Genomic DNA, 57,671 nt, shown 5'->3' on the forward strand with positions numbered 1-57,671 from the left:
TCAGGACGACGAGTTCGGCAAGGACTATCTGAAGGGCTTGAAGGACGGGCTCGGCGGCAAGCTGCCGATCGTCGGAGAAGCGGCCTACGCGGTCACCGATACCGACATCAATCAGCAGATCACGAAGCTGAAGGCCGCCGGTGCCAACGTCCTGGTCGACGTCAGCACTCCGAAATTCACCGTGCTCGCGATCCGCCGCCTCGCCGAGCTCGGCTGGAAACCCGAGCACATCATCCCCACGGTTTCGGATTCGGTCGCCACCGTGCTGCAGCCTGCAGGCCTGCAGAACGCGGAAGGACTGCTGTCCGCCACCATCCTGTACGAGGGCGGTGCACAGGGCGGCGATCCCGGCTTCGCCGAGTGGTCCGCGTTCATGGATCGTTACGCGCCTGCCATCAGCAAGAACAACAGCTTGGGAATCGTGGGCTACGCGCTCGCCAACCTGATGGTTGCGGTCCTGCGCAATTGCGGCGACGACTTCTCCCGCGACAACATCATGAGGCAGGCTCGTTCCTTGAAGGGGACGCCGATTCCCATGCTGATTCCCGGGATCGTCGCCAATACCAGCGCCAGCGACCACGCGCCGATCGAGCAGATGCAGATGAAGCGCTTCGTCGACGGCCATTGGGAGCGGTTCGGACCGGTACGCAGTGGAATCGACCCGGGTGCCGTCAGCGATTCCTTCAAGGCGATCTTCCGCTATGCGTCGTCCAAGCGGGACCTCGCAGGTCAGCTCAATGCCAATACGGTGAGCCTGATGACCGGCTCTTATGGCAGCACCTATTCCCAGATGGGCGCCGATGCCGCCTCGGTGCTCAATGACGGCATCAACCTGCGGATCATGCCGATCCTCGGCAGCGGTTCGGTTCAGGCGGTGGCCGACATCCTGATGCTCAAGGGCGTCGACGTGGGAATCGTGCGCAAGGACACGCTGTCCTATCTCGAACGCAAGGACTTCGCGAGCAACATCCGCAATCAGCTCGTCTACGTCACCAAGATGTTCAACGAGGAAATGCATGTCCTGGCGCCGCGATCGATCCGCACCATGCGGGAGCTCGACGGCAAGACCGTCGCGGTCGACCTGCCGGATGGCAGCACCTTCGTGACCGCGATCAACGTGTTCGAGCGGCTCGAGATCAAGCCGCACCTGCTCTATATCGAGCCGCGCATCGCGCTCGAAATGTTGCGCAAGGGGGAGATCGACGCGATCATTGCGGTCGAGGGCAAGCCGGTGCCCTGGCTCAGCCAGATCACGGATCCCAACCTCCATTTCGTTCCGGTCGGCTACGACAAGACCTTGCGCGAGGACTACCTTCCATCCAAGCTCACCGCGGACGACTACCCCAACCTGATCTCAAAATCCGAGCCGGTTGACACGATTGCGGCTGAGGCGATCCTGGCGTCGTATAATTGGCAGCCGGGGAATGAGCGTTACCGCCGGCTGTCGCTGCTTGTCGAATCGCTGTTCTCACGGGTGTCGGAGCTGCAGCGGCCTCCCTTCCATCCGAAATGGCAGGAGATGGCGCCGCGTGCGCCGGTTGCCGGATGGACCAGGTTGCGGGTCGCGCAGGAATGGCTCGATGGGACTATAAAGATTCCAGCGCCCGCGGCGGTCAGTCCGGTCACCGGTAGCCGGCCGAAGCCGGTCACGGCTGCCGTACCGTCCCCGCGCGTTCCTGCCACCGCGAAGCCGCAGGCCGCAACGTCGCCTGAGCAGGCGCGCCAGACGGAGTTGTACCGCCGCTTTCTCGAGTGGAATGCGGCGCGTCACTAATTCGGCTCCGCCCGGCATCGACGTCCTCATCGCACCGAAGGCCCGGGACGCTGCAGGACTTCGATCGACCGGTCAAATCCCGGGCCGAGATATTAGCGCCGCGTCCAGTTCGGATTGATCTCGGCTTCGCTCTTGGCCGCCTCGGTGAGCTCGGCCGAAATGGCCGCCGTCTGCTGCGGCGTGCCCCAGCTCGGCGCATCGCTGCCGTCGCCCCACCGCTTCGGGCGATAGAAGGTGTGGACGCCGAACTTGTACATCCGTTTCATTTCGGCGACCCAGGACGGCCGCACCCAATAGGCGTGATAGTGGGTCGACTTGCCCACCTCGGGCAGCCAGATCAGGCCGTCCAGCATGGCCTTCGCGATCTTCCTGGCGCGGTCCCACATCTCCGGCTCGCGAACCACGTCCGCAGTGTTGTCGCAGGCGAAGGTGAACTGGCAGGCGAAGTGGCGGTATTTGTTCTGATAGACGACGCCGCACACCGTGGTCGGATAATAGCCGGAGAATGCGCGGTTCAGCACGACCTGCGCCACCGCCATCTGGCCGCGTACGGCCTCGCCGCGCGATTCGAAGTAGATCGCTTCCGCAAGGCACTTCTCCGACTTGAAGCGCGCCTTCTCGTCCGCGAGGCCCAGCCGTTCGGCCGGCGTCCTGTCACGCTGATTGTCGGTGTTGACCTCGCCCTTGGGGGCGATGCTCTCGCCGCCGTCACCGGACTTCGCCACATCGTCCGCCGGCTGCGGCAACGCCGCCATCGGCTTGAGATCCGGATCAGGCATGACGATCAGCGGCGCTTCGCCCGGCTGCCAGGTTTCCATCGTGCCGGTGACGCCACCCAGCGACGCTGCGCCGAAATACAGATTCGACGTCTTGATGTTGAGGCCGTCATAGCTGACCGGGACGTCCGCGGCCGCCAAATCGGGCGCGGGCTTGAGCTCGCCTGACGGCTGGACCTCCGGCTTCGACGCCCCATACTGGACGAGCGGCGGCGCACTCAACGCTTCCTGCAATTCGGGATCGAGTGCAGCGCGCTGCGCCGGCGTCTGCACTTCCGAGCTCTTGGCGCCGAACACGGACGAATTCGAATCAGGCTGAGTCGGCGTTGCCGGGGCGGACTCCGTCGGCGCAGGCTCGACGGGCGCGGCCGACTCGGTCGGCTGTGCCGGCGCCGTGGCCGGACGCACGACGAGGCGATCGCCTTTCAGGGTGCGATCCACCTTGGGAAAATCGGAGGCCTGGTAGCGCGGCGGAACCTGCAGCGCCGGATTGCGCGGCGTCGTGCTGCCGGTGACGTCGATGTCGCGCGCGTCGAGACTGGCGAGACGGACGTTCACCCCTTGCGGCGCAGAGGTTCCGATCGGACGGCCGAAGCTGTAGGTGGCGAGCTGAACGGTCGCAGCGGCCGCGGACACACGCTTCTGCCAGCGCTCGGCGACGCCCGGCTGGCGGGCGAGCAGTGAAGCGATGTCTTGATACCCGGTCTCTGTCGGCATCAGGGCGAAGACGCAGAGACCGAGTCCGAAGGACGCAAATCGCGCGCCCTTCGGACCGGGACGCAGAACTAACATCGATACGCTCAACGCAACGCTTACTGAGGAAGACCGAACGACAGTGCATCCGTGCAATTCGATCGTTACTCTTCGTATCGGGTTTAGGTTGCTGAGGAGTTAATCCGCGTTGCAAGATCGAAACATGCAAGCGGAGAAGTTGCAGAGCGCCGTGCGATCGAGATGCTTGGTAAACAGCGGCGTGACGAGAACGGTGAAGATTCGGTCAACGAAGACCGTGAATGAATGTTTGAAGCGCGGATCGATTCGAAGCGTCGATGCGAGATGTTCGTAGGTGGAACATCGCTGGTGGGAACAGCGGGCGGCGGCATCGGGCCGTGGTGCGATGACGCGAATACCTAAATGCTTGTGTCACAGGTCGTGCGGCGTGCGCGGTGTACCTCGCCCCGCTTGCGGGGAGAGGTCGGATTGCATCGTCAGATGCAATCCGGGTGAAGGGATACAGGTCTCTCCACGAACACTTCCCGCGCGTCGGCCCCTCACCCCAACCCTCTCCCCGTGAAGAACGGGGAGAGGGAGCGCACTGTTCGTACGGCACGCGCTCGTCTCACAAGCTCACACACTCGCATCACGAACGCTCATCACCAACGAAAAAGGCCGGCAACATCTGCCGGCCTTCATCAGTTCAAATCATTCGCAGCAGCATCAAGCTTGGCTGGCGATCTCCTTGCCGAGCGCGGCTTGCGCTGCCGCGAGGCGGGCGATCGGCACGCGGTAGGGCGAGCACGAGACGTAGTTCATGCCGACCTGATGGCAGAACGCGACCGAGGCGGGATCGCCGCCATGCTCGCCGCAGATGCCGACCTTGAGGTTGGGCCGCGTGGCGCGGCCGCGCTCGACGCCGATCTTCACGAGCTCGCCGACGCCCTCGCGGTCGATCGAGATGAACGGATCGATCGCAAGGATGCCCTTGGCGACATAGGCGCCGAGGAAGCTGCCGGCGTCGTCGCGGCTGATGCCGTAGGTGGTCTGCGTGAGATCGTTGGTGCCGAACGAGAAGAACTCGGCGGCTTCCGCGATCTGGCCGGCCATCAGCACCGCGCGCGGCAGCTCGATCATGGTCCCGACCTGGTACTCCAGCTTGGCGCCGGTCTCGCGGATGACAGCCTGTGCCATCGCATCGATGCGCGCCTTGACCAGATCGAACTCGGCCTTGGTCGCGATCAGCGGCACCATGACCTCGAGGCCGACGGCCTCGCCAGTGCGCTTCTCGGCCTCGACCGCGGCCTCGAAGATCGCGCGCGCCTGCATCTCGGCGATCTCCGGATAGGCAATCGCCAGACGGCAGCCGCGGAAGCCGAGCATCGGGTTGAACTCCGACAGCTCGCGGGCGCGGTCGGCAAGCCGGCGCGGATCGGTGTTCATCGCCCGCGCGACTTCTTCCACCTCAGCCTGGGTGTGCGGCAGGAACTCGTGCAGCGGCGGATCGAGCAGACGGATCGTGACCGGAAGCCCCTTCATGATCTCGAACAGCTCGACGAAGTCGGCGCGCTGCATCGGCAGCAGCTTTGCCAGCGCCGCGCGGCGCTCCTGCTCTTCTTCGGACAGGATCATCTCGCGCACCGTGCGGATGCGCGTCTCCTCGAAGAACATGTGCTCGGTGCGGCACAGGCCGATGCCCTCGGCGCCGAACTTGATCGCGGTGCGCGCATCCTCGGGCGTGTCAGCATTGACGCGCACGCCGGTCTCGCGCACCGCGTCCGCCCAGCCCATCAGGGTGCCGAACTCGCCGGACAGCTCCGGCTCGATCATCGGCATGCGGCCTGCCAGCACCTGGCCGACCGAGCCGTCGATGGTGATGACGTCGCCGGTCTTGAAGGTGCGGCCGCCGATGCTCATCGTGCCGCGTCCGTAGTCGACGCGGATGGTGCCGCAGCCGGAGACGCAGGGCTTGCCCATGCCGCGCGCGACCACCGCCGCATGCGAGGTCATGCCGCCGCGCGTGGTCAGAATGCCCTCGGCGGCGTGCATGCCGTGGATGTCCTCGGGCGAGGTCTCGATGCGGACCAGGATGACCTTGCGGCCATCGGCCTGCAGCTTGGTGGCCTCATCCGAGGAGAACACGATCTCACCGGATGCAGCGCCCGGCGAGGCCGGCAGGCCAGTCGCGACCACGTCGCGCTGCGCGGCGGGATCGATGGTCGGATGCAGCAGCTGATCGAGCGAGGCCGGATCGACGCGCAGCACGGCGTCGTTCTCCGAGATCAGGCCTTCATTGGCGAGCTCGACCGCGATGCGCAGCGCCGCCTTGGCGGTGCGCTTGCCGCTGCGGGTCTGCAGCATCCACAGCTTGCCGCGCTCGACCGTGAACTCCATGTCCTGCATGTCGCGGTAGTGCTTCTCGAGCAGCGTGTAGATCCGCGTCAGCTCGTGGAAGGCGTCGGGCATCGCGACTTCCATCGAAGCCTTGTCCGAACCGGACTCCTGGCGCGCGTCCTCGGTGATGTCCTGCGGGGTGCGGATGCCGGCGACGACGTCCTCGCCCTGCGCATTGATCAGGAACTCGCCGTACAGCTTGCTCTCGCCGGTCGAGGGATTGCGGGTGAAGGCAACGCCGGTGGCCGAGGTCTCGCCCATGTTGCCGAACACCATGGCCTGGACGTTGACCGCCGTGCCCCAGGATTCCGGAATGTCGTGCAGCTTGCGATAGGTCATCGCGCGCGCGTTCATCCAGGATGAGAAAACAGCGCCGATCGCGCCCCACAGCTGGTCATGCGGGTCCTGCGGAAAATCCTTGCCGGTCTCGTGCGCGACCGCGTCCTTGTACTTGCCGACCAGCATCTCCCAATCCTCGGACGAGAGATCGGTGTCGAGCTGATAGCCCTGGGTATCCTTGAAGCTGTCGAGGATGTCCTCGAAATGATGGTGCTCGAAGCCGAGCACGACATCCGAATACATCGTGATGAAGCGGCGATAGCTGTCGAACGCGAAGCGGCGGTCGCCGGACAGCGAAGCCAGCGCCTCGACCGTTTCGTCGTTCAGGCCGAGGTTGAGCACGGTGTCCATCATCCCCGGCATCGAGGCGCGGGCGCCGGAGCGGACCGAGACCAGCAGCGGGTTTTCGGCATCGCCGAACTTCTTGCCGGTGAGCTTGCCGATGTAGTCGAGCGCCTTGTCGACCTGGGTCTGCAGCTCCTTCGGATAGGTCTTGTCGTTGGCGTAGAAGTAGGTGCAGACCGACGTCGGGATGGTGAAGCCCGGAGGCACCGGCAGGCCGAGATTGGCCATCTCGGCCAGATTGGCGCCCTTGCCGCCGAGCAGGTCGCGCAAGCCCGCTTTACCTTCGGCCTTGCCGTCACCGAAGGTGTAGACCCACTTGTTCGGCTTGATCGCGGATGCTGCGCTCTTCGCGGCCGGAGCTTTCGCAGCCTTCGCGGCCGATTTGGCGACGGCCTTGACGCTTGCCTTGACGTTTGCCTTGGCCTGCTTCTTCGGAGCGGTTTTCACCGGCGATTTCGGCGCCGATTTGGGTGCGGATTTGGCCGGGGCCTTTGCAACAGGCTTCGCCGCAGCCGTCTTCAGCGCCTTGCGCGGCGGAGCGAGCGCTGCGGCCTTGGCCTTGCCCTGCTTGGAAGGCTTTGATTTCGCTGTAACTTTCTTAGACTTCGCTACCGCTTTGGCCATGAGGTGCTTCGATCCGCAAATAGGGAGGAGAAATCGCGCGCCTTACACCACTTTGGGCGCTGCGGCGCAAGCTCGGGGGTTCCCGACCTTGGGATTAGACTTGGGATTTAGACTTGGGATCAGAAATGGAGCCACTTCAGCAGGCCCATGCCGATCAGGCCGTTCAGGATGAGGAAAATCGCGACGATCAGGTTCAGCAGGCGCGGCATGATCAGAATGAGGACTCCAGCGATCACGGACATGATCGGCGAGATATGGGCAACGGTCAGGGTCATCGGCGAACTCTGAATGATTGAAGGACCGGGACTGGGCGATTCGATTGGACCGGACCTTATCCCGGCTCATCGTGGCGGAATAGGAGACGCGCGGCACGGGTTCCGGTTCCGCACCGGCCTCTCGCCACGGAAATGACGCCAATTCGCCTCGGGGATTCGCGGAACGATGCGCAGCCGCTGGCATTGGGAGGCAGGTGCCGGCGCGCGCCGGTTTCTGTCAGCGCATCAACAGCTCAGGAGTCCTGTCCATGCGAACCCATCTCACCCTTGCAGCCCTTGCGGCCGCACTCGTGATCCCCGTGGCGGCGCAGGCGCAGTCCTACACGACCGGCGTCGGCCGCAGCGTCGTGGTCGAGGAGGATGCTCCGGCGATCACCGTCGAGCGGCGCCCCGAGTTTCGCGAATACGTCGTGCGCGAGCGTGTTCCCAACTATGTGATCCCCGATCGCGTGGTTGTTGGGACCGTGCTCCCGGAATCGGGTGTTACATACTACGACGTTCCGGAGCGCTTCGGTGCGACGCCCTATCGCTACACCGTCGTGAACGGCGAAACAGTTCTCGTCGAGCCGCGATCGCGACGGATCATTCAGGTCGTTGAGTAGTTATCGAGCTGCATTTGGTCGCCAACGCCCCCGCAAGCGGCCAGATGTAAAGGCCCTGCCCGGTCCCCCCCGCCGGGCGGGGCTTACTTTTTTGGAGTGGCTGGAGCTGGTTTCTTCAGACTGTTCCGCCAACCAAAGCATCGCGATTCTTTTAGTGTTAAAGCGAGCGCGGTGCCCGTGAATGCGCCCTCGCCCCTTGTGGGAGAGGGCATGTAGGAATGTACCGCGAGTTCGGTTGGGTGAGGGTTATCTCTCCACAAGGGTCGCTCGCGGAGAGAAACCCCTCACCCAACCGCGCTCGTGGATAGGCCGTACATGCCCTCTCCCACAAGGGGCGAGGGCGCTGCATCTGACAGCGGCGCGGCTGCCTCAGCCCTCGATCTTGGAGAAGTCGGCCACGGCGCGCGTGGCGCTGCGGATCTCGTTCAGCAGCTTCAGCCTGTTCTCGCGGATCTTTGCATCGTCGTCATTGACCTTCACCTTGTCGAAGAAGGCATCGACCGCCGGACGCAGCTTCGCCATCGCGCGCATCGCGGCGGCAAAGTCCTCCTTGGCGACGGCTGCACCCGCCTCCGCAGCGACCTCGCCGATCGCTTTCGCCAGCGCCTTCTCCTCGTCGAGCTTGTAGAGCGCGGCATCCGGCGCGCCCTCGAACTTGCGCTTGTCCTTCTTCTCCTCGATCGAAAGGATGTTGGACGCGCGCTTGGTGCCGGCGAGCAGGTTCTTGCCGTCGTCGGTTTCGAGGAATTTGCCGAGCGCCTCCACGCGGCGGACGACCATCAGGAGATCGTCCTGGCCGCCGAGCGCGAACACGGCATCGACGAGATCGTGCCGCGCGCCCTGCTCGCGCAATTGAACCTTGAGGCGGTCGGCGAAGAAGGAGAGGAGATCCTTTAGCGCAACATTCACACCTTCTACTACCCGAGAGACTTCAGATGGAGCAGTCCTTTCTTTTCCGATCACATCGATGATTTCTCGTAGGAGATTCGGACTTTGAGAGATTTCCGCTATCTCCGATACCGGAGCAGCGAACGCCGCGACTTCCTTAGTCGCTAGAGCTTGCAACACACCAAGTGAGGCTTGCCGAAGGATCGGCGAAAGCCGAAGCTGCAAATGGTTCTCCAAGATCAACCTGATCACACCCAGCGCCGCGCGGCGCAGCGCGTACGGGTCCTTCGAGCCCGTCGGCTTCTCGTCGATCGCCCAGAAGCCAACCAGGGTATCGAGCTTGTCGGCCAGCGCCACCGCGACGGCGACCTTATCCGTCGGCACGCGATCACCCGGCCCCTGCGGCTTGTAGTGCTCCTCGCAAGCGGCGGCGACGGAGGCGTCCTCACCCTGGGCCAACGCGTAGTACTTGCCCATCAGACCCTGCACTTCCGGAAACTCGCCGACCACTTCCGTCAGGAGGTCGGCCTTGGCGAGCTTGGCCGCGCGCCCGGTTTTCGTCGCATCGGCGCCGACCAGCGGCGCGATCTCAGCGGCGAGCTTCTCGATCCGAGCGATGCGTGCGGCCTGCGTCCCCAGCTTCTCGTGGAACACGATCTGCTCGAACTTCGGTAGCCGGTCTTCCAGCCTCGTCTTCAGATCGGTCTCGTAGAAGAACTTCGCGTCCGACAGGCGGGCGCGGATGACGCGCTCGTTGCCGGCGATGATGGTCTTGCCGCCGTCGGTGGCCTCGATGTTGGCGGTCAGGATGAATTTTGGCGCGAGACCTCCCGTCTTGGGATCGCGGACCACGAAGCATTTCTGGTTGTTGCGGATGGTGGCGCGGATCACCTCGCCGGGCACCTTCAGGTACTCCGGATCGAACGAGCCCATCAGCACCACCGGCCATTCGACCAGCCCCGAGACCTCGTCGAGCAGCACCTGGTCCTCGACCAGCTCGAACCCTTGCGCGAAGGCGAGCTGCTTGGCATCGGTGACGATGGTGTCTTTCCGTCTGTCAGGATCGAGCACGACCTTGGCGTCGAGCAGCTTCGCCTCATAGTCCTCGAAGCGGCGCACCGAAATCGCAGCCGGTGCCATGAAGCGATGGCCATACGTCGTCTGGCCGGCCTCGATGCCCTCGACGGCGAAGCTGACCACATCCGGCTCCTCGGTCTCCAGGCCGAAGGTCGCGATGATCGTATGCAGCGGCCGCACCCAGTTCAGCGCGCCGGGCTTCTCCGAGCGCTTGCCCCAGCGCATCGATTTCGGCCACGGGAAGGTTCGGACGACGACCGGCAGCATCTCGGCGAGCACGTCGAGCGTGGCGCGGCCGGGCTTCTCGATCAGCGCGACGTAGAAATCGCCCTTCTTCGGGTCGCGCTGGATCGTCGCCTCCTCGATCGAGGACAGGCCGGTGGCTTTCAGGAAGCCCTGGATCGCGGCATCGGCGCCGCCGACGCGCGGACCCTTGCGCTCCTCCTTCAAGTCGGCCTGGCGCGCCGGGATGCCGTGCACGGTGAGCGCCAGCCGCCGCGGCGTCGCGAACGCCTTGGCGCCTTCATAGACCAAGCCCTCGGCGACCAGCTTGTCGGTGACCATGCGGCGCAGATCGTCGGCCGCCTTGGCCTGCATGCGCGCGGGGATTTCTTCGGAGAACAGTTCGAGGAGAAGGTCGGGCATGTCTCAAGTCTCTCTGCACGAAAAACCACCCTCCCCTGGAGGGACAGGCCATCGCAAATTGCTAAACTCGTGGAAGGCAGCGCGCCTTCCACCGTCCTTCGAGACGCCCGCCTTCGGCGGGCTCCTCAGGACGAGGTCTGATTTTTGCGGCGAGATTCGAAAGACCCTCGTGGTGAGGAGCGCCGCACGCGGCGCGTCTCAAACCATAAGGCCCGGAAGCAGCCGCGTTCGTTCTAACCAGCCCCCGCCCCGCCCGCTTCCGTATGCAGCCAGGCCTCGCCGCAGGCCTTGGCGAGCTCGCGGACGCGCAGGATGTAGCTTTGGCGCTCGGTGACGGAGATGACGCCGCGGGCGTCGAGCAGGTTGAAGACGTGGCTGGCCTTGATGCACTGGTCATAGGCCGGCAGCGCCATCAGATGTTCCTTGCGATCGCCCAGCTTTGAATTTTCTTGCCAGCCGGCGGCGAGATATTTGCGGCAGGCGCCCTCGGCCATCTTGAACTGCTCGAACAGCATGTCGGTGTCGGCATGCTCGAAATTGTGCCGGGAATATTCCTGCTCGGCCTGCAGGAAGACGTCGCCATAGGTGACCTTGGCATCGCCGTCGCGACCGTTGAAGTTGAGGTCGTAGACGCGGTCGACGCCCTGGACATACATCGCCAGGCGCTCGAGGCCGTAGGTGAGTTCGCCCGCGACCGGCGCGCATTCGAAGCCCGCGACCTGCTGGAAGTAGGTGAACTGCGACACCTCCATGCCGTCGCACCAGCACTCCCAGCCGAGGCCCCAGGCGCCGAGCGTCGGGCTCTCCCAATCGTCCTCGACAAAGCGGATGTCGTGCACGGCGGCGTCGATGCCGATCGCGGCCAGCGACTTCAGGTACAGCTCCTGAAGGTTCGGCGGCGACGGCTTCATGATCACCTGGAACTGGTAGTAGTGCTGCATCCGGTTCGGGTTCTCGCCGTAGCGGCCGTCCTTCGGGCGGCGCGACGGCTGCACATAGGCGGCATTCCAGGGCTTCGGCCCGAGCGCGCGCAAGGTCGTCGCCGGATGGAAGGTGCCGGCGCCCATCTCCATGTCGTAAGGTTGCAGGATCACGCAGCCCTGCTCGGCCCAGAACCGTTGCAGGGCCAGGATGAAGCCCTGGAACGAACGTTCGGGGCGCATGTGCTGAGGCAGCGAGTCCATCGTCGATATCGGTCTTTCGCGCGAGCGTCTGAAAAGCGCGCGGACCGTATCGGCGGGACCACCAGGAATCAAGGCAATAGGGACCTCGCGGAAACGGCGGCGAAGGCCGCCGTTTCGCGACAACGAGCGACGACGTCAGCCCGGCCGGTAAGCGCCCGTGACTGGATCGCGACGCAAGGTCTTGATCTCCGCGGTCTGCGCGACCTCGGCAGCGCGCGACAACCGCGCTTCTTCAAGCTCGCGGTTGATCTTCTGCGCGGTCTTGTAGACCCAGCGAACCGCAGCAAGCCCGCCCAGCATACCCGCAAAAGCAACGAACGGCGGCATTGGTCGATCCTTGTTCATGAGGTGCCACCCCCGATTCGCATTGTCGCCGATCCCGGTTCCCCCTGCAATCCAGATTGCAGCGGGCAAATTGGCGCGGATCGGCGCGTCAGAACCCGAATCGGGCCCAGATCGACCGGGTTTCGACCGCGGAGATCAGCTCCTCGGCCATTCCCGCCCAGCCCAGGCCAGTGGCCCCCAGACTGCCCGCCCCGGCGGCGCGACGCCCAAGCAGGCCGGACAGCAGGCCGGCGGCCGGCGCCACCACGGGCGTCGCGACCTTGTCGCCGAACCGGGCGCGCAGCACGCCGCGGAGGTCGCCGATGGCGTCCGCCAGCCCCAGCGTGACGGCGCTGTCGCCGGCCCAATACTCACCGGTGAACAGCAGATCGTCGGCGCCCTTCAGCCGGGTGGTGCGGCTCTCCTTGACCAGCGAGATGAACAGCGCGTGGATCTCGCGCTGGATCTTCTTCAGCCGCGCCACGTCGTCGGGATTCTCCGGCAGGAACGGATCGAGCATCGCCTTGTGCTCGCCGGCCGTATAGAGCCGGCGCTCGATGCCGATCTTCTTGATCAGCTCCTGCAACCCGAACGAGCCGCCGACGACGCCGATCGAGCCGATGATCGAGGACGGATCGCAGAAGATCTCGTCGCCGGCGCAGGCGATCATGTAGCCGCCGGATGCGGCGACATCCTCGACGAACACCAGCACCGGCAGCTTCTTCTCGGCCGCGAGCTGGCGGATGCGCAGATAGATCTGGCGCGACTGCACCGGCGAGCCGCCCGGCGAATTGATCACCAGCGCCACCGCCTTGGCGTTGCGCATCGAAAACGCCCGCTCCAGCATCTTGGCGACGCCGGCCAGCGTCAGCCCCGGCCGCAGCGGCGTCACCGCGCCGATCACGCCGGACAGGCGGACGACGGGCACCACCGGTGCGCCACGGAGCCGCGCCGGAAGCAGCGCCTTCAACCGATCGAAAGGCCCTGCTGCATCGCTGGGTTGTGTCAAATTGTCCACCATCCTGTTACCTCGGATTAACCACTTTTTATCGCGCCGCTGCCATTCAAAGGGCTGGAACGAGCCTTGCAATCGCCTGGGCAAGTGCACGGCGAGTCAAGTTGCAGAGAGCGGCGGAGGAATGCATGAAGGTCTACCTGTTGATGCTGCTGATCGGTACTCTACTGACTGCGATCCGTTTCACGACGGTAACTGAACGCCAATCGGAAGCGCAGACGCAATAACGTTCAAACCCGATCACCGTTCAGGGGGCCGGCCAAGGCCAGCGCCCCCTGCCCTTCCAGCACGCGCCGAATATCTTCGCTGGGCGCACCTGCCGCCTCGTTGAGCATCACGCCCGGCCAGATCTGCGTCGGTGCCCGGCCGCCCTTGACGGCCCTGACCAGGATACGGATCGCCGGCTTCCCGGCCTGTCCGTGAACCGGTTGAATGGCAACGCTGCCGAACCCCCGCGCCAGCGCCGCCAGCACCTCTCCCACAGCATCGGCCCGCCAGATCAGCGTCAGCACGCCAGCCGATTTCAGCATCCGGCGCGCAGCGTGGGTCCAGATCTCCAACGTCGTCGCGGTCGCCATATGCGCGGTCGCGCGCGCGGCGTCCGGAGAGGCGCGGTGACGGGCGTCATCGTGGAACGGTGGATTCATCAAGACGACGTCAACGCTGTCGGGCCCGAGCCCCGCCGCGGCAAAGGCGGCCGCTTCCGCGGCGACGTCGAGAACGGCGACCGCAGCCGGCAATTCATTGGCGTCTGCATTGTCGCGCGCGAGGCTCGCCAGATACGGCTCGCGTTCGACCAGCGTCAGCGCGAGGCCACCGACGCGTCTCGCCAAGGCCAGCCCGGCCGTCCCCACCCCGGCACCGAGATCGACGACGCGATCACCCGGGCGCGCAGCCGTCGCTGCCGCCAGCAGGATCGCATCGTGGCCGGCGCGATGGCCTGAGGTCGGTTGTCGCAGCCGCAGGCGCCCACCTAGAACGGCATCTTCGGAGATCGCGATCGCGTCACTCATCGGCGCGCAATTCATGCGCCAGTCCAGCCTCGGTCAGCAGCCGGCGCGCCTGCAGATTGTCGTCCTCATGCACGAGGATCCGTCGCGGCAGGATGCCGAGCGAGCCCTCGATGATGCTCATGTTCTGGTCGAGCACGAGGTGATGGATATCGGCGCCGTCGAGCAGCGCTCCAATTGCCGAAACCAGCACGATGTCGTTGGTCCGAACCAATTCCTTCAAGCGTTATGTCTCCGTGCAGGCTTTGGTCGAGAAAGGTCCGGGTCAAGCAAGTTTGGTCAAGAGAGGCTTGGGTCAAGAGAAGCCCGGGTCAAGGTTCCGTGTCCGCCCTTGCCGCCCGCGGCCGCAGTTTCTATTGTCGAACCCAGGATAGCAAAATTGGAGACCAGCGTGGCGGTTATCGTACCTTTCGAAAGCCCATCGGGTGCGTCGATCGACGGGCTTGTCGGGCTGGTCGCAGCCGACATGGAACGGGTCAACACCACGATTCTGTCGCGGACCGGTTCGGACGTGACGATGATCCCGGAGGTCGCCAATCACCTGATTTCCTCGGGCGGCAAGCGGCTGCGGCCGATGCTGACGCTGGCGATGGCCCATCTCACCGGCTACACCGGCGATGGTCACGTCAAGCTCGCGGCTGCCGTCGAGTTCATGCACACCGCGACGCTGCTCCATGACGACGTCGTCGACGAAAGCGAAATGCGCCGCGGCAAATTGTCCGCGCGCATGCTGTGGGGCAACGAGGCCAGCGTGCTGGTCGGCGACTTCCTGCTCGGCCAGGCCTTCCGCATGATGGTCGAGGTCGGCTCGCTGCGCGCGCTCGACATTCTCTCCGCTGCCGCGGCCACGATCGCCGAAGGCGAGGTGATGCAGCTTGCGGCTGCCAAGAACACGGCAACCACCGAGGACGAATACCTCGCCGTGATCCGCGGCAAGACGGCCGAGCTGTTCGCTGCCGCCTGCGAGGTCGGCCCGGTGCTCGCCGACCGCCCCAAGGCCGAGCAGGCCGCATCGCGCTCCTTCGGCATGAATCTCGGCATCGCCTTCCAGCTCGTCGACGACGTGCTCGACTATGGCGGCAAGGCTGCCAAGCTCGGCAAGAACATCGGAGACGATTTCCGCGAGGGCAAGATCACGCTTCCGGTGGTGCTCGCCTTCCGCCGCGGCAGCGACAGCGAGCGCGCGTTCTGGATCAAGGCGCTGGAGCGCGGCGAGATCAGCGATTCAGATCTCGACCATGCGATCGGACTGATGAACAAGCACCGCGCGCTGGAGGACACGATCAGCCGCGCGCATCATTACGGCGCCATGGCCGTCGACGCGCTGGCGCTGTTCCCGGCCTCGCCGATGAAGACCGCGCTGGAGCAGGTCGTCGCGTTCTGTCTGGCGCGATCGCATTAGTTCGTTGGCGCCCGCGCCTCAGCTGCAGCGGGGGCCCTGCTCAATACAGCGCCCTCGCCCCTTGTGGGAGAGGGCATCTCCGGCCCCTCCACGTACTCACTCGGGTGAGGGTATCTCTCCGCAGACTACGCTCGCGGAGGCATACCCCTCACCCGACCGCGTTCGCGGCGCTGTTGAACATGCCCTCTCCCGCAAGGGACGAGGGCACTGTATTGCGCGGTCGTTTCGCGGATAGCGATTAGTTAGCTCAGCGTCCCCGCATGCACCCACCATTCGGGATGCGCAGCGGCGATCGCGGCGCCGGCGGCTTTCGCATCCGCGTCGCTGCCGCAGATCGCGAAACATGTCGCGCCGGAGCCGGACATGCGCGCCAGCAGCACGCCGGCGCTCGCACGGAGGGCCTCGAGCACGGTGCCGATGATCGGCTGGACCTTCAGCGCGGGCGGCTCGAGATCGTTCTTCACCCGGTTGAGCGTCGCGACCCAGTCGCCGATAGAGGCGCCGGCCTTGGGCCAGGACGGCGCCGTCAGCACGTCGGTCACGCCGACCAGCAGATCGCCCGGCTTTAGACCAAGCGCCTGGAACACATCCTTGGTCGCGACCGGCACCCGCGGATTGATCATCACGCAAGGCAGGACGGGCAGTGCGAGCGGCTGCAGATTCTCGCCGACGCCGGTCATGGTGCAGGCGCGCGAGGGCACGCAGACCGGGACGTCGGCGCCCGTCTTCAGGGCCACGGCAGCGAGGCGCGGGTCGTCCAACGACAGCGCGTTCAGCTTCGCCAGCAGCCGCAGCGCCGCTGCGGCATCGGCCGAGCCGCCACCGATACCGGCGGCGACCGGCAGCAGCTTCTCCAGCGTGAAGGCGCCGAGCTTCAGGCCAGGGACGGCCTCCGCCAACAGCCGGGCGGCCTTCAGGACCAGATTGTCCGTGGTCTCGCCGCACGCCTCCGCCAAAGGTCCGGTCGTGGTCAGCGTCAGCTCCGGGCCCGGCACAAGCGTGAGCTGGTCCGCGCAGTCGGCAAACGCGACCACGCTTTCGAGATCATGATAGCCGTCGGCCCTGCGGCCGACGACGCGCAGGGTCAGATTGACCTTGGCGCGCCCCTGCTCCTGCAGCGCGCCGGTGACCGTGGACGCCAACATCGGCGCAATGCCCCCAAGCTCTTCGGCCGTAGCGGTTCAGCGCCACTCTCGCTGTCAGCCAGAGGCCAAAAACGAACGTGGCCGGCACCCGCCACAGCCTTCATCAAAATCATCCGGGCTCCCCGGCAAACCGAGGAGCCCGCATCAGCTCTCACATCGTGATCAGGACGAACTAGCCGCCCTTGCCGTCGTCCTTCTTGGCGTCAGACGGCGTGTCCTTGGTGTCGGCGCTGGCCGCCGCCGGCGCGGGCTCGTCGGTCAGGCCGTTCTGGATCTTGGCCTCGATCTTCGGCAGCTCTTCGGCCTCCGGCTTCAGGTCACGCGCATGGGCCCACTGGAACTTGGCCTCCAGCTTGCGGCCGATGCGCCAATAGGCGTCGCCGAGATGGTCGTTGATGGTCGGATCCTCGGGCTTGAGGTCGATCGCGCGCTCGAGGTTCTTCACCGCCTCCTCGTAATTGCCGATGCGGTAATAGGCCCAACCGAGCGAGTCGACGATGTAGCCATCGTCCGGCCGCTGCTCGACGGCGCGCTTGATCATCTTCATGCCTTCGTCGAGATTGACGCCCTGGTCGATCCAGGAATAGCCGAGATAGTTCAGCACATGCGGCTGGTCGGCCTGCAGCTCGAGCGCCTTGCGCATGTCGGCCTCGGCCTTCGGCCACTGCTTGGAGCGTTCCAGGCAGATGCCGCGATAGTAATAATAGACGCTGTTGGCCTTGTCGTTGTTCGCCGGCAGCGCGTCGATGCCGAGCGAATAGGTCTTGCCGCAATCGGCGAACTTCTTGCGGCCGCGCTCGATGTTGCCGAGCGCCATGATCGCCTCGAGATCCTTCGGATCCTGGCTGATCACGTCCTTCAGGATCTTGATCGCCTCGTCGCTGCGATCGGCGCTGTCGAGATCGGTCGCGAGCTGGATCTGCGCGTTGCGCTTCAGCGGCGAGCTCGCCGGCACCCGCTCATAGACCTTGATCGCCATCTGCGGCTTCTTCACGGTCTCGTAGAGATCGGCGAGCGACAGCAGCGCCAGCGGATGATTCGGCTGCAGGTGCAGCGCGAGCTGCAGATAGACCAGGGCGAGATCCTCGCCGCCGCGGCGGCTCAAGGTGGCGCCGATGCCGTACAGCGCCTCGGCGGCGCCGGCCTGGGCCGAGTCGACCAGCGACGGCAGCTTCTTGCCGGCCTTGGTCTCGCGCAGCCCCTCCTGCACCAGCGGATGGCGCGCGAGCTTCTTGTCGAACGCTTCATAGATCGCGGTCGCCGCCGCCGCATCCTTGTTCCGCGACAGCCAATGCGCATAGGCCTCGGTGATGCGCAGCATCGAATCGTCGAGCTTGTAGGCGCGCTCGAAGCGCGTGCCGGCGTCCTTCTCCTTGCCGGCCAGCTCCAGGATCATGCCGGCGTGGAGATCCTTGAACAGCGGATACCATTCGGGACCGGTCAGCTTGTCGATGTTGGCCACCGCCGTCTTGGCATCGCCCGCGCCGGCCGCGGCCCAGGCCGAAAGCAGCGTCGCGACGAGATCGGTGATCGGGCCGCGCACCGACTGATTGATGTTGGTCTGAGCGGCCGCGTATTTCTTCTGCTTGATGTCCTGCACGCCGACCACGAGCCGCGCGATGCGGTTCGCCTTGTCGACCGCGAGCACGCGCTCGGCGAGCTTCACCGCCTCGTCGATGTCGCCATCGGCGACCGACGAGATGAAGGCGCGATCGAGCAGCTCGTTGTTCTTCGGGTCGCTGCGCAGTGCGGAGCGATAGAACGCCGCCGCCGAGGCCGCGTCGCGCTCGACGCTGGCGTGGCGGGCCGCGAGATAGCTGCCCGAGGTGGTGAGCGACTTCAGATCGACGCTGCTCGGAAACTTCGCGCTGTTATCCGCCGGGTGGTCCGGCGTCTGGGCCAGGACGGTACCGGGGAGCAGCAAGGCAGCAACGGCAACAGCGGTCCAGCGATTGCAGCGAATTGATAACATCACGGTGCGCTCTGGTTGTTTGAAAGGATTGGTCGTATCGGACACGAACCCGGTCGGCCGCTCGTCAAGGCGCCGACAATGCCGCGTTTGGCGGCCAACCGCAAGGATTTGCAGGATATTCGGGTCAGCCGGGAGCCCCTTTGGCCAAGGTCACCTGCGACAAACCGCGCCAAGATGGCCGTATCGTGGCCGGCTGCCCCTGGCGGGACAGCCGCCTCACGCAAACGTGCATTAACCTTGCGCTACATCGCTTCGTAGTTCGGCCCGCCGCCGCCCTCCGGAGGAACCCAGGTGATGTTGCCGTTGGGATCCTTGACGTCGCAGGTCTTGCAGTGGACGCAGTTCTGCGCGTTGATCACGAAGCGCGGGCTCGAGCCGTCCTCGACCCACTCATAGACGCCGGCCGGGCAGTAGCGGTTGGATGGACCGGCATAGACGTCGTGCTCGGAGCTCTTCTGCAGCGCCATGTCGGCGACCTTCAGATGCACCGGCTGATCTTCCTCGTGATTGGTGTTCGACAGAAACACCGACGACAGCCGGTCGAAGGTCAATTTACCGTCCGGCTTCATCGCGGGCTTCGGCTGGTGCGCCTTGGCCGGATCGAGCGTGGCACGATCGGGCTTGGCGTGCGACTGGGTGCCGAACAGCGAGAAGCCGAGCGTGTTGCACCACATGTCGAAGCCGCCGAGCATGACGCCGAGCACGGTGCCGAACTTCGACCACAGCGGCTTGACGTTGCGGACCTTGAACAGGTCCTCACCCACCGGCGAGCCGCGCCAGGCGTTCTCGTAACTGACCAGTTCGTCATTGGCGCGACCGGCCGCGAGCGCGGCATTGACGTGCTCGGCCGCGAGCATCGCGCTGCCCATCGCATTGTGCACGCCCTTGATGCGGGGCACGTTGACGAAGCCGGCCGCGCAGCCGAGCAGCGCGCCGCCGGCGAAGGACAGCCGCGGCACCGATTGATAGCCGCCTTCGGTGATGGCGCGCGCGCCATAGGCGAGGCGCTTGCCGCCTTCGAATACGCCGCGGATCGACGGATGCGTCTTGAAGCGCTGGAATTCATCGAACGGCGACAGATAAGGATCGTCGTAGTTCAAATGCACGACGAAGCCGACCGCGACGAGGTTGTCGTCGTAGTGATAGAGGAACGAGCCGCCGCCGGTCTTCATGTCGAGCGGCCAGCCGAACGAGTGCTGGATGAGGCCCTTCTGGTGCTTGGCGGGATCGATCTGCCAGACTTCCTTGAGTCCGATGCCGAATTTCGCCGGCTCGCTGTTGGCGTCCAGTGCAAATTTCGCGATCAGCTGCTTGGACAGGCTGCCGCGCGCGCCCTCGGCGAACAGCGTGTACTTCCCGACCAGCTCCATGCCGCGCGTGAACGACGATTTCGGCTTGCCGTCCTTGCCGATGCCCATGTCGCCGGTGGCGATGCCGCGCACCGCGCCCTGTTCGTCATAGAGCACCTCGGTCGCCGCGAAGCCCGGATAGATCTCGACGCCGAGCGCCTCGGCCTTGCGCGACAGCCAGCGACAGACATTGCCGAGCGAGCCGATGTAGCAATGATGGTTGTCCATCAGCGGCGGCATCGCGAAGCCCGGCAGCGCGATCGCGCTGCTCTCGGTCATCCAGAAGAACTTGTCGACCTGGACCTGGGTCTTGAGCGGGCAATCCTCATCCGAGCGCCAGTCCGGGATCAGCTTGTCGAGCGCGGCCGGATCGATCACCGCGCCGGACAGAATGTGCGCGCCGACCTCGGAGCCCTTCTCGACCACGACGATGTTGAGGTCGGCATTGAGCTGCTTCAGCCGGATCGCGGCGGTCAGGCCCGACGGGCCGGCGCCAACGATGACGACGTCGAACTCCATGGATTCGCGCGGAGGTAGCTCTTCGGTGCTCATGTCTCTCAATCTCAGGCCCGGCCGGTGCAGTGGATTTGACCTTTGCATCCCCCTGGCGCGTGCAAGGGTCAAACCCGGAGCTGCAACAGCAACAATGACTTAACTAGGGTTCCTGAAGGCGTCGGCGTTTCGCTGAAGGGGCTGGTCCGGAGGGAGCGAAGGCTGGCGCCGGAACACTAGGGCGTTCCGTCCCTTTTTTGGGTTATTCCAAGCTCTTGTTTCCGATTTTTTGGGGCAGGACAACCATGGAAATGCATTCCGCCATGCGCCAAGGCGGCTTAGACTGCCACATCGATCGATCATGATGACCCCAGAGCCCCTCCCCGACATCCGCCAGCTGCTCGCCTTCTACCTGGAGGCCGGGGTCGATTGCGCGCTTGCCGACGAGCCGATCAACCGGCTGGTCGAGCCTGAGGCGGTGCCTGCGGCCGCGGCTCCCGTTGCCCGCGCTGCGATGGCGCCGCAACTCGGCAAGCCCGCGGCGCCGGCGATCGTTCCGCCGCGCGGCGAACCGCCGCCACCGCCGGATGCCGCGATCGCCTCGGCGCGCGAGGCGGCACGCACCGCGCCGACATTGGACGCCTTGCGCGCCCTGCTGGAAGAGTTCGACGGCTGCTCGCTGAAGCAGACGGCGACGCGGTTGGTGTTTGCCGACGGCAATCCGCAGGCGCGGATCATGCTGGTGGGCGAGGCGCCCGGCCGCGACGAGGACATCGAGGGGCTGCCGTTCGTCGGCCGCTCCGGCAAGCTGCTCGACCGCATGATCGCCGCCATCGGGCTCGACCGCACCAACGTCTACATCGCCAACGTCATCCCGTGGCGGCCGCCCGGCAACCGCACGCCCACGCCGCAGGAGACCCAGATCTGCCTGCCATTCATCCGCCGCCAGATCGAGCTGGTCGATCCCGACGTGCTGGTGACGCTCGGCAACCCGTCGACCCAGGCGATCCTCGGGACGACCGAAGGCATCATGCGCACGCGCGGCAAATGGCGCGACTACGACACCGGCAAACGCACGATCCGCGCGATCGCGACCTTCCACCCGGCCTATCTGCTGCGCTCGCCATCCTACAAGCGGCTGTCGTGGCAGGATCTGCGCGCGATCGCCAAGGTGATGGCGGTTTAAGCACCGGCCTCTCCTCGTCATTTCGAGCGAAGCGAAGCAATCCAGAGTCGTGGGCGGGACTCTGGATTGCTTCGTCGCTTCGCTCCTCGCAATGACGGAGAACCTGGTGAGCGCAACGGCTCTCTTCACAGGCGCCTGTGGAGAGGCCTACGGCCCCTTCGGCCGGACGATGGCCCAGCCGATGCGCAGCACCGGCTGGCGGCCGTTGACCAGCCAGTCGAAGCTGCGCGGCACTTCCGGCACGAGGCCCGGAAAGCGCTGCGCGATGTCGGGCGGCGGGGTGCCGACCGTGTCGGCGGCGCGCCACACCACGACGCCGCCGCCCTCGGCGAACTTCGCCGCCGTGAGCCATGGCGTCCGCTGCGGCGTGGCATCGAGGAACAGATGGGCACGGCGGCGACCGAGCGAGATCAGGCTGGCAAGCTGCGGATCGCCCGCGACCGCCTGCAGCCGCTGATTGGTCCGGCGCTCGAAGCTCTCGACGAAGAACCGGGAGATGTCGCGCGCAGGCATGGCGGTCGCGACCTCGCGATCACCCATCAAGGGCAGCACCACTGCGCTGCCGGCAACGAGAACGGCCGGTGCTGCCACCGCAACGGCCCAGACCATGCGCAACAGCCGCTGGCGTCGCAGATAGATCAGGTCGCCCGACGCGACCACCAGGGCCAGTCCAACCATGGTCAAGGCCACGGCGGAGCCGCCGAACACGGTGGGAAGCCCGAACAGGCCGGAGATCAGGCTGCCGGCCAAGCTCGGCGCGATCGCGAAGCAATAGACGAAGTCGCGGGCGAGCGGCGGAACGCTCCGGCGATAGATGATCGGGGCGTCGGTCTCGCTGCCGCCGATCCAGCCGGCGTCGAGCACCACGAGCACCAGCACGGCGGAGATCGCCAGCAGCAGCCCTCCCGCCAGCGCAAGCCATTGCCAGGCCCGCGCCGAAAGCTCCGCAAGGACGGGCAGAGCCGGCAGCCCGACACTGTCCGAGCGCAGCACGAAGATCACGTAGGGCAGCGCCAGCACCAGCACCACGAGCAGCGCAAACAGCGGATCGAACGACCGCAGCACGCGGCGGCCCTGCGCCGTCGTGACCACGAAGCCGGCGATCAAGAGCAGCAGGCCGGCCGCGGCCGGCGTGGTGAGCAGCAGCAGGCCGGCCTCGATCGACCAGGCGAACCAGGCATTGCGCCTGCCGCGGCCGAGGATCTGCCAGCTGTGCAGCAGCAGCAGCGCCCAGAGCGGCCTGGCGAGAACGTCAGGGCCAAATTCGAGCGTCGAGGCGCCGAACGCCGAAACGGCCATGGTCAGCAGCACCGCCAGCACCGCCTGCTGGCCACCCACGATCGCGCGCGACAGCAGATAGATGACCCAGAACGTCAGCGCCGAGCACAGCACGGCAAGCACATACACGCCGAACAGATGATTGCCGGCGAGGCGATAGGCGATGTCCGCCAGCCAGAACGACAATGGCGGACCGAGGTCGGTGCCGACCTGATACTCCCGGCCGAAGGCGATCGCAGTGGCGAGCTGGCCGGGCGGGCTGCGGTAGAACAGCACGGCGACACCGAGCCACATCAGGGCCTGGCAGAGCACCACGATGACGACGACCAGCCGCGGCCTTGCGCGGATCAGTTCGACAACCAGGGACGTGAAACGCATGGACGGCTGGATCGCTCGGGACGTCGAGGGGGCCGGCAGGACCGTCGCTCATCCGCAGCAGTCTCGCTGTCCGCCGCCTGCAATCGATACCGCACGATCGAGGCGCACAGGACCGCCCCTGCTGCGAGGAGTGACACTTCGTGCTGGTTGGCTGACTAAAGCTATTAAGACCGCGGCGCCGTCGAGGCAACCGGCATCACAGGCCGAGCGAAATTTCGGCTGAGGTGACAACGGTGACCTCGGCGAAGATATCGGGCGCGGGTATCGCGATCTCGGGCTGGTGCTTTCGCCGCGCGGCCACGACCGGCGCAAACAGGCTGCGATGATGCACCGAGGGGCCGAGCCGGTCGAGCGCCGCCAGATGCTCCGGCACGCCATAGCCCTTATGCTGCTCGAAGCCGTAGCCGGGACAATCCTGCGCCAGCGCGCACATCAGCCGATCGCGCGTCACCTTGGCGACGATCGAGGCGGCCGCGATCGACATCACCAGACCGTCGCCGCCGATCACCGCATCGCAGGCGCAATCGACATCGATGCGGTCGCGGCCGTCGACGAAGACGTGCTTAGGTGCCTCGGGCAACGCCCTCACGGCGCGCGACAGCGCCCACAGCGACGCCCGCAGGATGTTGTCGCGATCGATTCGCGCCGGCGAGGCGACGGCGACCGCAAACGCCGACGTCTTGCAGATCTTGTCGAACAGTGCTTCGCGCTGCTCCGCGCTCAGCCGCTTGGAATCGTCGAGGCCCTTGGGAATCCGCGCAGGATCGAGAATCACGGCGGCGGCGACAACGGGACCGGCCAGCGGCCCCCGTCCCGCCTCGTCGCAGCCGGCGACCGGCCAGATGCCCTGCTTCAACAGCGCACGCTCCCGGCGAAAGCTCGGCGGCGCCACCGCGATGACGCCCTTGCCGGGCTTGGCGGCGGCGGCCTTGGCCCCCTTGGCGGCGGCCTTCCCGGAGTTCAAAGTCTTCGCTGGTTTCTTGGCTTCATCCCGAATCATGCTCGCATGCTGCTGAAGCCGATGCCTGAGCGCAACCGGGAACCAGTGCCGTCCCCGTCATTCTGCCCGTCAGGGCTGCGATTGTGTTCGCGACTATTTGGCGGCAGGCTCTACCGTCTGGATCGCCGCATGCCATCCCGACACGAAGGCCTTCATACCCGCCTCCGACAGGTGACACGTAGCGGTACGCTGCTCGGGCAGGTCAATTGCGTCGAGATCTGGTCCGCTGAACACGACTCCGGAATTCTCCCTGACGATCTCGGTCTGTGCCCAGCGAATCTCCGGCGCAGGCCCCCGCTCCTCACCCCGGCATGACGAGGTCGGAGATACGAAGACCTTGGCCTGCGAATAGCGCCGCACCAGGTTGACGATGGCCTGGAGGCCATCGAAATAGTCCGCGCCCCCGTTGCGACGGTAACGGCTGCCGTCGAAACGTTCTGCCTCGCCCTGGACCCAGAACACATGGGTTGGCGGGATCCCGGACCGGGCAAGGCGCCGCAGCGTGCTCTCGGCCAGCATGTAGAGATCACCGCCAGCGTTCCATCGGGTCATGCCGGTGCCACCGAGGGTGAGCGGCACCAGCAGCACCCGATCGAAAACCTTGGCTTCGAGGGTTGTATTGGCGAGCGCCATCCAGGGACTGCCGCCGTTGCCGTCGGATCCCATCAGCGGCTCGGCGGCAACTGCACATTGCTGGCCGAAATAGTTGGCGACATCCGCACCATGATTGTTGGGCGAGCGCCCTTCGCCGTAGTTGCCGGCATTGCTCTGGCCAAGGATGAGAATGACCGCGGAGCGCGGCTGGGCAAAGGTCCGACAATCGACCTTCATCGCCTTGGCGAACAGTGCAGCCCCTTCGGCGCTGTAGGCGGGCGTCCGCATGTCGGACAGCAATCGGTCGCTCTGCAGAGCCTCGAGCTTCAGCAGCAGCGCCTGCTGCTGATCCGACGCCTGCGCCAAGCGCGCCTGCTGAGCCCGGACGTCGGCCAGAGCAGCGGAAATGTCGCGGAGATCGCGCAGAGTGGTTTCACTCGTCACCGCGCGCGCACCGATCCACACGACCAGCAAACCAACGAGCACGATCGACGACCTGACGACATCATATCGGTCGAACGGCGCCATTTTCTCAGGCCGCGTCGACCGTCTCGTCGCGAGGGGCCGGCTCGCTCCCGACCAGCTTGATCTTGGTGTCCAGAAACACCGGCGGATTCACTGGGCGGATCCAATCGGTGACGCCGTCGACCTCGCCGACCTTCTCGAAACGGAGACGCTGGTAGAGCTGAGCCACCAGCTTGTTCTTCTTGCTCGGCACGTAGCGGCCCCGGATGACCTCGCAACCGCGATCGAGCGCGACGCGCGCGATCTCGTTGGCGATGAACTCCTCCATCGCCCTGCCAAGCACGCGACAGCTCATCACCCATGTATCGACGACGAGTGCCGGCCCATCCTGCCGCATCAGGACCACCGAGATCAGGCCGTTGTCGCCAAAGCGGTCACGCAGAATGAAATGGCGGCAGATCCAGTTCTCATCGCGCTGAAACGCACTTACCTCGGCTTCGCTGTAGCGCGTGCCAGTCAGATGAAACTGGTTGCTCTTGTTGATCAATTGTGCCGAGCGGGCGAGATACATCCCGTCGGCGCAGCCGATTTCGGCCTCCATCAACAGGCTTTCCTGGAACTGAGCCTGGTCGGCGAAAGACCCCTGCAGCTCGCGGCGCTGCGCATTGGCGCGGTAGTACTCCGTACGAACGGCGTCTTCCTGCGAATAGGCGGCCGTCTCGAAATAGCGCAGGCGATGCACGAGCCCGACATATTCCGCGGGATCGTCGGACAGCTCGGGAACGGCGACCATCGGCAAGTACTGGCGCACCACGTCGCGTTCGACGGGATTGTCGTCGATGAACACCATCGAATCGAGCCCGATGTTCAGGTTCTCGGCGATCGTGCGTATGTTGTCGGCCTTGTTGTTCCAATTGGCCACGAACTCGGCGATGTCATCGAGCTTCAGGCGCATATCCGGATGTTGCTCGAACGGCTCCCTGGCATTGGCCGCCTCGTTCTTGCTGCAGACGGCGAGGATGACACCGCGCTGCTTCAGGCTTTTGAAGTAGTCCTGGATCTGGCTGAATGCCTCGCCGGTGGCGCCGTTGCCGAGCTTGATCCCCGCCAGCCCATCATCGCCGATGACCCCGCCCCACAGCGTGTTGTCGAGGTCGAGCACGACGCATTTCTTGGCCTGGCCCTTGATCGCCGCGACCAGCCGCGCGAACGTAAAGCCGACCAGCCCCATGGCATCGAACGTCATCGGCTGCTTGGAATGATGCCAGTGGCGATATTCGAACCAGCGTGACTGTCCATAGAGCGCCGACAGGTGATCATAGTCGAAAATCACCACGCCGCCTGAGGCTCGGTCGGCGAGCCGGCTGTTGAATTTGCGGATGACCGAGCGCCGGCTCCAGCCGACAGAGCCCTCGAAATTGCCGAGGACGTCGATGGAGGGCGTATCAGCATTGTTCTGGATGACGAGGGCTGGGCAGTTCTTGCGCAGCTCCGCCCACAAGCCTTCCGCCATGTCGACCTCGGCGGCCACGGCTTCATCGACGACGTCGACCGCGCTGCCGGGCGGCATGTCGATCCGCAGGTCTCGTCCGGTCGTGAAGATCCACACGATCTCAGGCTGAAACGCGTACAGGTCCCCATCCTTGTCGAGGATGGTCGGAACGACGGTGTCGAAGGGCGCGATGTAGAACTGCGCGGCAAAGCCTTCGCAGGCCAACCACAAGCGAACCATTTCGGAGACGTGATCGACCGTGGCACTCGACAGGATCGCGATCCGGATCGGCTTCAGGCCGAGCGCGTTCCGATCCATCGTATCGAACACCTTGAGGTATTTGCGCAAGGTGACGAAGCTGTCATTCGGGTCGATCGCGCTTCGCAGCGTCGCGAAGGCATCCTGGATCTCTCCCCGCCGTGCCTGCGCAGCGAAGCTGGCAAATCGGTCGTTCGAACGCGTGCTGTTCATGTCGGATCGGCTCATCGCAAATGGTCAGTACAAGTCCCCACGTCCCGAAGCCGGCAAGCTCCAGCCATACCGCTCATGTGCGAACCTCGGAAATCGCGAAAGTCCGAAAAACCATGAGCCCGTAAACTCGTTGCTTCGGCGCCGAATTGGGCCACCGCTCTCGATCCGACGTCCCCGTGTCGGGGGCCGTCGAAAAGTCGCGGCGGCCGCCGCTGTCGATCTAAGCCCCGAAGGCGCTCGTGACGAGCTCCGGACGGCTTGCCTGCAGCACCGATCCCGGCAACCGGTTTGCGTGAAGCGCCTTCAGCGAGGCAACGACGTCGTCATTGTCACCGAAGTCCCCCGCAAGCTGCCTCTTCATGATGGTGTTGATGCCTTCCTGCAATTGCCTGATCTCGCGGAAGTCGTAACCCTGGTCGTAGAGATAGGCCATGTACCAAAGGCTGGTGTCCGGATCGACGAAGCAGGCGTTCTTGATGGACTGGAACATCTCGAGCTTGATGCGGCCGGCGTCCTCATGGGACATCGTGTTGTGCTTCCAATTCGCGCCCATCCCCGTCAAACCGAACTCTTCGCGCCGGTTGTGGATGTCGGTGTGCTCCATATAATAGAATTCCTTCAGCGAATAGAACTGGACGCCGCAGTTCTCGATGAAGTCCATGTTGTCCTGGATGGTCTTGTCCGTCTCGCCGGGGAAGCCGAGCACGAAGGCCGCCAGCGAGTTGATGTCGTATTTGTTCAACAACTCGATGCCGCGCTGGAAATCGGCGCGCCGCGCCTTCTTGTTCATATTTTCGAGCACGGTGTCGTTGGCGGATTCGACGCCGAGATAGACCCCCTTGCACCCGGAATCCTTCATCGCCCGCACGATGTCCTCGTCGACATATTGCACGCGGAGGAACGAGAACCATTCGAAGTCATATTCCTGGAAGATCTTGAGCAGAGCCTTGTAGCGGTGCGGGGGCACGTTGAAGGTGTCGTCGATGAAGATGATGCGATCGATGCCGCCGATGCGCTTCACCGCGTCGAGATGCATCCTGACCTTGTCGCCTCCCAACGTCTTCCAGCCGCCGGCCGTCGTCGGATAGGAACAGAAGGCGCAGGAGAACGGGCACCCCGACGCAGTCCTGATCTGGACGGTGCGATTGAGGAACGGCGCGTCCAGTTGATCCCACAAGGCCGGGCAGTCGTCGAGCAGCGGCGTATTCCATTGCACCGGACCGGCCGTGAAGCTGCCTCCTTGGTAGCTGCAGAGGTTCTTGACCTGGTCGAAGCCCTCACCCTTGCGCCGGGCCACGAGCAGATCCCGGAGATCGAATTCCGAGTTGAAGGCATGCAGCATGTGCTTGATGCCGTATTTCCGCATCGGCTCCGCCAGATCGGCCGGCGACCCGTTGATGATGTAGGAATTCGCGAACGCGCCGCCGACGATGATCTCCATGTCGGGATCGAGTTTCTTGAGGCGCTTGCAGATGCGCCCGATCTCCTTGAAGCTCAGGAAGAACGTGGAGGAAATGCCGACCGGGATGTCACCGCCACAACTGCGGTAGGCCTCCTCGAACAGATCCCAGTCGCTGTCGATGTTGTTGATGATCTTGGTGCGGATACCGAACGAGAGCAGGTAGTTGGCCACGTGCAGACCGCTGGCCGACGGCAGGTTCCATATGTTCAGCGACTGCCGGCGCCCGGGATAATCGGCCTCGAAATAGTTGGGCCGGCCCGAGATCGAATTGATGAAATCGAGATGGCCGACGAACTTCCCCTCGTGCCGAACCATCCGCGGGTAGACCAGCGACCGGAACAGATCCAGCCGATCGATGGGAAGCGCCGAAAACGCGTCGTACTCGACGACGTTAGATTGGCAGATCAGTATAAAATCCCAATCTTTCATGTTCGGCTCCTGGTAAACCCTGCTTGGACCTTGCCCTTGGCGACGATCGTCTGAGTGCGCGGGCGGATGACTTCGACGTTGGCGACGAAGACCTCGGCTGCGCTCGACCATTGCGCCACCGTTGCCTGGATGCGGATCGTATCGCCGATGTACAACGGCTCGATCCACCGAAGATTGATCGATTGCAGGATGCAGTCGAGGCCCGGCAGGCGGAGCCCGAACAGCCGTGAGATGAATCCCCCGATCAGCATGCCGTGGACGACGCGCCCTTCGAAACCGCGTTCCCTGGCCGCGCCGTCGTCCATGTGGATCGGGGACACGTCACCGGTGAGCGCTGCAAACTGATCGACATGCTGACGCTCGACGCATTGTTCGATCTCCGCCGTCAAGCCGACGAAAATATCGTCAGGCTTCAGGCAGAGAACCGCGCTCGCGCCGCCGGCCAATTGAACCATTCCCCCGTCCTGCCCGTCATCAGCGTCGAAGCTCGGCATGGTTTAGAATAAGGCCGAGCACACCCCTAAGGCTCACAAACTAGCTTTTTCAAGTCAGCCGGTCGAGAAAAAATAAACAGTTTCCTGCTCAGACCACTCGGGATTGCAGGTCTATCGGCACCCGGACGGCCCAATCAGAGCTGGCCGGGTCCTATTCAATCACCTGGACCAAGTCACACAGGGAACACAGGCTGGAACCCGAATCGAACGATGGACCGACCAATTCCGGCTTCTTGGGCCAATGACCCAGCCGATCACCGGCAACTAACGCGCCATCTTCTTCTGGAGCAAAGCGACCATCGCCGCGACATTCTCGAGATTGCCGATTTCCGCGGCATTGAGGCGTTGCCCGAACTCCTCCTCGACCGCCAGCACCAACGAGATGTGCGTGACGGAATCCCATTCATCGAGGTCGTCGGCCGTCATCTCGGGGGTTATCTTGATGGTCTCGTCACCGAACGTCTCGATGAAGACCTTGTTCAAACGCTCGTAGATCTCAGCCGTCATTTTGCACTCCGCCCCAAAGGCCATTACTTCACGAAAGTCGATCTGTAGAGATGGTAGTGGTTGACATAGTCATTGGCGCGACCGAGGTCTTCTCGCAAACCGGGAATATCCAGCCGCGGCAGCGCCGCTGCGAACCCGGCAGTATCGCTCGCCTCAATCAAGGCGGCAACCATGCCGGCCTCGGATGGATGGGAGGTGTCGACGAAATTCTCGGGATCCTTCGACATGACGGCGCGGCTCAAATCGATGTGGACGATTCCCATTTCGGCGAACCTCTTTTTCATCGCCTCGCTCTCGAAATCGCGCCACGTTCCTGCGTAAGGTCTGTATCCCTCGTCGTGGTCGAGAAAATCGACGGTCGGCGCATAGATCGGAAACTGGATTCCAACCAGCAGAACGCCCTTGGCCTTGGCATCGGCCGCCATTCCCGCCAGCTCGGCGAGTTGCTCCTCATCAGCACGGGGCGCTCCGGGAATGGCATTGACCAAGCCGTTCTTCAAATCGAGCATCACCCGCTTGGCGTCGTCATATTGCGCCACCTGGTAGATCAGCGATCCATCCCAACGAAAGCCGGCTCCGTTTCGCACCGCGGTGACTCCGACCATGGTCAGATCCTCTCGCGGATGCTGCGGATAACGGCCGGCGAGGCACTCCCACAGAGCTTCGAGGCCATGACCGCTGGTATCCATGGCCTGACCGATCAAGGAGCCGATCCCTCCGATGTGCCCCCCGATATTGTAGCGGAACGCCCCTGCCCGCTTGCCTTCGATCCTCTGATAGGAATTCGAGAGCTGGAAATAATCCATTGAGAAAATGACGACGCGGGGACGCGAGACCTCGGTAATCCTGTTGAGGAAGTCACGCAGCTGAGAAACCGTCCAGGCAGTCAGACAGGCGTTGTAGAACTTATAGGGGGTGAACATCGCCGAGCGCAGCTGGCTGCAGCGCGAATTTCCGATGGCGATGATCTCCGGCTGTTCGTCGGCAATCCGCTGCAGTTTGAAGGCAGCCCAGTTGCGTGCATCAGTGGGAAAGAAGACGACGGGCATGTTGCCCTGCTGCAGGCGGGCTGCAGCGGAGGGGGGGCGTCCCTCCAGCGTGGTCCAGCCGAGATATTCCATCAGCGCGATTTGGACGAGCGCAAACCCCACCACCCATGCCAGGAAGCGACGACCTCGGCGCGCTCCTGTTTGCTGCTGCGTGGTGGACGTGACGGACAACTGCATGGCTTATCCTGCGGAGCTCATCGGTCGGACGGGCATGGCCAATGTGCACTCGGTCAGAAGTGGAAATAGAGCAGCGCGGCGCGATCGTTGCTCAGGAAGGCGACGACCGACCAGACGAGCAGACATGACACCGAGAGCGCCCAGGCCGGGGATAAGGACAGCTTGAGCGCCTCGGTCGAAGGCGCGATCTTGGGGTAGCCGCCGCCTTCGAACACCGGATTGAACCGCGACAGGATTTGATTGCTGTTCGGCAACACCCAGACGATCAGGAAGAGCGCGAGCAGCAAGGCAATATCGGCAACCGTGATCGGCATCGCCCCGCCGGTGGTGAGAAGCGGGTCCGCCGGATGGCTTGGCCAGGCGCTGCTCGCCAGCGTGGCCCCGGTCCACTCTGAGCGTCCGAGCAATGTCCCGAGCATCGCGAACGCGCGCCCGGGATTGCTGGCACGGAAGATGGCCCACCCGGCCGCGACCGCGAGGAACGTCAGTCCGAGCGCGACCGTAGGCCACCAGTCGGAGGCGAGCGCAGCCTTGCGATAACGTCCGCCGAAGCTTCGCCAAGCGTGATTCACGACCAGCAGAGCACCGTGATACAGGCCGAACATAGCAAATGTCAGGTGATCGCCGTGCCAGATGCCCATCAGGAACATCACGAGCGTGGTCGGATAGGCGATGCGCCAGACGAATTGCTTGACCGCGCTGGCCTTGGCTCCGATCTTGCGCGCCATGGTCAGAGTGACCGTATTGTAGACGTAGATCGTCAGAAAGCGTGTCAATGAGACGTGCCAGCGCTGCCAGAAATCGACCATGCTGCGCGCCTTGAAGGGCGAGTGGAAATTGGCCGGCAACTCCACACCAAGCAGACGCGCGACGCCGATAGCCGCGTCGCTGTAGCCCGAGAAGTCGAAATACACCTGGAATCCGTAGGCGATCATGCCGATCCAGGCGCCGGTCATGGGAATCGGTTGCTTGGCAAGCCAAGGCACGAACACCTTGTCGGCCACCGCTGCGATCGCGGGCGAGATCATCAGGTTCTTGAACATCCCGATGCCGATCAGTGCCAGTCCGACGGACCAGTCGACGCTGGTCGTACGACCGAGCCGGTCCTGGCTCATCATCGCCTCGTAGCGAATCAGCGGGCCGCACAAGATCGCCGGGAAAAACAGGGCATAGCACAACAGGTCCAGCGGAGAGCGCGCGACCTCGCCGCCGGCATGTGCGTCCACGAGATACGACACCAGGCGGAAGATGATGAAGGAGAGCCCAATCGGAAAGCCAAGTCCGAGTTCAACGGAATAGGTCGGGCCCAGTCCGGCGATTATGGCACCAAGATACTTGTAGGCAGCAAGCAGTCCGAGATCGAGCGTCAAGCCACAGACCAGAAGCGTGGATTTTCTGTGGTCCGGCGACAGCACGATTGCTCGCCCCAGCACCCAGTTGATTGCGACCAAACCGAGACAAATCGGCAACCCGTGCGGATCAAATCCATAGTAGACGATCGTCGATCCGATCGCCACGATTCCACGACGGACCTCGACGCTGGCCTGGCTGGTCAGCCTGAGGGCAAGCGCGACTGCCGACAACACCACGATAAATAGGGTGAAGTAGTCAGAATTGTGCATCGCGCGTCCATGTCCCCCGGGGCACACTCGTCAGGTGGCAGGCACCTCCCTAGCGTCCCAGCCCGCTCGACACAACTTTGTTTCGGGCTTCTGGGAACAATTCACTTGGAAGCGGACTTCCGCACCTCGCGCCCTGCAACTCGAACGGCGCCTTTCGCCGCTCCGTGCTCAGCCGTTTGGAATCGTCGAGGCCCCTCGGGATACGCGCGCGGTAGAGAATGACGGCGGCGGCAACCACCGGACCGGCAAACGGACCCCGCCTCGCCTCGTCGCCCCCCCCCTCACGACCAGCCAGATGCCCTGCTTCAGCAGCGCCCGCTCGCGCCGGAAGCTCGGCAGGGCCACGGCAATGCCGCCCTTTCCGGGGCTTGACGGCGGCCTTGGCCGTGGCGCCCTTGGTCGCAAGAACACCCGCAGTTTTCGCCCAGCCCGACGTTTTCGCTTGGTCCCGAATCATAAGCTGAATGGTGCGGAACGCACCGCGAGCGCGAACCAGACCCCAGTCAATTCCCGCTCCAGTGGTGCATCGGCAATGCTACTCGGGCAACCGCACCCGTCCATCGTCGCCGACTTCGATCCCGGGCGCCACCACCGCCTCCCAGACATGGCCATCGGGATCGGCGAAATAACCGCAATATCCGCCATAATCGGTCGGCTGGGCAGCTTTCAGCAGCGTCGCCCCCTTCTCCACCGCCGCTGCGAGCGCGGCATCGACCTCGGCTTCAGAGCGGCAGTTCCAGGCCAAGGTCACGCCGCGAAACGCCTGCGGGCGCGGCGCGTCCGGCAAACCGGCGTCCTGCGCAAGGGCATCCCACGGGTACAGCGCCAACACCGTCCCGCCGGTGTCGAAAAACGCCACGGCCTCGCCGGTCGCTCGGAATTTCCGGGCGAAGCCGAGCGATGCATAGAAGGCGATGCTTCGCCGCATCTCGGACACCCCGAGCGTAACGACGGTGAACCGCGGAACGACGATCTCTGGACTCATCGCGCCTCTCCACTCGCCTCAGAACAGGCTGAGCTGCTGGCCGCCACCCTTCGGCCTGACGAAATGATCGGTCGTCAGCTTGGTCCGGCGCTTGTTCAGGCCGAGCTTTTCGCAGGCGATCTCGAAGCGGCGGCCGATCATCCAGGCCATCGGGCCCGTCCCCTTCATCCGCGTGCCCCACTGCGAGTCGTAGTCGCGACCGCCGCGCATGTCGCGGATCAGGGTGAAGACGTGGCGGTAGCGATCCGGATAGTGCTCCAGCAGCCATTCGCGGAACAGGTCGCGCACCTCCAGCGGCAGCCGCAGCAGCACATAGGCGGCCTCCTTGACGCCGGCATGGGCGGCGGCATCGAGGATACGCTCGATTTCGCTGTCGTTCAGCGCCGGGATCACCGGCGCCACCATGACCGTGGTCGGGATGCCGGCCTTGGACAGCGCCTGCAGCGCCTCCAACCGCTTCGATGGCGTCGAGGCCCGCGGCTCCATGGTGCGGGCCAGCTTCGGATCCAGCGTGGTCACCGAGATCGCGACCTTCGCCAGGTTCTTCTTGGCCATCCGCGCCAGAATGTCGGCATCACGCATCACCAGCGCCGACTTCGTGACAATCCCGACGGGATGGCCAACCTTTTCCAGCACCTCGAGGATGCCGCGCATGATCTTCCGCTCGCGCTCGATCGGCTGATAGGGATCGGTGTTGGTGCCGATCGCGATCATCCGCGGCTCGTAGCCGCTCGCCGCGAGCTCCTTCTCCAGGAGCGCGGGCGCATCCGGCTTCACGAACAGCTTGGATTCGAAGTCGAGGCCGGGCGACAGGCCGAGGAAGGCGTGGGTCGGCCGCGCAAAACAATAGACACAGCCATGCTCGCAGCCGCGATACGGATTGATCGAGCGGTCGAACCCGATATCCGGCGATTCGTTGCGGGTGATGACCTTGCGCGAGGTATCGGTCGCGACCGTCGTCTTGAACGGCGGCAAGTCCTCGAGGCTCTGCCAGCCATCGTCGAAGACAACGCGGGCCTCGGCCTCGTAGCGGCCGCTCGCATTGGATTGGGCACCCCGACCGCGGCGCCGGCCCCGTTCGATGGCGACCGCGAGTTCGGGAAAGTCCGCCTCAGGACGGTTCTGCTCAGAACCCGTGGAAGGCGCGCCCGCCGGCTCGGAGGGCACCTGGACCGGCGGGCGCTTGAGGGCATGTGAAGATGCTCGGCTCATGGCCAAGACATAGCACACAAAGTGAACATTACAAGAACAAATTAGAACGAGCTCTCATAAATGGTTCTGAGCCGGCGCAAGGCCAACCATCACATTCCCGTACTATCCTCGCGTCGCGCTGGAACGGGACGGTGCGGCGTTACTCTAATGCATTCTCCCGCAAGCGCGAAGCGGACGGCAAGCGAGGTCCTATGCAGATCACTTCTCCCCACCCGACAAATCCGACCGACGATCTCGACTTGCTCGACCGTTACTGGCGCGCGGCGAACTTCCTCTCGGTCGGACAGATCTATCTGCTCGACAACCCGCTACTGCGTGAACCGCTCGAGCCGGAGCATATCAAGCCTCGCCTGCTCGGCCACTGGGGCACGACGCCCGGGCTGAACTTCATCTATGCCCACCTCAACCGCGCCATCCAGGCGCAGGATCTCGACGTCATCTATGTCTGCGGCCCTGGCCATGGCGGCCCGGGCATGGTCGCCAATACCTATCTCGAAGGCAGCTACAGCGAGATCTACCCCGACATCACGCGCGACGCCGACGGCCTGCGCAAGCTGTTCCGGCAGTTCTCCTTCCCCGGCGGCATCCCGAGCCATGCGGCCCCGGAGACGCCCGGCTCGATCCACGAAGGCGGCGAGCTCGGCTACGCGCTGGTGCACGCCTATGGCGCGGCGTTCGACAATCCCGGGCTGATCGTGGCCTGCGTGGTCGGCGACGGCGAGGCCGAGACCGGTCCGCTCGCCGCGTCCTGGCACTCGAACAAGTTCCTGAACCCGGCCCATGACGGCGCGGTGCTGCCGATCCTGCATCTCAACGGCTACAAGATCGCCAATCCCACCCTGCTCGGCCGCATGAGCGATGCGGAGCTGAAATGCCTGTTCGAGGGCTATGGCTATGAGCCGCTGTTCGTCGAAGGCTCGGAGCCTGCGGCGATGCACCGGCAGATGGCCGACGCGCTCGACGTCGCGCTCGCCAGCATCCGCTCGATCCAGCAGAATGCGCGCCAGCCGGATGCAACGGTCGAGCGGCCGCGTTGGCCGATGATCGTGCTGCGCAGCCCGAAAGGCTGGACCGGGCCGAAGGAGGTCGACGGCCTCAAGGTCGAAGGCTTCTGGCGCGCCCATCAGGTGCCGATCGCAAATCCGCGCGGCAAGCCGGAGCATCTCGCTTTGCTCGAAGCGTGGATGAAGAGCTATCAGCCGGAGACGCTGTTCGATGCGCAGGGCCGGCTGGTGCCGGAGCTGCAGGCCCTGGCGCCGAAGGGGGCGCGGCGCATGGGTGCCAACCCGCATGCCAATGGCGGCCTGCTCAAGCGCGAGCTCAAGCTGCCGGACTATCGGGGCTTTGCCGTCGAGGTCACGTCACCCGGCAAGACCATCGCCGAGGCGACGCGCGAGCTCGGCAAGTTTCTGCGCGAGGTCATCACCCTGAATGCGGATAACAGAAACTTTCGCATCATGGGCCCGGACGAGACCGCCTCGAACCGGCTCGACGCCGTGTTCGACGTTACAGAACGCGTGTGGATGGAGGGCATCGAGCCCTATGACGTCCATCTCGCGCATGACGGCCGCGTCATGGAGGTGCTGAGCGAGCATCTCTGCCAGGGCTGGCTGGAAGGCTATCTGCTCACCGGCCGGCACGGGCTGTTCTCCTGCTACGAGGCGTTCATTCACATCGTCGATTCGATGTTCAACCAGCACGCCAAATGGCTGAAAGTATCGCGCGAGCTGCCGTGGCGACGCCCCATCGCATCGCTCAACTATCTCCTGACCTCACATGTCTGGCGGCAAGACCATAACGGCTTCAGCCATCAGGATCCCGGCTTCGTCGATCTCGTCGCCAACAAGAAAGCCGACATCGTCCGCATCTACTTCCCGCCGGATGCGAACACGCTGCTGTGGATCGCCGACCACTGCCTGCGCACCTACAACCGGATCAACGTCATCGTTGCCGGCAAGCAGCCGGCGCCGCAATGGTTGTCGATGAAGGATGCGGCCACGCATTGCGACGCCGGCATCGGCATCTGGTCGTGGGCCGGGACCGAGCCGGCCGATGAGGAGCCCGACGTGGTGATGGCCTGCGCCGGCGATGTCCCAACCCTGGAGACGCTGGCGGCCGTCGACCTGCTGCGCAAGGACTTGCCCGATCTCAAGATCCGCGTCGTCAACGTCGTCGACCTCATGACCCTGCAGCCTCGGTCCGAGCATCCGCACGGCCTCAGCGACCGCGATTTCGACAGCCTGTTCACGGCCGACAAACCGGTGATCTTCGCCTATCACGGCTATCCCTATCTGATCCATCGCCTCACCTACAGCCGCACCAACCATGCCGGCATGCATGTCCGCGGCTTCATCGAGGAAGGCACCACGACGACGCCGTTCGACATGGTGGTGCTCAACGAGCTCGATCGTTTCCATCTCGCGATCGAGGCGATCGAGCGCGTGCCCGGCCTCAGCGTGTCGGCGGCCCACGTGAAGCAGAAATTCCGCGACGCGCTGATCGAACATGCCCGCTACATCCGCGCGCATGGCGAGGACATGCCGGAGATCCGCGACTGGGTCTGGCCGAACAGCTCAGGCGGGACGACGCCGGCGCAGGCGGGCGACTGACGTCGCCGCGCACCTTGTGTGACGGTTCGATGAATGATCCAACGCAAGGACTTGCGCGCGGCGCCGAGGCACGGTGACGGCATCGGAAACCTGATCGATGCCGTCATGAAATCTCAGATCATCAAGGAGCTCGGCGAAGCCGATATCCTGCTGCCGTCGCTGATTGCCGACGGTCTCGCTGCCAACGACCGCGTCAAGGTGCGCATGAGCGCGCTGCAGGCTGCCGCCCAGCACGCTCAAGCGCCGGAGCAGCGGCCGACCGATCTCTCGACCGAGTGCCGCGCCGCGCGCATCGCGCCTGCTGATCTCGCGAGCCTGATCGGAGGCGCGCATCGCACGGCGACCGGACGCCTTGCCGCTCCCGGTCTCGCCACGCTGATCGGTGATATCGAAAACGATACACGCGCGATGATCCGCGCGGTCAACGCAGGACGAAGCTCCGAGGGCCTGTCTGCCGAACGGCGGCTCGGCACGATGCAACGCGCGGGCCTGCTGACGGCAGGCGACGACGTCGATTTCATGCGCGTCGCGCGCCTGACCGGCGCCCAGGAAGAGTCGGACAGCCTGCACCGGCTAGTGATGGATCTGCACAAGGCCCTCAACCGCATCGCCGCCGACTGCGCCGAGGAAACGCTCGACGGAGCCCATGTATATGGCCTCACCGCCGACGACAGGCCCGCGGTTGTCGCCTTCATGCGCGGGCTCAACGCGACGCGCGCACTCAAGTTCGACCATCCCGGCCTGGACACGATGGCGACCCGCGCCGGCGAACGCCTCCTGATCCAGAACGACATCGGCACCACCGATGCGCATGTCATGGTGATCGCGGTCCAGGGGCTCACGGTCACGCTCACCTACACTGACGTTCACCTGGCGCGCGCGAAGTTCTTCGTTCACCTGTTCGATGCTTTCGCGGCGACCTGGAGCGGGCTCGACCGTCACACCGGGACGAAGCTGGAAGAGAATGCGTTCTTCCTGGTGACCGGCCAATTCCACGGCGACACGGCGCAGGCGCGCGATGATTTCCTCACGGCACTCGGCGCCGCGCTGGTGTTCCTGATCGACTGGAACAAGGCCCGGAAGCTGCTGCGGACATGGTTGTCCAAGGATGATGCGATCAGGATTCTCGACTGGGCGGCGCGCAACCGGATCGGCCACCGCGCCTTCCTCGAGCTCGGCGGCAACGAGCTGCTGGGCGCCGCCGTCCGCAACGCGGCGCCCCATCGCATCGGCTTCGGCGAACGTCTGGATCGCGCCCTGGGCCGCACCGCCGCAGTCGAATTTCTCAAAGCCGCGCTGCGTGCGGCGACGGAGGGCCTGCAGGCCGGCCGCTCGGTGCGGCTGGTCCGCGATCAGATCGAAGCCGATCTGGTGCGGCATCTCGACCGTGCCGACGGTGCGCTGCTCGCGATCGTGATGCGCCAGCTCGGCCTGGCACACGACCTTGCCGCCGCGCTGAGCCGCGATCTCAGCGCGCTGCAGTCCGGTGTTTCCGGCGACCGCAAGCTGCTGGCCGCACGCGCCAGCAGGATCGAACAGAAGGCAGACCGGATCGCGATCGAAGCCCGCCAGGAGATCAACAGGCTCAAGGCCGAGCCGCTGATCGCGCAGCTGGTCGACCGGGTCGAAGAGACGGTCGACGAACTCGAACAGGCGGCGTTCATCGCCTCGCTCGCGCCGGCTGCGATGCCGCCGACGCTGTCGGCCGCCTTGGCCGAACTCTGCAAGGTCGCCATTGGCGCGATCGAGGCAGCCGCGAGCGGCCTCGCCGCGGCGGCCGAAGTGCCCGAAGGACGGCGGGCGGACTCCGATGATGCGCTCGCCGCCGTGCTGCGCCTCATGGATAGCGAACATGCGGCCGACGCGCAGGAGCGCGCGATCACCGCCCTCGTGTTCACAGCGGGCTTCGACGTCGCAACGTCGCTGTCCGGGCTGGAGCTGGCGCGCGCCATCGAGCGTGCGACCGACCGCCTGGCGAGCTTCGGACATCTGCTGCGCCAGTACGTCATGATCGATCTCGCCGGTTAGGAACTGCCATGTCCATCGTTTGCATTTTCGGCAAGAACACCGAGCCATGCTCGGCCGAGACCGTCGGCGCCAAGGCCGCCAATCTGGCGCGCATGGCCACGCTCGGACTGCCCGTGCCGCCGGCCTTCGTGCTTCCGGTCGAGCTCTGCACCGACATCATCGCGAACCGGGCCGATGCCGAACAGCGCCTGCGCGACGGCCTGCGGGCGGGTATCCGGTTTCTCGAACAGACGACCGGCAGGATCTTCGGCGATCATCGCCGGCCCCTGCTCGTGTCCGTCCGCTCCGGCGCTGCGCGATCCATGCCGGGCATGCTCGACACCGTGCTCAATGTCGGCTGCACCTCGGCTGCCGTGCGCGGCCTGATCCGCAGCACCGGACGGCCGCGCCTCGCCTTCGACTGCCGCCGGCGCTTCATCGAGAGCTTCTCCGAGACCGTGCTCGGTTTCGATGCCGGAACGCTCGCGGCGCGGCGCGACGAGCTGGTCGCGCATGAAGGTGTTGCCAATGATCGAGATCTGGATAGCGAAGCCATTGCGCGGCTCGCGACCGACGAACAGGCGCTGGTCGAGTCCGGCAGCGATGGCTGGCTGGAGGATGCCGAGGCGCAGCTCATGGCCGCGGCGCGTGCCGTCTATCGTTCGTGGAGCAGCGAGCGTGCGCAGACCTATCGCAAGCTGCAGAACCTGGAACACCTGCGCGGCACGGCCGTCACCGTGCAGACGATGGTGTTCGGCAATGGCGGTCTGAGCTCGGGCGCGGGTGTCGCGTTCTCGCGCGATCCCTCCACCGGGGCGCGGCAGCCGATGATCGACCTCGTGCTCGATGCCCAGGGCGAGGACGTCGTCTCCGGCCGTCGCATGCCGGACAGCGAGGATGCGATCGCGCGCGCGCTTCCCACTCTGAAGGAGGAGCTCGGCGCGGTGCTGCGGCAGCTCGAACAAACCTTCGGCGACGTGCAGGACGTCGAGTTCACCGTTGAAGACGGCCATTTGTGGATTCTCCAGACCCGCGCCGCCAAGCGCACGCCGCGCGCCGCGTTGAGATTTGCGGTGGATTTCGTTCGCGAGCGGGTCATTACGCCTGATGAGGCCCTGGAGCGCCTGGCCGACATCGATCTGGAGCAGCTGGTCGAGACGTCGCTCGTCGCTGCCGGCGCCCCCGTCGCGACAGGCATCGGCGCCTCCAGCGGCATCGCCACGGGGCGCGCAGCGTTCGACGCCGACAGCGCCAAGCGGCTGGCCGCCAGCGGCGAACCCGTCATCCTGATGCGCCCGGACACCTCGACCGCTGATGTCGCGGGCTTCGCTGTCGCAGCCGGCATCGTGACGTCGGTCGGCGCGCGCACCGCGCACGCTGCTCTGGTCGCGCGCCAACTGGGGAGACCCTGCATCGTCGGCTGTCGCGCGCTCGAGGTGAGCGTCGAAGCCGGCTGCGCGACACTCGCCGGAACGCCGCTCGGAAGCGGCGACTGGGTGACCATCGACGGAGATCGAGGCCACCTCTATCTCGGACGGCTGGAGATCGTGACAACCCGACCCGACGCCGAGCTGGCCGAGGTCACGGCCTGGCGCAAAGGCGCGACGCAGCCGGGCAAGCGGCTGTCCGCCTGACCCTCGCCTTCCCCCTTGCCCCTTTGCTTCCTTGCCGCCAAACCGGCCTGCCGCAAAATTCCGCAATGCAGCAGGCTGATTTGGCCATGACAAGATGATAACAAGCAGGCCGGAGGCACTACCAATAACGATGTCCGGTTCATGCTGAGCGTGATCATCCCGACCGCAGGGGTCGAGCAGACCGCCGTTGCCACCCTGTCCGCACTCGTGCCAGGCGCTGCGGCCGGTGTCGTCACCGAAGTGCTGCTGGTCGACCGCTCCCCCGATTCCAGCGTGATCGAGCGCGTCGCCGACGTCGCTGGCTGCCACTTCATGAAGTTCGAAGGCAGCCATGCCGCGGCGCTGGCGGCCGGCGCCGCGACGGCGCGTGCGCCGTGGCTGATGTTTCTGCCCGCCGGCGCGATGCTCGATCCCGGCTGGATCGACGAGACCATGCAGTTCGTCCAAAGCGTCGCCGCCGCCGGCCGGCCCCGCGCCGGGGTATTCCGTTACGCCCGATCTCCTTACGCCGATGTCAGACTGCGCGACCGGCTGCGAGCGGTCGCTCGGGTCCTGGTCGGGCCACTGGGCGACCAGGGCCTGTTGATTGCCAGGGATCATTACCGGCAGGTCGGCGGCTACAAGCCGGAGCAAAAGCGCGCCGAGGCGCGGCTGCTGCGCCAGCTCGGCCGCTCCCGCACCATGTTGCGCAGCCGGATCGTGATGGTGTAACCCCGATATGCTTGCCAAAGTCAATCAATTGATTGATAACGGCAAGCATTGAGGTGAACCATGATTCCTGCTCCGTCCGACAGCCAGGTCGCCGCCGTTCGTGCCTTCAACCGCTTCTACACGAGGAAGCTCGGCGCGCTGGACCAGCATTTGCTCGACAGCCCCTTCTCGCTCGCAGAAGCGCGCGTGCTTTACGAGCTGGCGCAGTCCGACGCCATCTCGGCCAAGGAGATCGGTCTCTCGCTCGGGCTCGATGCCGGCTATCTCAGCCGCATCGTCCAGAGCTTCGACGAGAAGGGCCTGATCAGCCGCACGCCCTTGCCGTCGGATCGCAGGCAACAGCAGCTCAGCCTCACCGCAAAGGGGCGGCAGGCCTATGCCAGGCTCGACCGCAGCTCGCAGAAGGAGATCGCGGCCATGCTGGCGCCGCTCGCTTCGTCGGTCCGCGACCGGCTGGTCGGCGCCATGACGACCATCGAGACCACGCTGGAGCCGCAGCAGCCGCTGCGCTCTCCCGTGCTGCTGCGCAGCCATCGTCCCGGCGACATCGGCTGGGTCGTCTCGCGGCACGGCGCCGTCTATGCCGAGGAATATGGCTGGGACATCTCGTTCGAGGCGCTGGTCGCCGAGATCGGCGCACAGTTCATCAAGAGCTACGACCCTGCACGCGAGCATTGCTGGATCGCCGAGCTTACCGGCGAGCCGGTGGGCTCGATCTTCCTGGTGAAAGGCAGCGACGATGTCGCCAAGCTGCGGCTGCTGCTGGTCGAGAAGAAGGCGCGCGGGCTCGGCGTCGGCCGCGCACTGACCGAACAATGCATCCGCTTCGCCCGCGAGAAGAACTACAACAAGCTCGTGCTGTGGACGCAGAGCATTCTCACCGCGGCGCGCGACATCTATGCCCGCGCCGGCTTTCGCAAGGTCGCGGAGGAGCCGCATGCGTCGTTCGGCGTCGAGCTGATGGGCGAGACCTGGGAGCTCGAGCTGTAGCGCGCGCAGGCCGGCGACATGGTCTCAACCGGCAGTAGGCAGAGCTCGACTGTGCAACACGCTCACCGCCTCGATTGCGGAGTTCCCGCGCTTCGGTAGGATCCCGCGGAAACAGAGCGGAGGTCGCCAGTGATCAGTTTGACGTGTCGATCGAAGCTAGCCGTGTGTCTTGCGCTTGCGGGCGCCGTGGGGATGGACGGCATGGCGGCGCACGCTGCGCCCAAGGGGCGCGCGACGGTCGCGATCACGCGCACGAACGACTTCCTCTATCTGGCGGCGCCTGCGGCGATCGAGATCAACGGCGCCAAGGTGGCGAGCCTCGGACGCGGCGAGAGCTACAGCGGTCCGATCACGCCCGGCGCCACGACGATCACCGTTTCGACACGGTCGTCGCCGGGTTCGTCGAACATTCGTTTCACCGCGCTGCCCGGCAAGACCTATCGGATGGTCGTGGGTCCGCGTGGCAAGAATTTCGCGGCCAGCATGGTCGGCGGCCTCATCGGCGCAGCCATTGAAGGCGGCGGCGCCTTCGAGATCGTTCCGACGAAATGAGGCGTGCAAAGCCGTGCTACGCCGTCGCGCCCTGGGCCTTGGGCCGGCGCAGATGCTCGTCCAGCCGCGGCATGATCTCGACGAAGTTACACGGCCGCGTGCGGTAGTCGAGCTGGGCGGCGAGGATGCCGTCCCAGCCGTCGCGGCAGGCGCCGGGCGAGCCCGGCAGGCAGAAGATGTAGGTCGCGCCGGCGACGCCGGCGGTCGCCCGGCTCTGGATCGTCGACGTGCCGATCTTGGCATGGCTCAGCATATGGAAGGCGATCGAGAAGCCGTCCATGCGCTTTTCGAACAGCGGCTCGATCGCTTCCGGCGTGACGTCGCGGCCGGTGAAGCCAGTGCCGCCGGTGGTGATCACGACGTCCACGCCGGGATCGGCGATCCATGACCGCACCACCGCGCGGATCTTGTCGACGTCGTCGGTGACGATCTCGCGCTTGGCGAGCTTGTGGCCGGCAGCTGTCAGGCGGTCGCTCAGCGTCGTCCCCGACTTGTCGTCGGCGAGCGCGCGCGTGTCGGACACCGTCAGCACGGCAATGTTGAGGGGAATGAAGCTCTTGCTCTCGTCGATCGCCATCACGCGTCTCCTTACAGCGAATTGGCGCCGAACGTATTGCAGGCCTGCACCGTGCCCTGCTGATAGCCGACCATGAACCAGCGCTTGCGCTGCGCGGCCGAGCCATGCGTGAACGAATCCGGCACCACGCGTCCCGTGGCCTGGCGCTGCAGGGTGTCGTCGCCGATCGCGGAAGCGGTCGTCAGCGCGGAGTCGATGTCGCCCTCCTCCAGGAAGCCCGGACGCTTCTTGGCCTCGCGATTGACCCAGACGCCGGACAGGCAGTCGGCCTGCAGCTCGACCTTCACCTGCAGCGCATTGGCCTCGGCCTTGCTGCCCGACTGCTGCTGCAGCCGCGTCACGCGCGGCAGGATGCCGAGCAGGTTCTGGATGTGGTGTCCGGCCTCATGCGCGATGATGTAGGCCGCCGTGAACTTGCAGGCGCTGCCCGAGCAGCCGCGGAAGCGCGTCTCGACCTCGCGGAAGAAGCTGGTGTCGAGGAAGATCTGCCGGTCCGGCGGACAATAGAACGGCCCCATCGCCGACTGCGCCATGCCGCAGCGGCCGCCATTGGTGCTGTTGCGGAACAACACGATCTTCGGTCCCGTATAGCTCTGGCCGCTGGCCTGGAAGATCTCGCTCCAGCGATCGTCGATCTCGCCGAGCACGCCTGAGATCATGTCGCCCATTTCGTCCTTGGGCGCGCCGGACTTACCGGGCGAGCGCCGGTCGGCCTGCTGGGTCGGAGCACCGCCATGGTTGAGCATCTCGGCGCCGCCGATCAGGATGCGCGGATCGATGCCGAAGGCGTAGCCGATCAGGCCGAGCACGATGATGGTGCCGATGCCGAGCCCGCCGCCGCCGATCGGCAGACCCATACCGCCCCCCATCCCGCCGCCATCGTCGCGACGGTCGTCGATGTCGTCGCTGCGACGGAAATCATCGTAACGCATGGCGGCTTTTCCTCATGATCTTGCGCGGCTCTGCGCGAAATGCCTAACGCGGCAGACAGGTAAAATTTCCACACTGTTAATCAATAACCCGGCCGGCAAATTTTGCCTAGCGCGGCCCGAAAAAACCCGCGCACGCGAACTTCCCCGCGCCGACCGCCCATAAGCACGCGAAGCAAAAAACCCATCGCGATCGTCGTCTTGCGCAAAGACCATCATGCATCGACGAGCGGCTCTTCATCGCCGGTGCGCGTGATGAACACGCTTGCTGAGATGCGAAAAATTTTCCGGGTTAAGTCCATTTTTACTTTGCCACGTCAATGTGTGGCCAGTCGGTTGTTAGGTCCCGCGTCGCCGACAGCGTCGCCTGAGTCAGAGTTCTTGAGTCATGGTAGAGTCGCGTCGCGGGGCGTCTGCAAGGGCGCCCCGCACTAAATTTCAGACCCTCGAAGAGCAACGAATCATCGTCGGCGACTGCGTCGCCGAGATGTCGAAACTGCCGGGCGCATCCGTCGACCTGGTGTTTGCAGATCCGCCGTACAATCTGCAGCTCAAGGGTGAGCTCAAGCGTCCCGACGAATCGCAGGTCGATGCCGTCGATGACGATTGGGACAAGTTCTCCTCGTTCGCCGCCTATGACGATTTTACGCGCGCCTGGCTGCTCGCCGCGCGGCGGCTGATGAAGCCGAGCGCGACGATCTGGGTGATCGGCTCCTATCACAACATCTTCCGTGTCGGCGCGATCATGCAGGATCTCGGCTTCTGGATCCTCAACGACATCGTCTGGCGCAAGTCGAACCCGATGCCGAACTTCCGCGGCCGCCGCTTCACCAACGCGCACGAGACCATGATCTGGGCCGCGCGCGACGAGAAGGCGAAGGGCTACACCTTCAACTACGAGGCGCTGAAGGCTTCGAACGAGGACGTTCAGGCCCGCTCGGACTGGCTGATTCCGCTGTGCACCGGCGAGGAACGGCTCAAGGACGGCGACGGCAAGAAGGTTCATCCGACGCAGAAGCCGGAAGGCCTGCTGGCGCGGGTGCTGCTGTCATCCTCGAAGCCCGGCGATCTCGTGATCGACCCGTTCAACGGCACCGGCACCACGGGCGCCGTGGCCAAACGCCTCGGCCGCCGCTACGTCGGCTTCGAACGCGACAAGATCTATGCGGAAGCGGCAGAACGTCGCATCGCAGCGGTCGAGCCGCTGCCGGAGGCCACGCTCGCACCGTTCATGACGGCGCGCGAGGCGCCGCGTGTCGCGTTCTCCGAGTTGATCGAGCGCGGCATGATCGCGCCCGGCGCCAAGCTCGTCGACTCCAAGCGGCGCCACGGCGCGCTGGTGCGCGCCGACGGGGCCATCATGCTGGGTGACAAGGTCGGTTCGATCCATCGCATCGGCGCGGTCGCACAGGGGCTGCCGGCCTGCAACGGCTGGACGTTCTGGCACGTCGAGACGAAAGGCGGCCTCCGGCTGATCGACGAACTGCGCGCCGAGATCCGCTCGGAGATGAGCGCCGCCTGACGCTTACGACCTCTGGCGTCCCTGTCCCGAATAGCGGGCCAGCAGGTTCTCGACTTCATACTCCTCGTCATAGCGCGCGTCGTCGCGCGGCACGACCGAGACCTGCGACACACGCTGAGCCGGCTGCTCCCTGCGCCCGGCTGGTGCCGGGTAGAAGCTGTCCACGGCCGGCAGGTGCATGCGATCGAGCTCCGGTTCGGCGGGCCAGCGGGTCACGCGGCGCGCCGCGGCCGGCTCGATGCGAAGCTGCCGCTTGGCGCGGGCCCGCGCGAGCAGCACGCTGGTCGAGAAGCCCGCGATGGCGACAGCGCCCAGGAAGGCAAACAGCCGCGTCCGCGCCGGGTCATCAGCCGCCCCTGCGACCGACATCGTCGGCGCAGCGTCAGCCGGGGTCGGCGACGTCGCAACGGGCGCGGTGGTCTCGGTCGATGCAGCATCGCTCGACGCCGCAGCGAGCGTGTAGGACGAGGACCGCGGCGCCGGCGCGGGCTGCGCCTGAAGCGTGCCGGATGAATCCGGCCAACGCGTCGCAACAGCAGAATCACTTGCGGTCGCCTCGACTGCTTCGGCCGCCGGTGCGGCCGGCGCGGCGCTCATGGGCGCAAGCGATGCGGGAGCAGCCGGGACCGACGGCGCAGCGGCTGTCGGAAATGCGGCAACAGGCGGGAAGACGGCCGACGGTCGAACGGCCGCGGTCGGCGTCGACGACGCCACCTTCATCTCATCGCCGACCTGGTTTGGTGACGATTGAATTTCCGCACGCGCATCGGCCGCGTTCGACGACAGCGTCGTGCGATCCCGATGCGATGCCAATTTTCGCGTAACGAGAGACGCGCCCTGAGCGGCGCGGTCGTCGTCGCGAAGATACCAGCACTGCTTCTTGGTCGCGCGATCGACGCGATAGAACCAATGCTTCCCCGCCGGCGTCCCCGCAGGCTTTGCCAGGCATTCGTCAGCAGCCGATGCCGGTTCAGATTCGATTGTCACCGCAGCCGCTCCCGCCAGCATGGCGACAGCCACATACGGCAACAAACTCACCGTTCGATTCGTCATCAGACCTCCGACGATTCAACGCGCCCCCGATGCGCCGTTTCGACGATCACTTCGTTCGGAATAAGGCTGCCGAGGTTCCATTTGTCGAAACAATGTTAGAACAGCGGTGTCCTTTGGATGGCTTCTAATTTTTTCGGGCTGTTTTGTCGCAGCAACAGCTGGAATACGCGCTGATGTGGCCACTCATGCGCCTCGTCTCTGACGCGACAACACGCGGATGTGAGCAAGCAGACGGTGGAAAATTATGCATGCCAATCACCGCAATGAGCGCAGTGATGCTCTTGCATATCGAATCACTTCATCTTCGACAGCGCCTTCTCGACCAGCTCGCGCGTGTACGGCTTCTGAATCACGGGCGCAGCGGATAACTCGGTGGGAATCGGCGCGCGCTCGCCGTAGCCGGTGGCGAACATGAAGGGCACGCCGAGCTCCTTCAACCTGTGTCCTACAGGAAGGCTGCTCTCCGCGCCGAGGTTGATATCGAGCAATGCGAAGCTGGGAATCGCGCGCTCGATCGACTTCAGCGCCTGATTGACTGACGCTGCCGTGTCGATGTGCCGCGCGCCGAGCTCGAGCAGGATCACTTCGGCGCCCATCGCGATGATCAGATTGTCCTCGACGATCAGCACCGTGCCGGAGAGACGCGGAGCCTGCTCCTCCTTGGACGAAAGGCGCGACGGCGCCCCCGCCATCGCCGGCACCACCTGCACGAAATTGGCGGGAATCGTGAAACGCGCCTGAACGCCGAGCAGGTCGAAGCGGATTTCGGCGTCGCCCTTAAGATCGAACGGCACCGAGCGCTCGATGATCGTGGTGCCGAAGCCGCGGCGCGACGGCGGCTGCACCGGCGGGCCGCCGCTCTCCTTCCAGTCGATGACGAGGCTTGCGCCGGGATCGAGCCGCCACATTACCTGGACCTGCCCGGTGGAGTCGGCGAGCGCGCCGTATTTCGCTGAGTTGGTCATCATCTCGTGCACGACGAGCGCGAGCGTCGCAAACGCCTTGGGGTCGAGCGCGACGTCGGGACCTTCCATGCGCACCCGCGCGGCCCGCGAGCCGAGATAGGCGCCCGCCTCCGACTCCAGCAGATGGCGCAACGCGACAGGTGCCCAATTCAAATTGGTGATCTGGTCGTGCGCGCGCGCCAGCGCCTGGATGCGACCACCAAGCACGGTTGCGAACTCCTCGATCGAGGTCGCCGTGTCCTTGCTCTGCGTGACCAGGCCGCGCACGAGGCTGAGGATGTTGCGGACGCGATGATTGAGCTCGGCGATCATGAGCTCCTGCCGCTCCTGCGCGCCGCGGCGCTCGCGCGCGGCGAGCTCCGCCAGTTGCAGGATCACTTCGAGCAGCGTCACACGCAGGCTCTCCGCGATGCGCAGATCCGCCGTCGTCCACGGTTTCGATTGGCCGGCGACCGTCTGCTGCCACAGCTCGAAGCTCTTGCGCGGCGTCAGCCGTGAGCCGAGCGGGCCCTCGGAATAGGTCTTGTTGGGATCACCGGCCCAATTGACCGAGCGCAGCACCTCGCGACGGAAGAAGATCAGGCAGTCGCGCGGCGTGCGCGAGATCGGAATGGCGAGAAAGCCTGCGGCGCGATCGCGGAACGATTCACCGGCAGCATAGACCTTGGCAATCTCGGCGCTGGCGCAGATGCGCCCCGGCGAGGTCCGGTTGATGAAGCTGATCAGGTCCTGGACTTCCTCCTCGGTCGGCGTCTCCCCGTCGAGCGTGATCTCCTCGTCCGACCACACGGCGATGCCGTCGCACGCAATCATCTGCCGATAATCGGCGACGAAGCCGAGGATCGCGCGCTTGCTGTGCGCCTGCAACGCCGCGCGCTCGATCAGACGCTCCTGGATCTGATGCGCACGCGTCTCATAGGCGACATCGGTCTCGCGCTCGCGCGCCTCGAGCAGCCAGGAGTACATCTGGCCGAACAGCTCGGCGGCCGTGCGCTTCTCGAACGAGAGATGATGAGGCGCATAATGGTGGCAGGCGAACAGGCCCCACAGTTTGCCGTCGCGCAGGATCGAGACCGACATCGACGCGGCCACGCCCATGTTGCGGAGATATTCGATGTGAATGGGCGAGACCGCGCGCAGTACGCTCATCGACAGGTCCAGCAGCCCGGCATTGTGCGCAGGCGTCGACATCAGCTCGGCCGGCGCGGCGTTGATATCGGCGATGATGCGCAGCCAGTTACGCTGGTAGAGCTGGCGCGCCTGCCTGGGGATATCGGACGCCGGGTAGTGCAGCCCGAGGAACGGCTCCAGGCCTGAGCCCGCGACCTCCGCAATCACCTCGCCAGACCCATCGGGATGGAAGCGATAGACCATCACACGATCGAAGCCGGTCAGCAGCTTGAGCTGGCGCGCCCCTTCCTGTGCGAGGTCGATCATGCCCGCCGTCTTGCGGATGCGGCCGAGCATCAGGCGAACCAGTTCGCCGGAATTGACGCCGGGCTCGATCAGGCTCGGCTCCGCCTCGACGATCAGATACGCGCCTGAAAAATGTATCGCCAGATCGAACAGCTGGCCACGGCCCTGAAGGTCGACGCCGAACACGCGCTCGACCGCATCCGGGCCGCTCAGATAATCGACCCGGGAGCGGATCGCCGTCGCCGCGGCCTCGGAGAGCACCGCTGTGATCGGCTGTTGCAGCAGCCAGCCGACGTCGCCGCCGAGATAGTCCGGCGCGTTCTCCGACGCCATGCAGATGGTGAAATCCGAGACCAGCGCAAGCAGAAATCCGAACGGCTGAACGCTGCCGGGAACATGAATCGGCTCGCGATCGCAATTGGTGAGATTGACGGGCTCGTTCATGGTCATGCGCATGCCACCGCTTGAGCAAACACCGCGAACGCCTCACGCGCACTCTCGATCATCCGGACTTCATCGTCCGGCGTCGCCGGCTCACGTGAGAGCTGCGACAAGAAGCTGTGCCAGAGCCCGACGCCCGCGCCGTGACCAAGGTAGCGGATGGCTCGCCGCACTTTCGGATCGGCCGAGGCAGCGACGACGCGCAACAGATAGGCCGCTCCCAGCCGCGAGCCTTCGAGGACATAGAGCGTGCCGAACACGAAGGCGCGGTCGGGACGCTGGACCGGCAGGCTCATCGGGATTGCCACGCCGCCGAGATCTGCGAGGTCGGCCATGATCGCGGGGGAGCGCCGCCGCCGAGCCCAGTCGTCGAAACATGCGGCGACGCCGGCGTGCTCCAGCGCGGCCTCCAGCGGCAACAGCGCGGCGGCGCTGGCTTGAAGAAAGCGGCGGTAGTGCGCCGTCGTGGTGAGATCGAACTGACCGAGGCGCTCATCCAGCGCATGATGCGCGGCGGCGGTAGCCGCCTTCAATCGATGGCGAAGACCCTGAGTGCTGGGCGCGCGAGACGGATCATCGGAAACGGCAGCCAGCTGCATCAAAAGGGGCCTAGCAAAAGGAGAGCGGCCGCAGACGCGCGACGGCTGCAGTAAACGCCAATCGGCGTCCGTAGTTCCCTCCTCTCTGGCGCTATTTCTCTCAGGGATTATTCAAGGTCGGAATCACCTGCACCACCTCCAATCGCTTCGACCTGCCGCCGCCCTTGCTTTTGCACCCGTTCGCCCTTCGTCAAGTGGCAGCCGAGGGCGGACCGAGCGTAGATTCGATGAGGAGCGTGTCGCAGTACTCGACCCATTCCGCGATGCGTCCGTCGTCGAGCCGCAGCACGTTGCAGTAGTCGTTGTGATAGGCTTTGCCGTCATTCGTCGTGTTGCGGCCGTACGCCTGGACCACGACGTAGTCGCCCTCCGCGATCAGCCGGACAGGGATGGTCGTGATGCGGCCAAGCCGCGCCCGCAGCGGCGCAAACAGCTCCGCGAGGACGGCCTCCTTGCCGTCATAGCTGCGCGACCACGATCCGCTGCCCATGATGACGAAGCGAAAGTCGTCCGCGAGATGCGCCAGCAGCGGCTGCGCGTTGCTCTTGGCCAACTCGTCGAACACGTGCTGGACGATCTGCTTGTTGTGATGTCTCTTTGCGTCGGTCGTCATGGCACGCTCTCCTTTGCGCGACGATGGTCGCATCAGCCGGCCTGCTTCAGCGCGGCTGGAAACGGCCCGAGCACCGCCTCCGTCAGCGCCGAATCGCAATATTCCCGGATCTCGACGATGCGCCCGTCGCGCAGCCGGTAGATCAGGCAGTAGTCGTTGTTGTAGGGCTGGCCCGCTTTCGTGCGCATCTCGCCCTTGCCTTCGACCACGACATGGTCGTCATCGGCGATGAAGCGCAGCGGAATGGTGCGGCGTCCGTCCGCCAGAAGGCTGGCGAGATGACCGTAGAGATCGCGCAGCAGCGCCTCCTTGCCCCTGAACGTCTGCGACCATGAATATTGTCCGGTGACGACCATCCTGACGTCGTCGGCGATGGCCTCGACATAGGGTGTGCGGTCGCCGGCGGCGGCCTTGGCGAGCAGGTGCTGCATCAATTGCTTGTTGGCGGCGGCGGTCATGGCGTCTCCTTGCGTGTGTGGGCGATGGCACGACCATGCGGGATCCAGCCTCATTCTTCCAATCGATATGGAATATGGTATAAATTCACCCGATGAATTTGACCGCGCTCGATCTGAATCTGCTGGTGGCCCTCGACGCATTGCTGCGCGAAAGCAGCGTCAGCCGGGCGGCCCTGCGGATCGGCCTGTCGCAACCCGCCACCAGCCACGCGCTGCAGCGGCTGCGCGATCTGATCGGCGATCCGTTGTTGGTGCGCACCGGCGCGCGGATGGAATTGACGCCGCGCGCGCTCGCCTTGCGCGCCCCGCTCGCGCTGGCGCTGGATCAGGTGCGCGGCCTGTTCACGCCGGACGTGTTCGACGCCGCCAGCAGCGAGCGCCAGTTTCGCCTGATGATGCCCGATCTCGCGGTCGAACTGCTGATGCCGCCCTTGATGGCGAAGGTGACGCGGGCTGCGCCCAACATCCGCATCGACGTCGTGCCGTGGCGGGGACCCGCGATCTTCCACGCCGAGTTCGGCCGCACCATCGACATGGTGATCTCGATCGGCGACGCCTTCAAAGGCTTTCACCGCCAGTTGCTCTACACCGACAGCGATGCGCTCGCGGTGCGGCGCGGTCACCCGATCGGCAGGCGGCTGAGCAAGCGAGACGCCTTTCTGGCGGCCCGGCACGTCGCCGTCGTGCTGCGCGGCCAGAGCGAGGACCTGATCGACATGTGGTTACGAAGCAAGGGCTGGGAGCGGCGGATCGCGCTGGTGGTGCCGAGCTACATCGAGGCGCTGCATGTCGCCGCGCGCACCGATCTCGTGGCCTTCGTGCCGCGGCGGCTGATCGCGGCGCTGGCGCGGCAATTGTCGCTTGCGACCGTTGCGCCGCCGCTCGATCCCGGCCTCGACGAGCAATACATGTTCTATCCGACCAGGGCGCAGATCGAGCCGGGCTCGATCTGGCTGCGCACGCTGATGCTGGAGACGGGCCGTGAACTCGGCAGCCTGCCCGCGCGCATGACGAAGGGCGGATGAGCCGGCGCCCGCGACCGGTTGCCGTCAAACCACCGTCAGGCCGCCAGTTCCGCGAACGCCTTCTGCACGGCCGGCCGCTCGGACATCCGCTTGAAATGATCGGCCACCTTGGGAAAGGCGTTGATGTCGACGCTGTCGCCCTCGAGCCATTGCGCGATCGTGAACAGATAGGGATCGCAGATCGTGTACTGCTCCCCCATCACCCAGGGACCGCGCAGCATCTTCTGCTCGATCAGGGCGAAGCACGCCGCCATCGTCTCGGGGATCTTGCGCTTCATGTCCGCGAAGGAGGACTCCTCGCTGGCCCAGCGAGCGCCGCGCAGCTTGTGCGCGTGGGCGATGTGCACCGTCGAGCAGAGATAGCTGTTGAAGGACTGCACCTCGGCGAACGCGAAGACGTCGTCGAGCGGGGCCAATCGGGCTTGCGGAAAGCGCTGCGCGAGATAGGCCAGCATCGCCGGCGTCTCGGTCAGAACGCCGCGCTCGGTCACCAGCGCGGGCACCCGGCCCTTGGGGTTGATCGCGAGATAATCGGGACTGTTCTGCTGGTTGATCTTGAAGCTGATCTTCTCGGCGACGTAGTCGGCGCCGGCTTCGGCGAGCGTGATGTGCGTGGCGAGCGCGCAGGTGCCTGGCGCGACATAGAGCTTCAACATGGTGATCCCTGACAGACGATGCCTGAACCTAGCCGCGGCGCCATCGGCCGTCCACCCCGCACTTCGACCACTCGACACACGCTAGATCGGCGCCACGTCCATCGTGTGCACGGCGGTCGGATAATAGCGGAAGCCGTCGCCGAGCTTGCCGATATGGCCGATGCCCGGCCACGGGAAATGATAGCCGAGGATGCGCGTCCGGTTGGCCGCGAGCATGTCGAGCACGCGGACGCGGGTCTTGGCGGCCTGCTTCGGATCGGTGTCATAGGCGAACTCGATCAGCGGCTTCTCGATCAGCAGCACCGGATGGTGCGAGATATCGCCGATATAGGCGAGCTGATCCTGGCCCGACTGGATCAGGAAGATCGTATGCCCGACCGTATGGCCCGGCGTGAACATCGCCTGCACGCCCGGCAGGAACTCCTGGCCATCCTTGAAGAAGGTGATGCGGTCCCTGACCGGCAGCAGATTGCGCACCGCCTGCTCGTAGAACGCCTTGTAGGTGGGCCCGACCTTCGCCTCATCGGTCCAGAAGGTGAAGTCGGCCTCGGAGATGAACAGCTCGGCATTGGGGAAGCTCGGCTTGCCATCAGCGCCGATCACGCCGCCGCAATGATCGATATGCGCATGCGTCATGACCAGCGCGTCGACGTCCTTGGCATCGATGCCGGCCTGCTTCAACGTCAGCAGCATCTTGCCGGTGGTGTCGCCGAACAGCTTCGAGACGCCCATGCCGTTGTCGAAGATGATGATCTTGTCGCCAGTGTTGAGCACGAGAATGTTCTGCTCCAGCGTCGCAGCCCCGACCGGCAGGAAGTTGTTCGTCAGCATCGAGTCCAGATCGCCAGCGGATATGCCGAGGAACGCCGCATGAGGATCGCCGAGCGGCAGCACGCCATCCGAGATGATGGTGGCCTCCGCAGAACCGAGCTTGAAGCGAAAGAACGTCGGCGCCTGGGTGTTGAGGAACGGGCCCTTGGCCAGCGCGCCGGGGCTCATGATCCCGGACAATCCACAGAGCCCGGCCGTGGCGCCAAAGCCCAGCATCGAACGACGTGAGAATCCTGCAGCCTTGGCCATCCGTTCCTCCTCTGATCCGAGCCTTATGTTGGCCCGGGAGTCACCCGGCCTCATCAGGCGTTTGATTTGCCAATGTGTCGGCAGCAGCTGCGGGCTTCGCACACCCAAGGATGCAAGATAGATCAGCGCAATCTCAGATTACCGTCGTCCTCGCTTTGGCGGCAATGAAAAAGACGCCAAGGACGGAATGTTTCAGCGCTGCAGTCGCGAAGCTTCAGCTTCGCGCCCACGCGCTTTCGACAGGCCGTCCATTCGCCGTTGCGGTCGCCAGCCAGGGTCCCATTGTCGGCGAACAGAAGCGCGGGCAACCGCGCCGGTTCCCGCTGCAGGACCCCTTTACGACTTCCGTTCATTGCCGATTCAACATGCGGGCAAAGTGCAGTTGCGCGGTAACAGATTGAGAATCGTTTGCGCAAACAGTTGGCACAACGAGAACAACCGATGATGCCATCATGTTCCAGACCCTCAAGGACCGGATACGCGCGGTCGAAAACCGCCTCAGCGTACGCATGCAGATCGCAGCAGCGACGGCCGCCATCTCGCTCATGCTCATCGGAGCCTTGGCCGCGAGCGCGGCCTTCGTCAGTTACCACAATACCGCAGCGTTGTTGAACGGCAATCTCACGAACCTCGCGACCAACGCAGCCGGCCGGCTGGACCGCTTCATGGCGGTGCGCCAGCAGGAAATGAGCCTGCTGTCGCAATTGCGGCCTCTGCAGAAAGTCTGGCACGGCGAGCCGGGCGAGGTCCGGAATGTGCTCGAGCAATTGCAGCGCACCTTTTCGGAATTTGCCTGGATCGGCTTTGCCGATGTCGACGGCAAGGTGATCGCGTCGACCGGCGGATTGCTGCAGGGCCAGTCGGTCGCGGCGCGGCCATGGTTCAAGAATGGCCTGCAGCGCATGGCGGTCGGCGACGTCCACGAGGCCATCCTGCTCGCCTCGCTCCTGACCCAGCGTGCCACGGACGAGCCCTATCGCTTCGTCGACCTGTCGATGCCGGTGTTCGACGCCGACGGCAAGCTGCTGGGCGTGCTCGGCGGCCATCTGAACTGGGACTGGGCCAGCGCGCTCATCAAGGACATCGAAGACAATGACGGCGGGGCCGACACCCGCCTTGCGATCATCGGCAAGGACGGCACGGTCCTCGTCGGCGCCCAACGCGACACGGTCAAGTACAGCGGTGAACAGCTCGCCGGCATTCTCAAGAACCGAGACGGCACCTTCATCGAGACGGCCGGCGACGAGAAGATGCTGACCGCCTTCCATGTCGGAACCGGACATCGTGAATATCAGGGCCTGAACTGGATCGTGACCGCCAGCCAGCCCGCAAGCGTGGCGCTGGCGGCCGCGATGCGATCGGCAGAGATCATTCTCGGCATCGGCGCTGCGGTCGCGCTGATCGGTGTCTCGCTTGCGCTGCTGATGGCGCGGCGAATTGCGGCCCCGATCCGGGCCGTGACCCAAGAGGCTGACCGGATCGGGCGCCTCTCCGGCCCCTCCATGCTCGCCCGGCAGGGCGGATCGGCCGAAGTGGTGCAGCTCACGCGCGCGCTGCGGTCGCTGCTGCGCCGGATCGGCCTTGCCGAGGAGCGCACCAAGGAGGCCGAGCTGCGTGCGACCGAGAACGCGCTGCAATTCCAGGACGATCTGACCAGGCTGCAGCGACTGGCCGACCAGGACTTCCTGACCGGCCTGATGAACCGGCGCGCTTTCGTTGCCGCGGCCGACGACGCGATGCAGTATTGCCGGCGATACCAGCGCGGTCTGGGAACACTGATGATCGACATCGATCATTTCAAGAAGATCAACGATACGCACGGCCATGCGGTCGGCGACCAGGCGATCAAGGCGGTTGCCGACATCATCAATGGCTCGATCCGGACCACCGACAAGGCGGCACGCTTCGGCGGCGAGGAATTCGTGGTTCTGTTGCGCGAAATCGACGAGCCCACCGCCATGCTGCTCGCCGAACGTATCCGGCGCAACATCGAGGTGGCGACCATCGAGAACGGGGCCAGCTGCGTGCCGGCGACCGTTTCGATCGGGCTGTCCCTGCTCGAAGAGAACGACCGCGACATCCAGGACATGATCGAGCGCGCAGACCAGGGCTTGTATGCAGCCAAGACCACCGGCCGCAACCGCGTCGTCCTGATGGCGCCGTCTCCAACCAGCCTGGCCCGCGCCGCCTGATCGGCTGAGCTCGTGCCCCGCCACCCTGTGTATGACGTTGGGCAGCGCCTCGCCATCGCGCGTCGCGGTCGGCACCCAGCGCCTCCCGCCCCCGCGCGCGCTCGTGACAGCGCCTTTGCGGTGTAGACCACGGGCTCGAGCGGGAAATGCGCAAAGACATGCGTGACGACGCCGAGTTCTCGGTACTGGCGGATCACGTCCGCCATTTTCGGCACCTGCGCGTTGGCATCGTCCTGTCCGGCAAGCAGACATGAGCCCTCCGTCTCGCGGCGCGCGATGCGCCCGAGTGATTGCTGAGGATGAACCCTCCAAGCGAAGAGGGCGCAGGGAATGCCGGGTGCTGGCCGCAACCCATGGCCCGCCTGCGAAAAAAATGCAGGCGGCAGGAACCACAGGTCCAGCCGGTCATCCGGCATTCCCTGCGCGATGGGCTTCCGTCTTATACGTGATCTCCCCGGGGACCGGCTGTTTTGCCCCCGTCACCGGCGGATCATC

The 57,671-nt window shown here is 65.0% G+C and carries 46 protein-coding genes (1 of these 46 only partly in view); 13 read left to right on the forward strand and 33 right to left on the reverse strand.

Annotated features, from left to right (window positions below; genetic code table 11):
- On the forward strand, positions 1-1,774 hold the 3' portion of the coding sequence (locus S58_RS26930; protein ID WP_015668563.1) for a fused ABC transporter substrate-binding protein/TRAP transporter substrate-binding protein. It extends 581 nt beyond the left edge of the window; 1,774 of the gene's 2,355 nt are visible here — the last part of the coding sequence; its start codon lies beyond the left edge, outside the window; the stop codon is at positions 1,772-1,774.
- A gap of 92 nt (positions 1,775-1,866) precedes the next feature.
- Here the strand turns inward: S58_RS26930 and S58_RS26935 are convergent, their stop codons facing one another.
- From S58_RS26935 to S58_RS36900, 3 genes are all read right to left on the reverse strand, one after another.
- Positions 1,867-3,342: a cell wall hydrolase gene (locus S58_RS26935; protein ID WP_015668564.1), complete on the reverse strand. Its 1,476-nt coding sequence runs from the start codon at positions 3,340-3,342 to the stop codon at positions 1,867-1,869.
- A gap of 645 nt (positions 3,343-3,987) precedes the next feature.
- The gene (gene ppdK / locus S58_RS26940; RefSeq protein WP_015668565.1) at positions 3,988-6,966 is read right to left on the reverse strand and encodes a pyruvate, phosphate dikinase; all 2,979 of its coding nucleotides are present in this window, start codon (positions 6,964-6,966) and stop codon (positions 3,988-3,990) included.
- A gap of 119 nt (positions 6,967-7,085) precedes the next feature.
- Positions 7,086-7,241: a DUF3096 domain-containing protein gene (locus tag S58_RS36900; protein ID WP_012042558.1), complete on the reverse strand. Its 156-nt coding sequence runs from the start codon at positions 7,239-7,241 to the stop codon at positions 7,086-7,088.
- 248 nt (positions 7,242-7,489) lie between these two features.
- Here S58_RS36900 and S58_RS26945 point away from each other — a divergent pair, with 248 nt between their 5' ends.
- On the forward strand, positions 7,490-7,843 hold the full coding sequence (locus S58_RS26945) for a DUF1236 domain-containing protein (RefSeq protein ID WP_015668566.1): 354 nt from the start codon (positions 7,490-7,492) through the stop codon (positions 7,841-7,843).
- Positions 7,844-8,212: 369 nt separating this feature from the next.
- Here the strand turns inward: S58_RS26945 and glyS are convergent, their stop codons facing one another.
- From glyS to S58_RS26975, 6 genes are all read right to left on the reverse strand, one after another.
- Positions 8,213-10,453 carry a glycine--tRNA ligase subunit beta gene (glyS, locus tag S58_RS26950; RefSeq protein WP_015668567.1) on the reverse strand — a complete coding sequence of 747 codons (2,241 nt, stop codon included), beginning with the start codon at positions 10,451-10,453 and terminating at the stop codon, positions 8,213-8,215.
- Between the two features lie 233 nt (positions 10,454-10,686).
- A complete protein-coding gene (locus tag S58_RS26955) occupies positions 10,687-11,637 on the reverse strand; it encodes a glycine--tRNA ligase subunit alpha (RefSeq protein ID WP_015668568.1) in 951 nt (316 codons plus the stop codon).
- Between the two features lie 135 nt (positions 11,638-11,772).
- Positions 11,773-11,964 (reverse strand): hypothetical protein, encoded by a 192-nt coding sequence (locus S58_RS26960; protein ID WP_015668569.1) that lies wholly within the window; start codon positions 11,962-11,964, stop codon positions 11,773-11,775.
- Positions 11,965-12,070: 106 nt separating this feature from the next.
- A complete protein-coding gene (locus tag S58_RS26965) occupies positions 12,071-12,982 on the reverse strand; it encodes a S49 family peptidase (protein WP_042340242.1) in 912 nt (303 codons plus the stop codon).
- Between the two features lie 224 nt (positions 12,983-13,206).
- Positions 13,207-13,989 (reverse strand): tRNA1(Val) (adenine(37)-N6)-methyltransferase, encoded by a 783-nt coding sequence (locus S58_RS26970; RefSeq protein ID WP_015668571.1) that lies wholly within the window; start codon positions 13,987-13,989, stop codon positions 13,207-13,209.
- Positions 13,982-14,209 (reverse strand): putative signal transducing protein, encoded by a 228-nt coding sequence (locus S58_RS26975; protein WP_015668572.1) that lies wholly within the window; start codon positions 14,207-14,209, stop codon positions 13,982-13,984. The genes S58_RS26970 and S58_RS26975 overlap by 8 nt, the downstream gene beginning before the upstream one ends.
- Before the next feature lie 168 nt (positions 14,210-14,377).
- Here S58_RS26975 and S58_RS26980 point away from each other — a divergent pair, with 168 nt between their 5' ends.
- Positions 14,378-15,388 (forward strand): polyprenyl synthetase family protein, encoded by a 1,011-nt coding sequence (locus tag S58_RS26980; RefSeq protein WP_042340958.1) that lies wholly within the window; start codon positions 14,378-14,380, stop codon positions 15,386-15,388.
- Between the two features lie 242 nt (positions 15,389-15,630).
- Here S58_RS26980 and S58_RS26985 read toward each other — a convergent pair whose 3' ends face one another.
- The 3 genes from S58_RS26985 to S58_RS26995 form a co-directional block, all read right to left on the reverse strand.
- Entirely contained in the window at positions 15,631-16,533 is a 903-nt protein-coding gene (locus S58_RS26985) for a 4-(cytidine 5'-diphospho)-2-C-methyl-D-erythritol kinase (protein ID WP_015668574.1), read from the reverse strand.
- A 172-nt stretch (positions 16,534-16,705) separates the two neighbouring features.
- The gene (locus S58_RS26990) at positions 16,706-18,505 is read right to left on the reverse strand and encodes a tetratricopeptide repeat protein (RefSeq protein WP_144058399.1); all 1,800 of its coding nucleotides are present in this window, start codon (positions 18,503-18,505) and stop codon (positions 16,706-16,708) included.
- Between the two features lie 242 nt (positions 18,506-18,747).
- Positions 18,748-20,406: an electron transfer flavoprotein-ubiquinone oxidoreductase gene (locus tag S58_RS26995; RefSeq protein ID WP_015668576.1), complete on the reverse strand. Its 1,659-nt coding sequence runs from the start codon at positions 20,404-20,406 to the stop codon at positions 18,748-18,750.
- 304 nt (positions 20,407-20,710) lie between these two features.
- Between S58_RS26995 and S58_RS27000 the strand changes: the two genes are divergently transcribed.
- Positions 20,711-21,532: a uracil-DNA glycosylase gene (locus S58_RS27000; protein ID WP_015668577.1), complete on the forward strand. Its 822-nt coding sequence runs from the start codon at positions 20,711-20,713 to the stop codon at positions 21,530-21,532.
- A gap of 147 nt (positions 21,533-21,679) precedes the next feature.
- Here the strand turns inward: S58_RS27000 and S58_RS27005 are convergent, their stop codons facing one another.
- The 12 genes from S58_RS27005 to S58_RS27055 form a co-directional block, all read right to left on the reverse strand.
- Positions 21,680-23,188, reverse strand: coding sequence for a glycosyltransferase family 39 protein (locus tag S58_RS27005; protein WP_015668578.1), 1,509 nt, complete (start codon positions 23,186-23,188; stop codon positions 21,680-21,682).
- A gap of 196 nt (positions 23,189-23,384) precedes the next feature.
- A complete protein-coding gene (locus tag S58_RS27010) occupies positions 23,385-24,188 on the reverse strand; it encodes a ribonuclease HII (protein ID WP_015668579.1) in 804 nt (267 codons plus the stop codon).
- A 93-nt stretch (positions 24,189-24,281) separates the two neighbouring features.
- On the reverse strand, positions 24,282-25,268 hold the full coding sequence (locus S58_RS35860; protein ID WP_160167615.1) for a sialate O-acetylesterase: 987 nt from the start codon (positions 25,266-25,268) through the stop codon (positions 24,282-24,284).
- 46 nt (positions 25,269-25,314) lie between these two features.
- Complete coding sequence (locus S58_RS27020) at positions 25,315-27,210, reverse strand: HAD-IIIC family phosphatase (RefSeq protein ID WP_015668581.1); 1,896 nt, start codon at positions 27,208-27,210, stop codon at positions 25,315-25,317.
- A gap of 220 nt (positions 27,211-27,430) precedes the next feature.
- Positions 27,431-29,101: a radical SAM protein gene (locus tag S58_RS27025; protein ID WP_015668582.1), complete on the reverse strand. Its 1,671-nt coding sequence runs from the start codon at positions 29,099-29,101 to the stop codon at positions 27,431-27,433.
- Positions 29,098-29,547 carry a MaoC family dehydratase gene (locus S58_RS35865; protein ID WP_160167616.1) on the reverse strand — a complete coding sequence of 150 codons (450 nt, stop codon included), beginning with the start codon at positions 29,545-29,547 and terminating at the stop codon, positions 29,098-29,100. The genes S58_RS27025 and S58_RS35865 overlap by 4 nt, the downstream gene beginning before the upstream one ends.
- Positions 29,548-29,859: 312 nt before the next feature.
- On the reverse strand, positions 29,860-30,102 hold the full coding sequence (locus S58_RS27035; protein ID WP_042340243.1) for an acyl carrier protein: 243 nt from the start codon (positions 30,100-30,102) through the stop codon (positions 29,860-29,862).
- 23 nt (positions 30,103-30,125) lie between these two features.
- Positions 30,126-31,328 carry a hypothetical protein gene (locus tag S58_RS27040; protein ID WP_015668585.1) on the reverse strand — a complete coding sequence of 401 codons (1,203 nt, stop codon included), beginning with the start codon at positions 31,326-31,328 and terminating at the stop codon, positions 30,126-30,128.
- A 53-nt stretch (positions 31,329-31,381) separates the two neighbouring features.
- The gene (locus S58_RS27045; RefSeq protein ID WP_015668586.1) at positions 31,382-32,950 is read right to left on the reverse strand and encodes an MBOAT family O-acyltransferase; all 1,569 of its coding nucleotides are present in this window, start codon (positions 32,948-32,950) and stop codon (positions 31,382-31,384) included.
- Between the two features lie 49 nt (positions 32,951-32,999).
- Positions 33,000-33,407, reverse strand: a complete 408-nt coding sequence (locus tag S58_RS36905; RefSeq protein WP_015668587.1) for a ribonuclease H family protein — start codon at positions 33,405-33,407, stop codon at positions 33,000-33,002.
- A 78-nt stretch (positions 33,408-33,485) separates the two neighbouring features.
- Positions 33,486-33,935, reverse strand: coding sequence for a VOC family protein (locus S58_RS27050; RefSeq protein WP_015668588.1), 450 nt, complete (start codon positions 33,933-33,935; stop codon positions 33,486-33,488).
- A gap of 18 nt (positions 33,936-33,953) precedes the next feature.
- Entirely contained in the window at positions 33,954-35,147 is a 1,194-nt protein-coding gene (locus S58_RS27055; protein WP_042340245.1) for a PA0069 family radical SAM protein, read from the reverse strand.
- Positions 35,148-35,338: 191 nt separating this feature from the next.
- On the opposite strand from S58_RS27055, the gene S58_RS27060 reads away from it, so the two are divergent.
- The 6 genes from S58_RS27060 to S58_RS27085 all read left to right on the forward strand — a co-directional run bounded on the left by S58_RS27060 (position 35,339) and on the right by S58_RS27085 (position 43,650).
- On the forward strand, positions 35,339-37,756 hold the full coding sequence (locus tag S58_RS27060; protein WP_015668590.1) for a phosphoketolase family protein: 2,418 nt from the start codon (positions 35,339-35,341) through the stop codon (positions 37,754-37,756).
- Between the two features lie 105 nt (positions 37,757-37,861).
- Complete coding sequence (locus tag S58_RS27065; RefSeq protein WP_042340962.1) at positions 37,862-39,784, forward strand: hypothetical protein; 1,923 nt, start codon at positions 37,862-37,864, stop codon at positions 39,782-39,784.
- Between the two features lie 8 nt (positions 39,785-39,792).
- Positions 39,793-41,397, forward strand: a complete 1,605-nt coding sequence (locus tag S58_RS27070) for a PEP/pyruvate-binding domain-containing protein (protein WP_015668592.1) — start codon at positions 39,793-39,795, stop codon at positions 41,395-41,397.
- A 141-nt stretch (positions 41,398-41,538) separates the two neighbouring features.
- Positions 41,539-42,108, forward strand: coding sequence for a glycosyltransferase family protein (locus S58_RS27075; RefSeq protein ID WP_015668593.1), 570 nt, complete (start codon positions 41,539-41,541; stop codon positions 42,106-42,108).
- A gap of 60 nt (positions 42,109-42,168) precedes the next feature.
- A complete protein-coding gene (locus S58_RS27080; RefSeq protein ID WP_015668594.1) occupies positions 42,169-43,098 on the forward strand; it encodes a bifunctional helix-turn-helix transcriptional regulator/GNAT family N-acetyltransferase in 930 nt (309 codons plus the stop codon).
- 201 nt (positions 43,099-43,299) lie between these two features.
- A complete protein-coding gene (locus tag S58_RS27085; protein ID WP_244440646.1) occupies positions 43,300-43,650 on the forward strand; it encodes a hypothetical protein in 351 nt (116 codons plus the stop codon).
- Positions 43,651-43,666: 16 nt separating this feature from the next.
- On the opposite strand, the gene moaB is transcribed toward S58_RS27085, so the two are convergent.
- Complete coding sequence (gene moaB, locus S58_RS27090; RefSeq protein ID WP_015668596.1) at positions 43,667-44,227, reverse strand: molybdenum cofactor biosynthesis protein B; 561 nt, start codon at positions 44,225-44,227, stop codon at positions 43,667-43,669.
- A gap of 11 nt (positions 44,228-44,238) precedes the next feature.
- Entirely contained in the window at positions 44,239-45,159 is a 921-nt protein-coding gene (ypfJ, locus tag S58_RS27095) for a KPN_02809 family neutral zinc metallopeptidase (protein ID WP_015668597.1), read from the reverse strand.
- A 385-nt stretch (positions 45,160-45,544) separates the two neighbouring features.
- Here ypfJ and S58_RS27100 point away from each other — a divergent pair, with 385 nt between their 5' ends.
- Complete coding sequence (locus S58_RS27100; protein ID WP_083938683.1) at positions 45,545-46,678, forward strand: site-specific DNA-methyltransferase; 1,134 nt, start codon at positions 45,545-45,547, stop codon at positions 46,676-46,678.
- Positions 46,679-46,681: 3 nt separating this feature from the next.
- Here S58_RS27100 and S58_RS27105 read toward each other — a convergent pair whose 3' ends face one another.
- The 5 genes from S58_RS27105 to S58_RS27125 form a co-directional block, all read right to left on the reverse strand.
- Positions 46,682-47,731 (reverse strand): hypothetical protein, encoded by a 1,050-nt coding sequence (locus S58_RS27105; RefSeq protein ID WP_015668599.1) that lies wholly within the window; start codon positions 47,729-47,731, stop codon positions 46,682-46,684.
- Between the two features lie 293 nt (positions 47,732-48,024).
- Positions 48,025-50,556, reverse strand: coding sequence for an HWE histidine kinase domain-containing protein (locus S58_RS27110; protein ID WP_042340963.1), 2,532 nt, complete (start codon positions 50,554-50,556; stop codon positions 48,025-48,027).
- A 2-nt stretch (positions 50,557-50,558) separates the two neighbouring features.
- Positions 50,559-51,152, reverse strand: coding sequence for a biliverdin-producing heme oxygenase (locus tag S58_RS27115; RefSeq protein ID WP_042340246.1), 594 nt, complete (start codon positions 51,150-51,152; stop codon positions 50,559-50,561).
- Positions 51,153-51,342: 190 nt separating this feature from the next.
- On the reverse strand, positions 51,343-51,765 hold the full coding sequence (locus tag S58_RS27120) for a nuclear transport factor 2 family protein (protein ID WP_015668602.1): 423 nt from the start codon (positions 51,763-51,765) through the stop codon (positions 51,343-51,345).
- Between the two features lie 32 nt (positions 51,766-51,797).
- Entirely contained in the window at positions 51,798-52,223 is a 426-nt protein-coding gene (locus S58_RS27125) for a nuclear transport factor 2 family protein (RefSeq protein ID WP_015668603.1), read from the reverse strand.
- 92 nt (positions 52,224-52,315) lie between these two features.
- On the opposite strand from S58_RS27125, the gene S58_RS27130 reads away from it, so the two are divergent.
- Entirely contained in the window at positions 52,316-53,248 is a 933-nt protein-coding gene (locus S58_RS27130; RefSeq protein ID WP_015668604.1) for a LysR family transcriptional regulator, read from the forward strand.
- A gap of 35 nt (positions 53,249-53,283) precedes the next feature.
- Here the strand turns inward: S58_RS27130 and S58_RS27135 are convergent, their stop codons facing one another.
- Together S58_RS27135 and S58_RS27140 are read right to left on the reverse strand one after the other, a co-directional pair.
- Positions 53,284-53,904 (reverse strand): glutathione S-transferase family protein, encoded by a 621-nt coding sequence (locus S58_RS27135; protein WP_015668605.1) that lies wholly within the window; start codon positions 53,902-53,904, stop codon positions 53,284-53,286.
- An 81-nt stretch (positions 53,905-53,985) separates the two neighbouring features.
- Positions 53,986-54,984, reverse strand: a complete 999-nt coding sequence (locus tag S58_RS27140) for an MBL fold metallo-hydrolase (protein ID WP_015668606.1) — start codon at positions 54,982-54,984, stop codon at positions 53,986-53,988.
- A gap of 452 nt (positions 54,985-55,436) precedes the next feature.
- On the opposite strand from S58_RS27140, the gene S58_RS27145 reads away from it, so the two are divergent.
- Positions 55,437-57,176 (forward strand): sensor domain-containing diguanylate cyclase, encoded by a 1,740-nt coding sequence (locus S58_RS27145; protein ID WP_015668607.1) that lies wholly within the window; start codon positions 55,437-55,439, stop codon positions 57,174-57,176.
- Positions 57,177-57,671: the final 495 nt, after the last annotated feature.

It is taken from the genome of Bradyrhizobium oligotrophicum S58 (assembly GCF_000344805.1).
Classification (GTDB): Bacteria; Pseudomonadota; Alphaproteobacteria; order Rhizobiales; family Xanthobacteraceae; genus Bradyrhizobium; species Bradyrhizobium oligotrophicum.

Bases quoted from the DNA above. Each gene is read 5' to 3' on its own strand.
- S58_RS36905 (WP_015668587.1), bottom strand. From the start codon at position 33,407: ATGATTCGGGACCAAGCGAAAACGTCGGGCTGGGCGAAAACTGCGGGT.
- S58_RS27130 (WP_015668604.1), top strand. From the start codon at position 52,316: ATGAATTTGACCGCGCTCGATCTGAATCTGCTGGTGGCCCTCGACGCA.
- S58_RS27070 (WP_015668592.1), top strand. From the start codon at position 39,793: ATGTCCATCGTTTGCATTTTCGGCAAGAACACCGAGCCATGCTCGGCC.
- S58_RS27045 (WP_015668586.1), bottom strand. From the start codon at position 32,950: ATGCACAATTCTGACTACTTCACCCTATTTATCGTGGTGTTGTCGGCA.
- S58_RS26985 (WP_015668574.1), bottom strand. From the start codon at position 16,533: ATGTTGGCGTCCACGGTCACCGGCGCGCTGCAGGAGCAGGGGCGCGCC.
- S58_RS26965 (WP_042340242.1), bottom strand. From the start codon at position 12,982: ATGGTGGACAATTTGACACAACCCAGCGATGCAGCAGGGCCTTTCGAT.
- S58_RS27055 (WP_042340245.1), bottom strand. From the start codon at position 35,147: ATGAGCCGAGCATCTTCACATGCCCTCAAGCGCCCGCCGGTCCAGGTG.
- S58_RS27085 (WP_244440646.1), top strand. From the start codon at position 43,300: ATGGCGGCGCACGCTGCGCCCAAGGGGCGCGCGACGGTCGCGATCACG.
- S58_RS27135 (WP_015668605.1), bottom strand. From the start codon at position 53,904: ATGTTGAAGCTCTATGTCGCGCCAGGCACCTGCGCGCTCGCCACGCAC.
- S58_RS27000 (WP_015668577.1), top strand. From the start codon at position 20,711: ATGACCCCAGAGCCCCTCCCCGACATCCGCCAGCTGCTCGCCTTCTAC.
- S58_RS27110 (WP_042340963.1), bottom strand. From the start codon at position 50,556: ATGAACGAGCCCGTCAATCTCACCAATTGCGATCGCGAGCCGATTCAT.
- S58_RS27100 (WP_083938683.1), top strand. From the start codon at position 45,545: ATGGTAGAGTCGCGTCGCGGGGCGTCTGCAAGGGCGCCCCGCACTAAA.
- S58_RS36900 (WP_012042558.1), bottom strand. From the start codon at position 7,241: ATGACCCTGACCGTTGCCCATATCTCGCCGATCATGTCCGTGATCGCT.
- S58_RS27125 (WP_015668603.1), bottom strand. From the start codon at position 52,223: ATGACCGCCGCCGCCAACAAGCAATTGATGCAGCACCTGCTCGCCAAG.
- S58_RS27145 (WP_015668607.1), top strand. From the start codon at position 55,437: ATGTTCCAGACCCTCAAGGACCGGATACGCGCGGTCGAAAACCGCCTC.
- S58_RS27065 (WP_042340962.1), top strand. From the start codon at position 37,862: ATGAAATCTCAGATCATCAAGGAGCTCGGCGAAGCCGATATCCTGCTG.
- ppdK (WP_015668565.1), bottom strand. From the start codon at position 6,966: ATGGCCAAAGCGGTAGCGAAGTCTAAGAAAGTTACAGCGAAATCAAAG.
- S58_RS26970 (WP_015668571.1), bottom strand. From the start codon at position 13,989: ATGAGTGACGCGATCGCGATCTCCGAAGATGCCGTTCTAGGTGGGCGC.
- S58_RS26960 (WP_015668569.1), bottom strand. From the start codon at position 11,964: ATGCCGCCGTTCGTTGCTTTTGCGGGTATGCTGGGCGGGCTTGCTGCG.
- S58_RS27115 (WP_042340246.1), bottom strand. From the start codon at position 51,152: ATGCAGCTGGCTGCCGTTTCCGATGATCCGTCTCGCGCGCCCAGCACT.
- S58_RS27080 (WP_015668594.1), top strand. From the start codon at position 42,169: ATGATTCCTGCTCCGTCCGACAGCCAGGTCGCCGCCGTTCGTGCCTTC.
- S58_RS27120 (WP_015668602.1), bottom strand. From the start codon at position 51,765: ATGACGACCGACGCAAAGAGACATCACAACAAGCAGATCGTCCAGCAC.
- S58_RS27050 (WP_015668588.1), bottom strand. From the start codon at position 33,935: ATGAGTCCAGAGATCGTCGTTCCGCGGTTCACCGTCGTTACGCTCGGG.
- S58_RS27075 (WP_015668593.1), top strand. From the start codon at position 41,539: ATGCTGAGCGTGATCATCCCGACCGCAGGGGTCGAGCAGACCGCCGTT.
- S58_RS27040 (WP_015668585.1), bottom strand. From the start codon at position 31,328: ATGCAGTTGTCCGTCACGTCCACCACGCAGCAGCAAACAGGAGCGCGC.
- S58_RS26945 (WP_015668566.1), top strand. From the start codon at position 7,490: ATGCGAACCCATCTCACCCTTGCAGCCCTTGCGGCCGCACTCGTGATC.
- S58_RS26935 (WP_015668564.1), bottom strand. From the start codon at position 3,342: ATGTTAGTTCTGCGTCCCGGTCCGAAGGGCGCGCGATTTGCGTCCTTC.
- ypfJ (WP_015668597.1), bottom strand. From the start codon at position 45,159: ATGCGTTACGATGATTTCCGTCGCAGCGACGACATCGACGACCGTCGC.
- S58_RS27060 (WP_015668590.1), top strand. From the start codon at position 35,339: ATGCAGATCACTTCTCCCCACCCGACAAATCCGACCGACGATCTCGAC.
- S58_RS27005 (WP_015668578.1), bottom strand. From the start codon at position 23,188: ATGCGTTTCACGTCCCTGGTTGTCGAACTGATCCGCGCAAGGCCGCGG.
- S58_RS27025 (WP_015668582.1), bottom strand. From the start codon at position 29,101: ATGAAAGATTGGGATTTTATACTGATCTGCCAATCTAACGTCGTCGAG.
- S58_RS27035 (WP_042340243.1), bottom strand. From the start codon at position 30,102: ATGACGGCTGAGATCTACGAGCGTTTGAACAAGGTCTTCATCGAGACG.
- S58_RS27020 (WP_015668581.1), bottom strand. From the start codon at position 27,210: ATGAACAGCACGCGTTCGAACGACCGATTTGCCAGCTTCGCTGCGCAG.
- moaB (WP_015668596.1), bottom strand. From the start codon at position 44,227: ATGGCGATCGACGAGAGCAAGAGCTTCATTCCCCTCAACATTGCCGTG.
- S58_RS26995 (WP_015668576.1), bottom strand. From the start codon at position 20,406: ATGAGCACCGAAGAGCTACCTCCGCGCGAATCCATGGAGTTCGACGTC.
- S58_RS26990 (WP_144058399.1), bottom strand. From the start codon at position 18,505: ATGTTATCAATTCGCTGCAATCGCTGGACCGCTGTTGCCGTTGCTGCC.
- S58_RS27105 (WP_015668599.1), bottom strand. From the start codon at position 47,731: ATGACGAATCGAACGGTGAGTTTGTTGCCGTATGTGGCTGTCGCCATG.
- S58_RS27010 (WP_015668579.1), bottom strand. From the start codon at position 24,188: ATGATTCGGGATGAAGCCAAGAAACCAGCGAAGACTTTGAACTCCGGG.
- glyS (WP_015668567.1), bottom strand. From the start codon at position 10,453: ATGCCCGACCTTCTCCTCGAACTGTTCTCCGAAGAAATCCCCGCGCGC.
- S58_RS27140 (WP_015668606.1), bottom strand. From the start codon at position 54,984: ATGGCCAAGGCTGCAGGATTCTCACGTCGTTCGATGCTGGGCTTTGGC.
- S58_RS26955 (WP_015668568.1), bottom strand. From the start codon at position 11,637: ATGGACTCGCTGCCTCAGCACATGCGCCCCGAACGTTCGTTCCAGGGC.